The 55,905-nt window shown below is 67.6% G+C and carries 52 protein-coding genes, 1 tRNA gene and 1 pseudogene; 35 read left to right on the top strand and 19 right to left on the bottom strand.

The annotated features are described in order from the left end of the window. Positions 1–82 precede the first annotated feature (82 nt). A complete protein-coding gene (locus LRH25_RS28055) occupies positions 83–1,018 on the bottom strand; it encodes a histone deacetylase family protein (RefSeq protein WP_231012954.1) in 936 nt (311 codons plus the stop codon). 86 nt (positions 1,019–1,104) lie between these two features. Here LRH25_RS28055 and LRH25_RS28050 point away from each other — a divergent pair, with 86 nt between their 5' ends. From LRH25_RS28050 to rpsU, 10 genes are all read left to right on the top strand, one after another. After that, positions 1,105–2,034 (top strand): AAA family ATPase, encoded by a 930-nt coding sequence (locus LRH25_RS28050; protein ID WP_231012953.1) that lies wholly within the window; start codon positions 1,105–1,107, stop codon positions 2,032–2,034. 15 nt (positions 2,035–2,049) lie between these two features. Then, positions 2,050–3,045 (top strand): DUF58 domain-containing protein, encoded by a 996-nt coding sequence (locus LRH25_RS28045; protein WP_231012952.1) that lies wholly within the window; start codon positions 2,050–2,052, stop codon positions 3,043–3,045. Then, positions 3,042–5,123, top strand: coding sequence for a transglutaminase TgpA family protein (locus tag LRH25_RS28040; protein WP_231012951.1), 2,082 nt, complete (start codon positions 3,042–3,044; stop codon positions 5,121–5,123). Before LRH25_RS28045 ends, LRH25_RS28040 begins: the two co-directional genes overlap by 4 nt. Continuing rightward, on the top strand, positions 5,120–6,364 hold the full coding sequence (gene mltB, locus LRH25_RS28035; RefSeq protein WP_231012950.1) for a lytic murein transglycosylase B: 1,245 nt from the start codon (positions 5,120–5,122) through the stop codon (positions 6,362–6,364). Before LRH25_RS28040 ends, mltB begins: the two co-directional genes overlap by 4 nt. A gap of 80 nt (positions 6,365–6,444) precedes the next feature. Then, entirely contained in the window at positions 6,445–6,669 is a 225-nt protein-coding gene (locus LRH25_RS28030; RefSeq protein ID WP_141289973.1) for a DUF904 domain-containing protein, read from the top strand. Further along, positions 6,666–7,010 carry a cell division protein ZapA gene (locus LRH25_RS28025; protein WP_141289972.1) on the top strand — a complete coding sequence of 115 codons (345 nt, stop codon included), beginning with the start codon at positions 6,666–6,668 and terminating at the stop codon, positions 7,008–7,010. Before LRH25_RS28030 ends, LRH25_RS28025 begins: the two co-directional genes overlap by 4 nt. 374 nt (positions 7,011–7,384) lie before the next feature. Continuing rightward, the gene (locus LRH25_RS28020; RefSeq protein WP_141289971.1) at positions 7,385–7,858 is read left to right on the top strand and encodes an EVE domain-containing protein; all 474 of its coding nucleotides are present in this window, start codon (positions 7,385–7,387) and stop codon (positions 7,856–7,858) included. Further along, a complete protein-coding gene (locus LRH25_RS28015; RefSeq protein ID WP_141289970.1) occupies positions 7,858–8,673 on the top strand; it encodes a sulfite exporter TauE/SafE family protein in 816 nt (271 codons plus the stop codon). The genes LRH25_RS28020 and LRH25_RS28015 overlap by 1 nt, the downstream gene beginning before the upstream one ends. Beyond that, on the top strand, positions 8,670–9,920 hold the full coding sequence (locus LRH25_RS28010) for a BaiN/RdsA family NAD(P)/FAD-dependent oxidoreductase (protein ID WP_231012949.1): 1,251 nt from the start codon (positions 8,670–8,672) through the stop codon (positions 9,918–9,920). The genes LRH25_RS28015 and LRH25_RS28010 overlap by 4 nt, the downstream gene beginning before the upstream one ends. 223 nt (positions 9,921–10,143) lie before the next feature. Beyond that, complete coding sequence (gene rpsU / locus LRH25_RS28005) at positions 10,144–10,356, top strand: 30S ribosomal protein S21 (RefSeq protein WP_012346814.1); 213 nt, start codon at positions 10,144–10,146, stop codon at positions 10,354–10,356. A 69-nt stretch (positions 10,357–10,425) separates the two neighbouring features. Here the strand turns inward: rpsU and LRH25_RS28000 are convergent, their stop codons facing one another. Further along, positions 10,426–11,340, bottom strand: coding sequence for a LysR family transcriptional regulator (locus tag LRH25_RS28000; RefSeq protein ID WP_231012948.1), 915 nt, complete (start codon positions 11,338–11,340; stop codon positions 10,426–10,428). 69 nt (positions 11,341–11,409) lie between these two features. Here LRH25_RS28000 and lysA point away from each other — a divergent pair, with 69 nt between their 5' ends. The 5 genes from lysA to LRH25_RS27975 all read left to right on the top strand — a co-directional run bounded on the left by lysA (position 11,410) and on the right by LRH25_RS27975 (position 15,828). Next, entirely contained in the window at positions 11,410–12,672 is a 1,263-nt protein-coding gene (gene lysA / locus LRH25_RS27995) for a diaminopimelate decarboxylase (RefSeq protein WP_141287756.1), read from the top strand. Between the two features lie 67 nt (positions 12,673–12,739). Then, positions 12,740–13,186, top strand: a complete 447-nt coding sequence (locus LRH25_RS27990) for a GatB/YqeY domain-containing protein (protein ID WP_141287757.1) — start codon at positions 12,740–12,742, stop codon at positions 13,184–13,186. Between the two features lie 19 nt (positions 13,187–13,205). Continuing rightward, on the top strand, positions 13,206–13,553 hold the full coding sequence (locus tag LRH25_RS27985; RefSeq protein ID WP_141287758.1) for a protein tyrosine phosphatase family protein: 348 nt from the start codon (positions 13,206–13,208) through the stop codon (positions 13,551–13,553). A gap of 197 nt (positions 13,554–13,750) precedes the next feature. Next, a complete protein-coding gene (locus LRH25_RS27980; protein ID WP_141287759.1) occupies positions 13,751–14,290 on the top strand; it encodes a TRAP transporter small permease subunit in 540 nt (179 codons plus the stop codon). Then, positions 14,290–15,828, top strand: a complete 1,539-nt coding sequence (locus LRH25_RS27975) for a TRAP transporter large permease (RefSeq protein WP_141287763.1) — start codon at positions 14,290–14,292, stop codon at positions 15,826–15,828. Before LRH25_RS27980 ends, LRH25_RS27975 begins: the two co-directional genes overlap by 1 nt. Before the next feature lie 69 nt (positions 15,829–15,897). Here the strand turns inward: LRH25_RS27975 and LRH25_RS27970 are convergent, their stop codons facing one another. Further along, positions 15,898–16,980: a TRAP transporter substrate-binding protein gene (locus tag LRH25_RS27970; RefSeq protein WP_141287764.1), complete on the bottom strand. Its 1,083-nt coding sequence runs from the start codon at positions 16,978–16,980 to the stop codon at positions 15,898–15,900. A gap of 143 nt (positions 16,981–17,123) precedes the next feature. Beyond that, a complete protein-coding gene (gene pmbA / locus LRH25_RS27965) occupies positions 17,124–18,506 on the bottom strand; it encodes a metalloprotease PmbA (protein WP_141287760.1) in 1,383 nt (460 codons plus the stop codon). Between the two features lie 162 nt (positions 18,507–18,668). On the opposite strand from pmbA, the gene yjgA reads away from it, so the two are divergent. From yjgA to LRH25_RS27950, 3 genes are read left to right on the top strand one after another with little or no spacing between them, the layout of a single operon-like run. Then, positions 18,669–19,301: a ribosome biogenesis factor YjgA gene (yjgA, locus tag LRH25_RS27960; RefSeq protein ID WP_141287761.1), complete on the top strand. Its 633-nt coding sequence runs from the start codon at positions 18,669–18,671 to the stop codon at positions 19,299–19,301. Then, positions 19,291–19,908, top strand: a complete 618-nt coding sequence (gene mog, locus LRH25_RS27955; protein WP_141287762.1) for a molybdopterin adenylyltransferase — start codon at positions 19,291–19,293, stop codon at positions 19,906–19,908. Before yjgA ends, mog begins: the two co-directional genes overlap by 11 nt. A gap of 12 nt (positions 19,909–19,920) precedes the next feature. After that, positions 19,921–21,294 carry a FecR family protein gene (locus LRH25_RS27950; protein WP_231012947.1) on the top strand — a complete coding sequence of 458 codons (1,374 nt, stop codon included), beginning with the start codon at positions 19,921–19,923 and terminating at the stop codon, positions 21,292–21,294. A 32-nt stretch (positions 21,295–21,326) separates the two neighbouring features. Here the strand turns inward: LRH25_RS27950 and cysE are convergent, their stop codons facing one another. Then, entirely contained in the window at positions 21,327–22,106 is a 780-nt protein-coding gene (gene cysE, locus LRH25_RS27945; RefSeq protein ID WP_141290252.1) for a serine O-acetyltransferase, read from the bottom strand. Between the two features lie 140 nt (positions 22,107–22,246). Further along, complete coding sequence (locus LRH25_RS27940; RefSeq protein WP_141290251.1) at positions 22,247–22,969, bottom strand: TrmH family RNA methyltransferase; 723 nt, start codon at positions 22,967–22,969, stop codon at positions 22,247–22,249. Positions 22,970–23,281: 312 nt separating this feature from the next. Here LRH25_RS27940 and LRH25_RS27935 point away from each other — a divergent pair, with 312 nt between their 5' ends. Genes LRH25_RS27935 through LRH25_RS27925 form a run of 3 tightly spaced genes read left to right on the top strand, consistent with a single transcriptional unit; the run spans position 23,282 to position 25,934 of the window. Continuing rightward, a complete protein-coding gene (locus tag LRH25_RS27935) occupies positions 23,282–24,229 on the top strand; it encodes an inositol monophosphatase family protein (protein WP_141290250.1) in 948 nt (315 codons plus the stop codon). 29 nt (positions 24,230–24,258) lie between these two features. After that, positions 24,259–25,395 (top strand): transglutaminase-like domain-containing protein, encoded by a 1,137-nt coding sequence (locus LRH25_RS27930; protein ID WP_231012946.1) that lies wholly within the window; start codon positions 24,259–24,261, stop codon positions 25,393–25,395. 53 nt (positions 25,396–25,448) lie between these two features. Further along, complete coding sequence (locus tag LRH25_RS27925; RefSeq protein WP_141291566.1) at positions 25,449–25,934, top strand: TlpA family protein disulfide reductase; 486 nt, start codon at positions 25,449–25,451, stop codon at positions 25,932–25,934. A gap of 9 nt (positions 25,935–25,943) precedes the next feature. Here LRH25_RS27925 and LRH25_RS27920 read toward each other — a convergent pair. The 8 genes from LRH25_RS27920 to LRH25_RS27885 form a co-directional block, all read right to left on the bottom strand. Continuing rightward, positions 25,944–26,039: transfer RNA gene (locus tag LRH25_RS27920), tRNA-Sec, on the bottom strand. Between the two features lie 17 nt (positions 26,040–26,056). Then, the gene (gene selB / locus LRH25_RS27915) at positions 26,057–27,997 is read right to left on the bottom strand and encodes a selenocysteine-specific translation elongation factor (RefSeq protein ID WP_231012945.1); all 1,941 of its coding nucleotides are present in this window, start codon (positions 27,995–27,997) and stop codon (positions 26,057–26,059) included. After that, positions 27,994–29,442: an L-seryl-tRNA(Sec) selenium transferase gene (selA, locus tag LRH25_RS27910; RefSeq protein ID WP_231012944.1), complete on the bottom strand. Its 1,449-nt coding sequence runs from the start codon at positions 29,440–29,442 to the stop codon at positions 27,994–27,996. The genes selB and selA overlap by 4 nt, the downstream gene beginning before the upstream one ends. After that, on the bottom strand, positions 29,439–30,395 hold the full coding sequence (gene fdhE / locus LRH25_RS27905; RefSeq protein ID WP_141288093.1) for a formate dehydrogenase accessory protein FdhE: 957 nt from the start codon (positions 30,393–30,395) through the stop codon (positions 29,439–29,441). Before fdhE ends, selA begins: the two co-directional genes overlap by 4 nt. Before the next feature lie 69 nt (positions 30,396–30,464). Beyond that, complete coding sequence (locus LRH25_RS27900; RefSeq protein ID WP_141288092.1) at positions 30,465–31,091, bottom strand: formate dehydrogenase subunit gamma; 627 nt, start codon at positions 31,089–31,091, stop codon at positions 30,465–30,467. Then, on the bottom strand, positions 31,088–32,041 hold the full coding sequence (gene fdxH, locus LRH25_RS27895) for a formate dehydrogenase subunit beta (RefSeq protein WP_141288091.1): 954 nt from the start codon (positions 32,039–32,041) through the stop codon (positions 31,088–31,090). The genes LRH25_RS27900 and fdxH overlap by 4 nt, the downstream gene beginning before the upstream one ends. Positions 32,042–32,050: 9 nt before the next feature. Further along, on the bottom strand, positions 32,051–35,098 hold the full coding sequence (gene fdnG, locus LRH25_RS27890) for a formate dehydrogenase-N subunit alpha (protein ID WP_141288094.1): 3,048 nt from the start codon (positions 35,096–35,098) through the stop codon (positions 32,051–32,053). A gap of 227 nt (positions 35,099–35,325) precedes the next feature. Next, positions 35,326–36,285, bottom strand: coding sequence for a bifunctional helix-turn-helix transcriptional regulator/GNAT family N-acetyltransferase (locus tag LRH25_RS27885; protein WP_141288090.1), 960 nt, complete (start codon positions 36,283–36,285; stop codon positions 35,326–35,328). A gap of 258 nt (positions 36,286–36,543) precedes the next feature. On the opposite strand from LRH25_RS27885, the gene LRH25_RS27880 reads away from it, so the two are divergent. Together LRH25_RS27880 and mutS are read left to right on the top strand one after the other, a co-directional pair. Further along, positions 36,544–36,936, top strand: coding sequence for a hypothetical protein (locus LRH25_RS27880; RefSeq protein ID WP_141288089.1), 393 nt, complete (start codon positions 36,544–36,546; stop codon positions 36,934–36,936). A gap of 198 nt (positions 36,937–37,134) precedes the next feature. Then, a complete protein-coding gene (gene mutS / locus LRH25_RS27875; RefSeq protein ID WP_231012943.1) occupies positions 37,135–39,753 on the top strand; it encodes a DNA mismatch repair protein MutS in 2,619 nt (872 codons plus the stop codon). A 30-nt stretch (positions 39,754–39,783) separates the two neighbouring features. Here the strand turns inward: mutS and LRH25_RS27870 are convergent, their stop codons facing one another. Further along, the gene (locus LRH25_RS27870; protein WP_141287560.1) at positions 39,784–40,476 is read right to left on the bottom strand and encodes a helix-turn-helix domain-containing protein; all 693 of its coding nucleotides are present in this window, start codon (positions 40,474–40,476) and stop codon (positions 39,784–39,786) included. 85 nt (positions 40,477–40,561) lie between these two features. Here LRH25_RS27870 and LRH25_RS33215 point away from each other — a divergent pair, with 85 nt between their 5' ends. The 9 genes and pseudogenes from LRH25_RS33215 to LRH25_RS27825 all read left to right on the top strand — a co-directional run bounded on the left by LRH25_RS33215 (position 40,562) and on the right by LRH25_RS27825 (position 49,268). Then, positions 40,562–41,665, top strand: coding sequence for a TolB family protein (locus tag LRH25_RS33215; protein WP_310733320.1), 1,104 nt, complete (start codon positions 40,562–40,564; stop codon positions 41,663–41,665). A 90-nt stretch (positions 41,666–41,755) separates the two neighbouring features. Then, on the top strand, positions 41,756–42,580 hold the full coding sequence (locus LRH25_RS27860; protein ID WP_141287561.1) for a proteasome-type protease: 825 nt from the start codon (positions 41,756–41,758) through the stop codon (positions 42,578–42,580). A gap of 6 nt (positions 42,581–42,586) precedes the next feature. After that, complete coding sequence (locus LRH25_RS27855) at positions 42,587–43,405, top strand: alpha/beta fold hydrolase (protein ID WP_141287562.1); 819 nt, start codon at positions 42,587–42,589, stop codon at positions 43,403–43,405. Positions 43,406–43,529: 124 nt separating this feature from the next. Further along, a complete protein-coding gene (gene pyrG, locus LRH25_RS27850; protein ID WP_141287563.1) occupies positions 43,530–45,218 on the top strand; it encodes a CTP synthase in 1,689 nt (562 codons plus the stop codon). Continuing rightward, positions 45,215–46,072, top strand: a complete 858-nt coding sequence (kdsA, locus tag LRH25_RS27845) for a 3-deoxy-8-phosphooctulonate synthase (protein ID WP_141287564.1) — start codon at positions 45,215–45,217, stop codon at positions 46,070–46,072. The genes pyrG and kdsA overlap by 4 nt, the downstream gene beginning before the upstream one ends. Positions 46,073–46,165: 93 nt before the next feature. Then, complete coding sequence (gene eno / locus LRH25_RS27840; protein WP_141287565.1) at positions 46,166–47,449, top strand: phosphopyruvate hydratase; 1,284 nt, start codon at positions 46,166–46,168, stop codon at positions 47,447–47,449. A gap of 103 nt (positions 47,450–47,552) precedes the next feature. Next, positions 47,553–47,816 (top strand): annotated as a pseudogene (locus tag LRH25_RS27835) (septum formation initiator family protein); the annotation flags it as partial. 89 nt (positions 47,817–47,905) lie between these two features. After that, complete coding sequence (gene pnuC, locus LRH25_RS27830) at positions 47,906–48,565, top strand: nicotinamide riboside transporter PnuC (protein ID WP_231012942.1); 660 nt, start codon at positions 47,906–47,908, stop codon at positions 48,563–48,565. After that, positions 48,558–49,268, top strand: coding sequence for an AAA family ATPase (locus tag LRH25_RS27825; RefSeq protein WP_231012941.1), 711 nt, complete (start codon positions 48,558–48,560; stop codon positions 49,266–49,268). The genes pnuC and LRH25_RS27825 overlap by 8 nt, the downstream gene beginning before the upstream one ends. Here LRH25_RS27825 and hslO read toward each other — a convergent pair. From hslO to LRH25_RS27810, 3 genes are all read right to left on the bottom strand, one after another. Further along, positions 49,251–50,234, bottom strand: coding sequence for an Hsp33 family molecular chaperone HslO (hslO, locus tag LRH25_RS27820; protein ID WP_141288619.1), 984 nt, complete (start codon positions 50,232–50,234; stop codon positions 49,251–49,253). The genes LRH25_RS27825 and hslO overlap by 18 nt on opposite strands. A 134-nt stretch (positions 50,235–50,368) precedes the next feature. Further along, positions 50,369–51,148 (bottom strand): ferritin-like domain-containing protein, encoded by a 780-nt coding sequence (locus tag LRH25_RS27815; RefSeq protein ID WP_141288620.1) that lies wholly within the window; start codon positions 51,146–51,148, stop codon positions 50,369–50,371. A 43-nt stretch (positions 51,149–51,191) separates the two neighbouring features. After that, positions 51,192–51,974 (bottom strand): DUF481 domain-containing protein, encoded by a 783-nt coding sequence (locus tag LRH25_RS27810; protein ID WP_141288621.1) that lies wholly within the window; start codon positions 51,972–51,974, stop codon positions 51,192–51,194. Between the two features lie 287 nt (positions 51,975–52,261). Here LRH25_RS27810 and LRH25_RS27805 point away from each other — a divergent pair, with 287 nt between their 5' ends. Next, entirely contained in the window at positions 52,262–53,131 is an 870-nt protein-coding gene (locus LRH25_RS27805) for a basic amino acid ABC transporter substrate-binding protein (protein ID WP_141288622.1), read from the top strand. Positions 53,132–53,146: 15 nt separating this feature from the next. Beyond that, positions 53,147–53,899: an amino acid ABC transporter permease gene (locus LRH25_RS27800; protein ID WP_141288623.1), complete on the top strand. Its 753-nt coding sequence runs from the start codon at positions 53,147–53,149 to the stop codon at positions 53,897–53,899. Between the two features lie 56 nt (positions 53,900–53,955). On the opposite strand, the gene LRH25_RS27795 is transcribed toward LRH25_RS27800, so the two are convergent. After that, complete coding sequence (locus LRH25_RS27795; RefSeq protein ID WP_141288624.1) at positions 53,956–54,552, bottom strand: MarC family protein; 597 nt, start codon at positions 54,550–54,552, stop codon at positions 53,956–53,958. Positions 54,553–54,779: 227 nt separating this feature from the next. Here LRH25_RS27795 and LRH25_RS27790 point away from each other — a divergent pair, with 227 nt between their 5' ends. Next, positions 54,780–55,769, top strand: a complete 990-nt coding sequence (locus LRH25_RS27790; protein ID WP_141288625.1) for a porin — start codon at positions 54,780–54,782, stop codon at positions 55,767–55,769. Positions 55,770–55,905: the final 136 nt, after the last annotated feature.

The raw sequence follows: 55,905 nt of genomic DNA, 5'->3' as shown, positions 1-55,905 counted from the left end.
CAGCCAGCGCCGGGCCGCCCCCAAGCGGGCTGCGCGACCCGCCGGGCGGGTGGGCCCGGGTACACGCGGGACCGGGTGCCCCTTAAACCCCCGCGAGCGCGCGCAAGTGTGCGACCACGCTGCGGCCCAGCGCGCTCAAGGCATAGCCGCCTTCCAGGCAGGACACGATGCGCCCATGGCTGTGCTGCCTGGCCACGTCCACCATGCGCTGGGTGATCCATTCGTAGTCGGACTCCACCAGGCCCAGCTGGCCCAGCTCGTCTTCCCTGTGGGCGTCGAAGCCGGCCGAGATGAAGATCATCTGCGGCTTGAAAGCTTCGAGCCGTGGCATCCAGTTGGCCTCGATCAGCTCGCGCACTTCCATGCCGCGGGTGTAGGCCGGCACCGGCAGGTTGACCATGTTGGTGCCCAGCGGCACGCCGCCGGAAAACGGGTAGAGCTGGTCCTGGAAGATGCTGACCATCAGGATGCGCTCATCGCCGGCAACGATGTCCTCGGTGCCGTTGCCGTGGTGCACGTCGAAGTCGACGATGGCCACGCGCTTCAGGCCACGCACGTCCAGCGCGTGGCGGGCGGCGATGGCCACATTGTTGTAGAAGCAGAAGCCCATGGCCTGGTCGCGCGTGGCGTGGTGGCCGGGCGGGCGCACCGCGCAGAACGCGGTTTCGGCACGGCCGTCGATCACGGCGTCCGTCGCGGCCACTGCGGCACCGGCGGCGCGCAAGGCCGCCTGCCCGGTGCGCGTGCCGATCACCGTGTCGGGATCCACCGCACAGGGCTGGCCGCTCTCTGCCACCTGCTGCATGCGCTCGCCCAGCTCGCAGAGGTAGGCCTCGGCATGGGCGTGCTGCAGGTCCGCGCGGTCGGCCAGCGGCACGTCGAAGCGGGTCAGCGCCACGTCCAGCCCGGAGGCCAGCAACTGGTCCTCGATCGCGTCCAGCCGCTGCGGGCACTCGGGATGGCCACGGCCCATGTCATGGGCGCGGCAGTCAGGATGGGTGAAGTAGCCGGTGGTCATGAAGGTCCGGCGAGCCGGTGCGTTGTCTCTTGGAAACGGGTTCGGCGAGCCCGTTGCGGCTGCAGAATCTGCGTTATCGTGAGCCGATGAACAGCGTTGAACTGCAGTCCCGGTTGTCTCGTCTCAAGAGCCAGATTAGCACGATCATCGTCGGCAAGCCGATCCAGATCGACGACAGCCTGGCCTGCCTGCTGGCAGGTGGCCACCTGCTGATCGAAGACCTGCCAGGCGTTGGCAAGACCACGCTGGCGCACACGCTGGCGGTCACGCTGGGCCTGCAGTTCTCGCGGGTGCAGTTCACGGCCGACCTGATGCCCAGCGACCTGATCGGCGTGTCCATCTTCGAGCGCCAGAAGGAAGGCTTTGTCTTCCACCCCGGTCCGGTCTTCACGCAGGTGCTGCTGGCTGACGAGATCAACCGCGCCGGCCCGAAGACCCAGAGCGCGCTGCTCGAAGCGATGGAAGAGCACCAGGTCTCGGTCGAAGGCGAGACCCGGCCGCTGCCCAAGCCGTTTTTTGTCATTGCGACGCAAAACCCCAGCGAGCAGCTGGGCACCTACCCTCTGCCCGAGAGCCAGCTGGACCGCTTCCTGATGTGCATCACGCTGGGTTACCCGGACCGCCAGGCCGAGCGCGCGCTGCTGTCGGGCAGCGACCGGCGCGAGGCGGTCGCGCAACTGCAGCCGGTGATGACCTCCAATGAGTTGATCGAGGCGATGAATGCGGTCAAGCAGATCTTCGTCTCGGAATCGCTGCTGGACTACCTGCAGGCGCTGATCGCCGCGACCCGCTCGGGCCAGTGGTTCGTCGCCGGGCTGTCGCCGCGTGCCGGCATTGCGGTGTTGCGATTGGCGCGCGCTCGCGCGCTGCTCGCGGGGCGCGACCATGTCGTGCCGGATGACCTGCAGGCCTTGCTGCCGCAGGCCATCGCGCACCGCCTGCAACCTGTGGCGGGCGCCGGCCGCGGCCGGCGCGAGCAGGTGCGCGCGATGATCGAAGCCGTGCCGCTGCCCTGAGAAACTGAGCCAGGCGTGAGCACCGCTTCCACCCTGCCGGCGATCGAATCCGCGCGTGGGGGGCCGCGCGCCCGGCTGCGCCACTGGTGGCTGAGTCGCCTGCCGGCAACCGACCAGTGGACGCTGGGCCAGCGCAACATCTACATCGTGCCCACCCGCGCCGGCCTGGCCTTCTGCGCGACCTTGGTCGTGCTGCTGGTCGCCACCATCAACTACCAGCTGAACCTGGGCTACGCGCTGACCTTCCTGCTGGCCGGCAGCGCGCTGGCGTCCATGCACATGACCCACGGCACGCTGCGCGGGCTGACGCTGCACATGCGCCCACCGGCCGCCACCTTCGCCGGCCAGCCGCTGGTGATGGAGATCGTGCTGACCAACCCCGGCCGCACCCGCCACGGGCTGGGCCTGGGCACCGAGGCCGATTGGGGCTCGCAGCCGCTGGCCTGGGCCGAAGCGCCGGCGCAGGGCCAGGGCAGCGTGACGGTGAGCTGCATCGCAGCCAAGCGCGGCCGCGTGACGGTGCCGCCGCTGCGCATCGAGAGCCGTTTTCCGTTCGGCCTGTTCCGCGCCTGGAGCATCTGGCGACCCAATGGGCAGGTGTGGGTCTACCCGGCGCCCGAAACGCCATCCGCCGAGCTGCCGCCGGTCGAACCGGTGCCGGCCGTGGGCCCACGGACCATGGCCACCAGCGGCGCCGAGTTCGAGGGTGTGCGGCCCTGGCAGCGCGGCGACAGCCTGCGCCAGGTGGTGTGGAAGAAGGTCGCGCGCAGCGGCGAGATGGTCAGCCGCGAATCGCGCCAGGGCGCGCGCCAGCAACTCTGGCTGGACTGGCGGCAAACCCCGCTGGGCGACCCGGAAACCCGGCTGTCGCGCCTGGCCGCCTGGGTGCTGGCAGCCGAGCAACGCGGGCTGGACTACGGGCTGCGCCTGCCCGGCCACGAGCTGCCCTGCGACCATGGGCCGACGCAGCGCGACGCAGCGCTGCGCATGCTCGCGGAGTGGTCGGCATGAACCTGAACATGAACATTCCGCTGCCCAGCCTGGCGGGCCGCGTGAGCCGTTTGCCGCGCGACACGCGGGACACGCTGTTCATGCTGGCGGTCATTGCCTGGACGGTCGCGCCGCATTTGCTGCGGCTGTCCATCGGCATTGACGTGTTGTGCATTGCGGTGCTGGCCTGGCGCGCCTGGCTGGCGGTGCGCGAGGCACCGCTGCCGGGCCGCTGGACCTTGCTGGGCGTGGTGTTTGTGGCGGCAGGGCTGACCTGGATCAACGAGCACACCCTCATCGGCAAGGATGCCGGCGTGACCCTGCTGGTCGTGCTGATGGCGCTGAAGACCATGGAACTGCGCGCCCGGCGCGACGCGCTGGTGGTCTTCTTCCTCGGCTTTTTCCTGGTGCTGACGCAGTTCCTGTATTCGCAGTCGCTGCTCACCTCGCTGGCGATGGGTGCGGCCGTGTGGGGCTGGCTCAGCGCGCTGACGCTGGCCCACATGCCCACCGGCAGGCCGCCGCTGCGCGAAGCCGGGCTGCTGGCGCTGCGCGCCGCGGCCTTCGGCACGCCGGTGATGATCGCGTTGTTCCTGGTCTTCCCGCGCCTGCCGCCGCTGTGGGCCATGCCGGGCCGCGGCGCGCACACCGGCCTGTCGGACCAGCTGAAGCTGGGCGACGTGGCCGAGCTGGCGCAGGACGAAAGCATTGCGATGCGGGTGCGCTTCACCGGCACCAAGCCACCGCCGCAGGCCATGTATTTCCGCGGCCCGGTGCTCAGCGACTACGACGGCCTGACATGGCGCGCCGAGCCGCCGCTGCGTGAATTCGACCGCCGACAGGCCGAGGCCAGGCCGGCGCCAAAGGGCACGCGCTTTGTCGACTACGAGCTGACCATCGAGCCGCTGCGCCTGATGTGGCTGCCGCTGCTGGACTACACCCAGGCCACACCCAGGACCTCGCCGCCGCTGGCCGACCTGCTGCCACCGGCCGGCGACAGCCTGCAGTGGCGGCTGCGCGCGCCCCTGGGCGAGCGGCTGCTGCTGCAGGCACGCGCCACGCTGCAGCTCGAGCGCAGCCCCGAGTTGACCGCCTACCAGCAGAGCGACCTCACTGCGCTGCCCGCCGGCCGCCACCCGCGCACCGTTGCCTGGGCCCAGTCCCTGCATGCCCAGCCCGAGCTGCAGAACGCCGACGCCACCGCGCTGGCCACCGCCGTGCTGCGCCACATCCGCTCGAGCCAGTACACCTACACGCTGGAGCCGGGCACCTACGACAAGGATCCGGTGGACGAGTTCTGGCTGGACCGCAAGCTGGGTTTTTGCGAGCACTACGCCAGCGCCTTCACGGTGATCATGCGGGCGATGGGCATCCCGGCCCGCATCGTCACCGGCTACCAGGGCACCGACGAAACCGAGGCGGACGGCTACTGGATCGTGCGCCAGAGCCATGCCCATGCCTGGGCCGAATACTGGCAGCAAGGCCGAGGCTGGCTGCGGGCCGACCCGACCTCCGCCGTCGCCCCCGACCGCATCCAGCGCAGCCGCGCGCTGGAAGTGCCGCAAGGCCTTGTCGCCGGCACGCTCGAAGCGGTCAGCCCCGACCTGCGACTGCAACTGCGCCAGTTCTTCGAGTCCATGGACAACCGCTGGAACCAGTGGGTGCTGGGCTACGGCAAGCAGCAGCAGTTCCAGCTGATGGACAAGCTGGGGCTGGACGCGCGCGACACCGGCCAGCTCGTCCGCGTGCTGGTGCTGGGCCTGGCAGGCCTGGGACTGGCCGGTGCCGCCTGGGCCTGGTGGGACGGCCGGCGGCGCACGCCGTGGCAGAAGCTGCAGGCGCGTGTGGCCAAGGCGCTGGCGCGGCTGGACGTGCCGGCGCCCGCGCATGCGTCGCCCGGCGCGCTGGCGCAGGCGCTGCTGGCGCGACATGGCGAGCCGGCGCGGTCGTTGGCCGCTTCACTGTCCGCACTGCAGGCGATGCGCTACGCGCCGGCTGCCAGTTCAACACCGCTCACGTTCGCCGCCTGGTGGCGCGACTTCCGCCGCACACTGGCGGCCAGCCCGATCAACGCGCGCAAGAAAGCGCGCTTGCCATGACCCATCTCCCTCTGCAGGACACCCGCCCCTTGATGCTGGATGCCAAGTGCCCCGTGACCGCGCTGGCCTTGTCCGCGCTGCTGCTTGCCACCGGTTCGGCCACGGCGCAAAACGCCCCCGCGCCGGCCGCCTCGTCGGCCAAACCGAAAACCGCCGCAAGCCACAAAGCCGCGCCGCACAAGAAGCCGACCAAGTCCGCGCCCGGCAAACGTGGCGCGGTGCAGAGCGACGACGCACCCGATGTCGTGACCTACGGCCAGCGCGAGGACGTGCTGCGCCTGGGCCGCAGTCTGGCGGAGCAGCAGGGGCTGGACGCGGACTGGGTGCTGGCGCAGCTGGCGCAGGCCCGCTACCAGCCCAGTGTGGCCAGGCTGGTGATGCCGCCGGCAGCAGGCGTGGCCAAGAACTGGCAGGCCTACCGGGCGCGTTTCGTCGAGCCGCAGCGCCTGCGTGAAGGCCAGCGCTGGTGGCAGGACCACGAGCGCTGGCTGGACCAGGCCGAAGCGCGCTGGGGCGTGCCGGCTTCAGTGATCGTCGCCATCGTCGGCATCGAGACCTTCTACGGCCGGCACACCGGCGGCTACAAGGTGATCGACGCGCTGGCGACGCTGTCTTTCGACTTCCCCAGCGGCCGCTCCGACCGCACGCCTTTCTACCGCGACGAACTGGCCGGCTTCCTGCGCTGGTGCAACCAGGAAAAGCGCGACCCGCAAAGTGTGCGCGGCTCGTACGCGGGTGCCATCGGCCTGCCGCAGTTCATGCCGAGCAGCATCCTGAAATACGCGGTGGACTTCGACGGCGATGGCCGCATCGACCTGGACACGCATGGCGCCGACGTGGTGGGCAGCGTGGCGCACTACCTGGCCGAATTCGGCTGGCAGCGCGGCCTGCCGACGCACTTCGGCGTGACCCCGCCAGCCGCGGTGAGCGACCGCGCTACCTTGCTGGCCCCCGACATCCTGCCCAGCTTCAGCGCCAAGCAGATGACCGAGCTCGGCGCGCAGCTGGACGCCGCGGGCCAGGCCTACGACGGCCCGCTCGCGCTGGTCGAACTGCAGAACGGCGACAGCGCGCCCAGCTACGTGGCCGGCACGCGCAACTTCTACGTCATCACGCGCTACAACTGGTCCAGCTATTACGCGCTGGCCGTCATCGAACTGGCGCGCACGCTGCGGCAGATGCGGCCACCCGCACCGGCGCCCGCAGCCACCCCGGCAGTCTCCAGCCCGGCCAGTCCCTGAAAACAGGCGCATGCAGGCGGTCCGCCACGGCGCGGCCTGCATACAATGAACTTCTCCCAGCTCAGCGCTAGCCGAGGCCCATGTCCCGTCTGCCGGAACTTGCCGAACGCATCGACCGCCTTGTGCTCCGCCACGAGGAACTTGCGCGCACCAATGCCTTGCTGACCCAGCAACTGCAGTCGGTGCTCGCCGAGCGGGACAACCTGCGCTCGCGCTTGGCTGCGGCACGCGCCCGGGTCGAGATCCTGCTGGACCGCCTGCCGGCGGACACGCCCAGCGCAGGCAAGGCGGGAGCCGCCGAATGAAGCAGATGGAAGTCACGATCCTGGGCCAGAGCTACCTGCTGGCCTGCCCCGAAGGCGGCGAGGCCTTGCTGCTGTCGGCGGTTCAGACGGTGGACCAGGAAATGAGCGCCATCCGCGACGCCGGCAAGGTCAAGGCACGCGAGCGCATGGCGGTGCTGGCGGCGCTGAATCTGGCCTACCGCCTGGCCGAGCGGCCTGCATCCGCGCCGGTTGCCGCACCTGCCATCTCGGCTGCCGCGAGCCCTGCACAAACCGCAGCCGAGCAGGAAGCCGAGTTGCTGGTGACGCAGCTGATCGACCGGCTTGACAGCACCTTGGGCCACGACGGTCAGTTGCTCTGAGCGCCGCCGCCGACGCAGCGGCGTAGCACGGCTGCCCCAGGCCCTGCGACAGCTTTACAAGACGGCCTTTTGTTGACCACGGTTTTGGCTTCTTTTCCTACGCTTCCCGGCGCCGCACGGCCTAGAATCAAACCGTCCGCTGCATCTGCGTGGGTTTTATATTTCCTTGAACCGATGCTCTCGCGAGCCTGGGCTTGGAACATTGCTCGACTGGTGTGATCGTCTCGCGTCAGATGAACCCGAAGTCTTGCTGACCTCGCCCACCTGAATCCCCTGGGTTCAGGAATGCGGCCCATGGTTTGCAGCGGACACCTTCTTCTTCAATGCCGGCCTGTTGCAGGGCCGGCATTTTTTCGTGCCTCGCTGCAGCAGACATGAACGCCGCCCCCCAATACTGGTTGATGAAGATCGAGCCCGACGAATGCTCGATCGACGACCTCGCCGCCCTGCCCGGCCAGACCGTGCCGTGGACCGGCGTGCGCAACTACCAGGCGCGCAACTTCATGCGCGATGGCATGCGCGTGGGTGACCAGGTGCTGTACTACCACTCTTCCTGCGCCGAGCCCGGCGTGGCTGGCATTGCCGAAGTCGCCAGCAGCGCCTACCCGGACGCGACCCAGTTCGACGCCAAGAGCCCGTACTTCGACCCCAAGTCCAAGCCCGAGGCACCGCGCTGGCTCAACGTGGACGTGAAGTTCCGCAAGAAGACCCGGCTGCTGCCGCTGAAGGACATGCGCGAGGTGCCGGCGCTGGCCACGATGCGCCTGTTGCAGCCCGGCAGCCGGCTGTCGATCACGCCGGTCTCGCCAGAGGAATGGCAGGCCGTGATGGCACTGCTGGACCGCTGATGGATTTCTCGCTGACGCTGGTGGCCGAACTGCTTCTGCTGGGCAGCTTCACCGGTTTCCTCGCCGGCCTGCTGGGCGTGGGCGGCGGCATGCTGCTGGTGCCCTTCCTGACGCTGATCATCAGCCACCGCGACGTGCCGGCGGACCTGGCGGTGAAGATGGCCATCGCCACCTCGATGGCCACCATCCTGTTCACCTCGCTGTCCAGCGTGCGCGCGCACCACCGGCACGGCGCCGTGCGCTGGCCCATCGTGCGGGCGATGGCGCCCGGCATCCTGGTTGGCGGGCTGCTGGCCGGCGCCGGCATGTTCGCCGTGGTCAAGGGCCAGTGGCTGGCGGTCATGTTCTGCCTGTTCGTCAGTTTCTCGGCCACGCAGATGCTGCGTGGCCGCAAGCCCAAGCCGCAGCGGCAGATGCCGGGCTGGCAAGGCCAGGCGGCGGCTGGCACCACGGTGGGCTTTGCCTCGGGCCTGGTCGGCGCAGGTGGCGCCTTCATCAGCGTGCCGTTCATGACCTGGTGCAACGTGCCGATCCACAACGCGGTGGCGACCAGCGCCGCTTTGGGTTTCCCGATCGCACTGGCCAACACGCTGGGCTATGTGGTCAGTGGCTGGTCGCTGCCTTCCGCGCTGCCGGGCAGCTTTGGCTACCTGTATGTGCCGGCACTGGCCGTCATCGCAGTCGTCAGCATGCTGATGGCGCCGCTGGGCGCGAAGGCCGCGCATGCGATGGACGTGGGGAAGCTCAAGCGCATCTTCGCGGTGCTGCTGTACGGCCTGGCCGCCTACATGTTGTGGAAGGCGCTGGCGCAATGAATCGTTTTGATGCCGTGGTGATCGGCGCTGGTGCGGCCGGGCTGTTCTGCGCCGCGCAGGCCAGCCAGCGCGGCCTGAAGGTGCTGCTGATCGACCATGCGGCCAAGCTGGCCGAGAAGATCCGCATCTCCGGTGGTGGCCGCTGCAACTTCACCAACCGCGATGCAGGCCCGGCCAACTTCCTGTCCGACAACCCGCACTTCGCGCGCTCGGCGCTGGCCCGCTACAGCTCGGCCGATTTCATTGCGCTGGTGCAGAAGCACCGCATCGCCTTCCACGAGAAGCACAAGGGCCAGCTGTTCTGCGACGACTCGGCCGACCAGATCATCCAGATGCTGCTGCGCGAATGCGAAGCCGGCGGGGTGACGCGCTGGCAGCCGTGCACGGTGAACGAAGTGGACCGCGCCGACGATGGCGGCTGGCAGTTGCAGACCGACCGCGGCCCGGTGCAGGCGCCGCAACTGGTGATCGCCACCGGCGGACTGCCTGTCCCCAAGATCGGCGCCAGCGACTTCGGCCTGCGCCTGGCCGAGCGCTTCGGCCACCGGCTGGTGGCGCCGCGCCACGCGCTGGTGCCGCTGACCTTCGCGGCGGCCGACTGGGCGCCGTTCGTGCCGCTGGCCGGCATTGCGCTGCCGGTGGAGATCCGCTGCGGGGCGCCGGCCGTGGGCAAGAAGACGCGCGGCAGCGGCGAGGTCAGCTTCCATGAAGACCTGCTGTTCACCCACCGCGGGCTCAGCGGCCCGGCGGTGCTGCAGATCTCCAGTTTCTGGCGCCCCGGCCAGCCGCTGCGGCTGAACCTGCTGCCCGGCGTGGACTTGCTGGCCCTGCTGCTCAAGGCCAAGCAGCAGTCCCGCCGCCAGCTGGGCAACGAACTGGGCAGCCTGTTGACCCAGCGCCTGGCCGACACCTGGCTGGCCATCCAGGGCCTGGATGGCAGCCAGGCCATGCCGCAAGTGCCGGACGCGCAGCTGCGCCAGCTCGCCACCAGCCTGCAGGACTGGCAGCTGATGCCGGCCGGCACCGAAGGCTGGCACAAGGCCGAGGTGATGGCCGGCGGCGTGGACACCAAGGACCTCAGTTCGCAGACGATGGCGAGCAAGCGCCAGCCCGGCCTTTATTTCATTGGCGAAGTGGTGGACGTGACCGGCTGGCTGGGCGGCTACAACTTCCAGTGGGCCTGGGCCAGTGCGTTTGCCTGTGCCGAGGCGCTGGCGGAGGCCGCGCAGGACAGAGCCGCGGCCTGAGGCTCAGGTCTACCGGTCTCGCGTGCGACTGCCAAAGAAGTTTGTCAAGCCCGATTTGGCAAGAGGCGGTTTTCGGGCTAGAATCGTCGTCTTTGCTAGCACTCAAGCGTGTCGATCTGGTGTGGATCTGCCTTTTTGGCATGTCACCTGCGACTTCCGGAAGCACTTCAGGTGCATGTCAGCACTGGACACCGAGCGCATTCATCCGAGGATATTTCGTTAAATGACCACCATCCGTGTCAAGGAAAACGAGCCGTTCGACGTGGCCCTTCGCCGCTTCAAGCGCACCATTGAAAAGCTGGGTCTGCTGACCGAACTGCGCGCTCGCGAGTTCTATGAAAAGCCGACGGCCGAGCGCAAGCGCAAGAAGGCAGCCGCCGTGAAGCGCCACTACAAGCGTGTTCGCAGCATGCAGCTGCCGAAGAAGCTGTACTGATTTCCGGCCACGGATCTCTCTGAAAAAAGCCCGCGCGGGACGCCGCAGCGGGCTTTTTTCATGGGCGTTTCATTTCGGGTCTGCCAGCCTTGCCTGCAGATCCTGCGCCGCGTCGCGCAGCGCGACCAGCAAGGCCGCACGCAGCGGATGCTCGGTGCGCCACTGCGGCAGCACCACCGCAACGTGGAACGGGATGGCCACCGAAAACGGCCGGATCACCAGCCCGGTGCCGGCCAGCGCCAGCGCCGTCAGCGGGTTGACGATACCCAGCCCCAGCCCCTCGCGCACCAGTGCGCAGACCGATACCGCGCTGGGTGAATCGAGCAGCAGCCTGCGCTGCACGCCGGCTGCGGCGAACACCGCGTCGGCCTGCTGCCGGTAGGGGTCGGCAGGCGCCAGGCTGACAAAGGGCTCGCCCGCGAAATCCGCCGGCGCCAGCACCGCCTTCTGCGCCAGCGCATGGCCCGGTGGCAGCACGCAGACCTCGTCGGCCACCAGCAGCGTTTCCAGCGTGCAGCCCATCGGCGCCTCACGGCGCTCGCTGAGTCCCAGGTCATGGCGCTGCTCGCTCAGGGCCGCCTCCAGCTGCGGCGACTCCTGCGTCTGGATGGACACGCTGGCCTGCGGCTGCAGCGCCGCAAAGCGCCGCAGCGCAGCGGGCAGCAGCGCATGCGCCAGCGCCGGCAGGCAGGCCAGTTGCAGCCGGCCGTGGGCAAAGTCGCGCAGCGCGACAGCCGTGGCCGCGATGCGCTCCAGCCCCACATAGGACTGCTCCACCTCTTCCAGCAGCGCCAGCGCCCGCACCGTGGGCCGCAGCCGCCCTTTCACGCGCTCGAACAGCGCCAGTCCCAGCACCTGCTCCAGCCGCGCCAGCTCGCGGCTGACCGTGGGCTGCGAGCTGTGCAGCAGTTCGGCCGCGCGCGTGACATGGCCGGTGGTCATCACCGCGCGGAACACCTCGACCTGGCGGTGCGTGAGTTTCATATCCAGAATGAATGAATGGCCGACATCTGAGCATTTTGCAATATGGATTGCCAACGGCATGATGCCGCGATGAACCCGTCCCGCTCACCCTTTTCCGCCGCCCAGCTGCGCGCGCTGGCCCGTGAACACGGCACGCCGCTGTGGGTCTATGACGCAGCCACCATCCGCGAGCGCATTGCCGACCTGCAGGCCTTCAACACCGTGCGCTTCGCGCAAAAGGCCAACTCCAACACCCATTTGCTGCGGCTGATGCGCGCACAAGGCGTGGTGGTGGACGCAGTCTCGCGTGGCGAGATCGAGCGCGCACTGGCCGCGGGCTACAGCGCCGAGCCGAATGCCCAAGGCGCGTCGGGCATCGTCTTCACCGCCGACTTGTTCGACGCGGCGACGCTGGACACCGTGATCCGCCACAAGATCCCCGTCAACGCCGGCTCGATCGACATGCTGGACCAGCTCGGCGCGCGCTCACCCGGCCACGCGGTCTGGCTGCGCATCAACCCCGGCTTCGGCCACGGCCACAGCAACAAGACCAACACCGGCGGCGAGCACAGCAAGCACGGCATCTGGCACAGCGACCTGCCCGCTGCGCTGGCCCGCATCGGCCTGCACAAGCTGCACCTGGTCGGCCTGCACATGCACATCGGCTCGGGCGTGGACTACTCCCACCTGCAGCAGGTTTGCGCGGCCATGGTTGCGCTGGTCAAGCAGACCGGCGTGAAGCTCGAAGCCATCTCGGCCGGCGGCGGGCTGTCCATTCCCTACCGGGATGGCGAGCCGCGCATCGACACCGCGCACTACTTCAGCCTCTGGGACGCCGCCCGCCGCGAGATCGCCAGCCACCTGGGCCAGCCGGTCAAGCTGGAGCTGGAACCGGGCCGCTACCTGGTGGCCGAATCCGGCGTGCTGCTGGCCGAGGTACGTGCCACCAAGCGCATGGGCGGCAACGATTTCGTGCTGGTGGACGCTGGCTTCTCCGACCTGATGCGCCCGGCCATGTACGGCAGCCACCATGAGATGAGCCTGATCCCGGCCGATGCGGCAGAAGACCTCTCTGCGCGGCCGCTGCAAGCCAGCGTGGTCGCAGGGCCGCTGTGCGAGTCAGGTGACGTGTTCACGCAGGGCGAAGGCGGCGTGGTGCTGCAGCGCGAGCTGCCGCAGGCGCGCGTGGGCGACCTGCTGGTGCTGCACGACACAGGCGCCTATGGCGCGTCGATGTCCTCCAACTACAACAGCCGGCCGCTGATCGCCGAAGTGCTGGTCGACGGCGGCGAGGCACGGCTGATCCGCCGCCGCCAGACGGTGGAAGAGCTCTTGGCGCTGGAATCGGTTTGAACCGGAGGACAATGTTGGGCTGCTTCGCATCACGAGGCACCCGACAAGAACGCCACAAGGACGAGCCATGAGCCTCAAGGACCAGATCACCGAAGACATGAAGACGGCGATGCGCGCCAAGGACAGCGAGCGCCTGGCCACCATCCGCCTGCTGCTGGCGGCCTGCAAGCAGAAGGAAGTCGACGAGCGCGTGACGCTGGACGACGCGATGGTGATCGGCCTGATCGACAAGATGATCAAGCAGCGCAAGGACTCCATCACCGCCTTCGAGCAAGGCGGCCGCCAGGACCTGGCCGACAAGGAAGCCGCGGAGCTGAAGGTGCTGTCGGCCTACCTGCCCGAGCGCCTGTCGGCCGAGCAGATTGACGCCGAAGTGGCCGCGCTGGTCGCCTCGCTGGGCGCCAAGGGCCCGGGCGACATGGGCAAGGTCATGGGCGCGGTGAAGACCCAGCTCGCAGGCAAGGCCGACATGGGCCTGGTCTCGGCCGCTGTCAAGAAAGCCCTGAATCCTTGAACATTCGGAGAACAACGACATGAACACCCAACTGCCGATCCGCGCGCTGACCGCCGACGTCTACGTCGCCCCGCAACTCGAACCCGCGGCGATGGCCGAACTGGCCCGGCTGGGCTTTCGCAGCGTCATCAACAACCGCCCCGACGGCGAAGGCGGCCCCGAGCAGCCGACCAGCGCGCAGGTCGAAGCGGCTGCGCAAGCCGCCGGCCTGAGCTATCGCCACCTGCCCGTCAGTGGCGTCTACCAGTCGCCCGAAGAAATCGCCGCATTTGGCGCGCTGATGGCCGAACTGCCGCGCCCGCTGCTGGCCTTCTGCCGCTCCGGCGCACGCTCGACCAAGCTGTTCCAATCCAGCGGCGCAGCCTGAGCATTCAGAGGCCGGCGCCACTGGTGACGGCCTCATAGTGGCTTTCCCTGAGCACGCCTGTGCCCAGGGCGGAAGGCCCGCATCAGCCGATACAGTGAAGCAGATGGCGCACGTTTTCCCGTGCGCCTTTCCATTTGCTCACCGAAAGCGGCCATGTCGTTTGCCTGCTCCGCCTTGCCTCCGCGCCGGAGGCCCGCATGAAAGCCCTGCTCGCCCTTGCCCACGGCATTGACTGGCTGAACACCCGCTTCGCCCGCCTCGCCGGCTGGGCCGTCATCCTGTCGTGCTTCATCAGCGCCGGCAACGCCGTCGTGCGCTATGCCTTCGGCTACAGCTCCAATGGCTGGCTGGAGATCCAGTGGTACCTGTTCGCCGCCTGCGTGATGCTGGGTGCGGCCAACGTGCTGCAGCACAACGAACATGTGCGGGTCGACATCTTCTACGCCCGGCTCAGCGGCCGCGGCAAGGTCTGGGTGGACCTGTTCGGGCTGGTCTTTTTCCTGGTGCCGGTGATGCTGGCGATGCTGTGGTTCGCCACGCCGCTGTTCTGGCGCTGGTTCCTCTCGGGCGAGGTCTCCAGCAATGCCGGCGGCCTGGTGCGCTGGCCGGCCATGCTGATGCTGCCACTGGGCTTTGGCCTGATGCTGCTGCAAGGCCTGGGTGAAATCATCAAGCGCGTGGGCTGGCTGATGAACATCTACCAGATGGACATCCACTACGACAGGCCACTGCAATGATCGCGATGGAGAACTTCGCGCCGGTGATGTTCGCCGGCCTGATCCTCGTGATGCTGCTGGGCTTCCCGGTCGCGTTTTCGCTGGCCGCGCTGGGCCTGGGCTGCGGCATCTTCGCAGTCTTCATGGGCTGGTTCCCGGCCGAGTTCATGGCCGCGCTGCCGCAGAACGTCTTCGGCATCCTGTCCAACGACCTGCTGCTGGCCATCCCGTTTTTCACGATGATGGGCACGCTGCTGGAGAAGTGCGGCCTGGCCGAGGACATGCTGGATTCGATGGGCCAGCTGTTCGGCCCGATCCGCGGCGGCCTGGGCTATTCGGTGATCATCGTCGGCTTCATCCTCGGCGCCATCACCGGCACCGTGGCCGGCCAGGTGATTGCGATGGCGATGATCTCGCTGCCGGTGATGATGCGCTACGGCTACAACATGCGCTACGCCACCGGCGTGCTGGCGGCCTCGGGCACCATCACGCAGATCGTGCCGCCGTCTCTCGTGCTGGTGGTGCTGGCCGACCAGCTCGGGCGCTCGGTGGGCGACATGTACAAGGGCGCCTGGGGCCCGTCCATCCTGCAGGTGCTGATCTTCGCGCTCTACACCTTCGTGCTGAGCCGCGTGAGGCCGGAACATGTGCCCGGAGTGCCCAAGGAAAGCCGCACGCTGCTGGGCTGGGCGCTGTGGGCCAAGTGCCTGCGCGGCATCATCCCGTCGGCCATCCTGATCTTCGCCGTGCTGGGCAGCATGGGCGGCCTGCCGGGGCTGGACACGGCCGTCGCCACACCCACCGAAGCCGGCGCGATGGGCGCGGTCGGCGCCTTCATCCTGGCCGGCATGTACGGGCGGCTGACCTGGCCGCTGGTGCGCGACGCGATGTACAGCACCGCACGCATCACCGCGATGGTGGTCTACATCCTGATCGGCTCGCGCGTCTTCTCGCTGGTCTTCCAGGGCGTGGACGGCGGGCGCTGGATCGAGCACATGCTGTCTGGCCTGCCGGGCGGCCAGATCGGCTTCCTGATCGTCGTCAACATCTTCATCTTCTTCCTGGCGTTTTTCCTCGACTTCTTCGAGATCGCCTTCATCATCCTGCCGCTGCTCGGGCCGGTGGCCGAGAAGATGGGCATCGACCTGGTCTGGTTCGGCGTGATGCTGTGCGTGAACATGCAGACCAGCTTCATGCACCCGCCGTTCGGCTTTGCGCTGTTCTACCTGCGTGGCATTGCCGACTCGCTGTTCAAGAACGGCGCCATTCCGCGCAAGGTCGAATCCAAGGACATCTACCTCGGCGCCGTGCCCTGGGTGCTGATGCAGCTGATCCTGGTGGCCATCGTGATCTTCGTGCCGCAGTCGGTCACGATCTTCCTGGACAAGCCGCAGGTGCTGGACCTGAACAAGGCGACCGAGACGCTGCAGAACATGGGCGCGGCGCCGTCCGATGAAGCGGCCTCCATGCCCGATTTCCCGGTGCCCGAAGGCGCGTCGGAAGCGGCGTCCGAACCCGACCCGATGGACGTTTTCAAGACGCCGGCAGCCAAGCCCTGAGCGGGGCAACACCGACGCAAAAAGGGCGGCCCGAAGGTCGCCCTTTGCTCATTGCCGAGACGCTGTTGCTCAGAGCTTCTGCGCCTGCATGAAGCTGTCGAAACGGGCTTCGGTGAAGCGGAACCACAGGTTCTGGTCGCGACGGAAGGCGTCGTAGTCGCTGTAGATCTTCTTCCAGGCCGGGTTGCTGCTGTTCAACTCGGCATAGACCTCCATTGAGGTCTTGAACGCAGCGTCCATGATGGCCTTGGGGAAGGCGATCAGCTTGGTGTTCGACGCCACCAGCTGCTTGAGTGCCGGCGGGTTGCGAGCGTCGTACTTGGCCTGCATGTCCACATGCGCGTAGGCGCTGGCCGCTTCGACGATGGCCTTGTACTCGGCCGACAGGCTCTCGTAGGCCTTCTTGTTGATGAACAGGTCGACCTGCGGGCCGCCCTCCCACCAGCCGGGGTAGAGGTAGTAAGGCGCAACCTTGTAGAAGCCCAGCTTCTGGTCGTCGTAGGGGCCGACCCATTCGGCCGCGTCGATCGTGCCTTTTTCCAGTGCCTGGTAGATCTCGCTGCCCGGCAGGTTCTGCGGCACCGCGCCCAGGCGTTCGACGATCTTGCCGGCGAAGCCGCCAATGCGGAACTTCAGGCCCTTCATGTCGTCCAGCGACTTGATCTCCTTGCGGAACCAGCCGCCCATCTGCGCACCGGTGTTGCCGCAGGGGAAGTTGACGATGTTGTAGCCGTCGTAGAACTCGCGCATCAGCTTCAGGCCGTTGCCCTCGAACATCCACGCGCTCATCTGCCGGCTGTTAAGGCCAAACGGAATGGCCGCGCCGATGGCAAAGGTCGGGTCCTTGCCGAAGAAGTAATAAGGCACCGTGTGGCAGGCCTCGACGGTGCCGTTCTGCACGCCGTCCACGACACCCAGCGGCGGCATCAGTTCACCCGCAGCGTGCACGGTGATCTGGAACTTGCCGCCAGTCATCTCGCCGACCTTCTTGGCGAAGACTTCGCCGGCGCCAAAAATCGTGTCCAGCGACTTCGGGAAGCTGGAAGCCACGCGCCAGCGCAGGGTGGCCTGCGCGTGCACGATGGCCGGCGCGCTGCCGGCCGCCAGCACGCCAGCCAGCCCCGCGCCACGCACAAACGAACGTCGTTCGATCATCGAGTTGTCTCCTGAGAATTGCTGCTTGAGTGCCAGGAATTCTAGGAGTCGTCCCCTGCAGGCTTCCCCGGTGGAAGCCCCTGTGTGACGGACGGCAACACCCCAGCTTTGCGCACTCGCGAAGCCGGGTGCACCATCTCTCAGCTGCCGGCGATCTTCATCTTGTCGAGCAGGACAGAACCTACCGTTTTCGCGCCGAGGTTGTAGGTGTCGGTGCCGACCGCGACGATGCTGCGCAGCATGTGCTGCAGCTGGCCGGCAATGGTGATCTCGTGCACCGGGAAGGCGATCTGGCCGTTCTCGACCCAATACCCGGCCGCGCCGCGCGAGTAGTCGCCGGTCACGTAGTTCACGCCCTGGCCCATCAGCTCTGTGACGAACAGGCCGCGGTGCAGCTTGCGCAGCATCTCTTCGAGGTGGTCGCCGGGCTGGGTCAGCCGGCTGGTGAGACGCAGGTTCTGCGAGCCACCGGCATGGCCGGTAGTCTTCATGTCCAGCTTGCGAGCCGAATAGCTGGACAGGAAATAGCCCTGCACCACGCCGCCCTGCACCACCTGGCGCGCCCTGGTGCGCACGCCCTCATCGTCAAACGGCGCACTGCCCTTGGCACCGCGCTCGAACGGGTCTTCCAGCACGTCGATGTGGTCGGCCCAGACGGCCTTGCCCAGGCTGTCCTGCAGGAAGCTGGCCTTGCGGTACAGCGCGCCGCCGCTGGTGCCCTGCACAAAAGCGCCCAGCAGCCCGGCGGCCACGGTGGACTCGAACAGCACCGGCACCTCGCAGGTGGCGATCTTGCGCGACTTCAGGCGCGACAGCGCACGCTCCGCGGCGTAGCGGCCCACCGCCTCCGGCGCGGCCAGGTCCAGCGCGTTGCGCATCGAGCTGTACCAGTAGTCGCGCTGCATGTGGGCGCCCTTGCCGGCAATCGGCGAGACCGACAGCGAATGCCGCGAGCTGGCATACCCACCACGGAAGCCGCGGCTGTTGCCGGCCCAGAAGTGCGACTGCTGGGCCGAGACCGCACCGCCTTCGGAGTTGGTGATGCGCTTGTCCAGCTTCAGGGCCGCGTCCTCCGTGCGGCGCGCCAGAGCGGCGGCAGTGTCAGCGTCCAGCGCCCAGGGGTGGAACAGGTCCAGTTCGCGGGCCACCTCTTCGGCCGTCGCCAGGTCTTCGGCATCCGGCAGGCCGGCCGCAGGATCTTCGGCGGTGAAGCGGGCAATGTCGTAGGCGGCCTGCACCGTCTGCTGCAGCGCGGTGTGCGAGAAGTCGGAGGTGCTGGCATTGCCGCGGCGCTGGCCCAGGTAGACCGACACGCCGACCGATTTGTCGCGGTTGCGCTCGACGTTCTCGACCTCGCCCATGCGCACCGAGACGCTCAGGCCGCTGCCTTCGGACACCTCGGCGCCTGCGTCGCTGGCGCCCAGCGCCTTGGCCATGCCCAGCACATCGTCGACGATCTGCTGGAACTGCTCGCGGGAATAGGCAAAGCCCTGGGACGTGGTGGGCGACGAAGAGGAGGTCATCGGAGGCGGCTCGTGCTTGTTATGAGGAAATGCCACGGCGCCCCTTGCAGTCGCGGCTGGCGGCAAGAGGGGCGCGTGGGCTGAATTGCGGGACAATCATAGCGATCTGCAGCCCCGAGGCGCCCCGCCTCGACAACGGCCTTTTCCCAGGCCCTCTCCTTCATGCGTCGCGCGCCTCCCTCGCCCCCTTCCCTGGCTCCGAACCCCGATCCCGACCTCGACTCCGAACTGCCGAACGAAGCGCAGGCCGAGGAGGAAGATGATCGGCCCAGCAAATCGGAGATGAAGCGGCAGAGCCATGTGCTGCAACAGCTGGGCCTGCAACTCAGCGAACTGTCGGGCGCACGCCTGGAGGCGCTGGAGTTGCCCGAGTCCCTGACTGACGCGCTGGACACCTACCGCAAGACGCGCTCGTTCGAAGGCCGCCGCCGCCAGCTGCAGTACGTCGGCAAGCTGATGCGCCAAGTCGACCCCGAGCCGATCCGCGAAGCGATCGCCGCCTCCAAGCTGGGCAGCGCCAAGGAGACGCTGGCGCTGCACCATGCCGAACGCTGGCGCGAGGAACTGCTGGCCGGCGACGACGCCGTGACCCGCTGGATGAACGCCCACCCGCAAACCGATGCCCAGCATCTGCGCAACCTGCTGCGCTCGGCCCGCAAGGACTTGCTGAACACCACGCCGGACCAGCGCCACGGCCGCCCCTACCGCGAGCTGTTCCAGCTGATCAAGAACGGCCTGGCCGCCGCCCAGGCGGCCGAGCTCGCGGACGACGAGGCCGCCGGCGATGACGAGTGAGGCCCAGTTCGAGCCGGTGCGCATCGGCCTGGTGTCGATCAGCGACCGCGCCTCGGCCGGCGTCTACGAGGACAAGGGCCTATCCGCGCTGCAGGACTGGCTCAGCCGCGCGCTGCGCAACCCCATCGCATGGGAAACCCGGCTGATTCCGGACGAGCAGGAAGGCATCAGCGCCTGCCTGCGCGAGCTAGTGGACCAGGCCCACTGCGACCTGGTGCTGACCACCGGCGGCACCGGCCCTGCGCCACGCGACGTGACACCCGAAGCCACGCTGGCCGTGGCTGACAAGGTCTTGCCGGGCTTTGGCGAGCAGATGCGGGCCATCAGCCTGCGCTTCGTGCCAACCGCCATCCTGTCGCGCCAGGTCGGCGTGATCCGCGGCAAGGCGCTGGTGTTCAACCTGCCCGGCCAGCCAAAGTCCATCGCCGAGACCTTGCAAGGCCTGCCCGATGCGCAGCCGCCGGTGCCTGGCATCTTTGCCGCGGTGCCGTATTGCATCGACCTCATCGGCGGGCCGTACCTCGCATGCGACCCGGCGCTGTGCAAGGCATTCCGGCCCAAGTCCGCCCAACGGCCACAGCCCGGCTCGGCACCTGCTACTTCCTGAACCACCACCTGCATGAAGCCACGTGCCCTGCTGCCCGCCGCGCCCCGAACCTGGTTGTTCGCCCTGATCGCAGCAGCAGGTGCAGCGCAGGCCGCCGACGAGCCCAGCACCGTCTACACCGTGGTGCCCAGCGACACCTTGATTGGCCTGACGCGCACCGTGCTGGTCTCGCGCGAGGCCTGGACCGAGGTTGCGAAGCTGAACCAGCTGCCGGACCCGAACCGCATCTACCCGAACCAGCGGCTGGCCGTGCCGCTGCGCCTGCTGCGCCGCACCGATCCGCCCGCCCGCATCGTGAGCGCGGACGGCGACGTGCGCGCGGCCGGTCAGCCGGTGAAGGCTGGTGACGCCCTGCCGGCAGGTGCCGTGCTCAGCACCGCCGAGGGCAGTTCGGCCGTGGTCCAGCTGGGCGACGGCTCGCGCATGAAGCTGGCGCCCGCCAGCCAGGCCCAGTTGGCCGAACACCGGCGCTACATGGTCAAGGCCGGCACCAAGGCCACGCCCGAGGGCGAAGGCCTGTTCGCCACCAGCATGCGGCTGGTGAAGGGCACGGTGGAAATGCTGGCCAGCAAGGTGCTGCGCGCCAAGCCGCTGGAAGTCGAGACGCCCACCGCCGTCATTGGCGTGCGCGGCACCGAATACCGGGTGCACTACGACCCGGTGCTCGCCGCCCGCACCGAGGTCCTGGAGGGCAAGGTGCAGGCCGACGCAGCCAATGAAGCCGGCCAGCGCGGTGAAGGCGCTGCGGTGGACAGCGGCTTCGGTGCCGCGCTGCGCCCGGCCAGGCCGCCAGCCGTGGTGCCGCTGCTGCCGGCACCGGATTTCACCGCGCTGCCCACCCGCGTGACCAAACCGCTGCTGGTGCTGCAGATGCCGGCCGGGACCCAGGCGCTGCGGGTGCAGCTGGCAGCCGATCCGGCCTACGACCACATCGTGCGCGACCTTTACCTCGCCCCGGGCAGCACGCTGCCGCTGGACGGGCTGGAGAGCGGCATCTGGCACTTGCGCGCCCGCCAAGTCGATTCGCTGGGCATTGAAGGCTTTGATGCCAAGCTGCGCTTCGAGCTGAAGGTGCTGACCACCGCGCCTGGCCTGGTGCCCTTCACCGTGCCGCAGCCGCCAGGCGTGGTCAAGCTGCGCTGGCAACCGGTGGCGGACGTCGACCACTACCGCGTGGAAGTGGCGCGCGATGCGGGCTTCACGCAGATGGAGCACCAGGGCGACGCCGACGCGACCAGCCTGCGCGTGATCGTGGCCCAGCCTGGCACGCATCACTGGCGCGTGGCGGCGCTGAAGGACGTGGCAGGCAAGCCCGAGCTTGGCAACTGGAGCGAGGCCGGCGAGATCGAGATCAGCGACCCGCGCGCCGAAGGCGCAGCGCGCTGATCAGGGCCGAAAGCTCGGCGCGCTGAACAGCGTCACTTCACCAGGCGGTTCAGCCGCTCGGCGTCAAAGCGCTCGGTGGTCTGCGCGTCCTGCGGCACGCAGTCGTCGCCAGGCAACTCGCGCGAACGCTGCGACAGCTTCTCGATCGCCTGCCACAGCAGCGCGATCTGGTGCTCCTGGGTCGAGGCGTTGTCGATCAGGCCCTTCATGGCCTGGGCCACCGGGTCATCGCCGTTCGTCACGCCATAGGCCGAGAAGCCCATGCGCGCCGCCGCCGTTTCGCGGGCCGCGTCCACCTCGCGCTGGATGATGCGGGCCGGGTTGCCGACCGCCGTGGCGCCTGCCGGTACCGGCTTGGTCAGCACCGCGCCGGAGCCGATGCGCGCACCAGCGCCCACCGTGAAGCCACCCAGCACCGAAGCATGGGCACCGACGATCACGCCGGCCTCCAGCGTCGGGTGGCGCTTCGCGCCCTTGACCAGCGAGGTGCCGCCCAGCGTCACGCCCTGGTAGATGGTGCAGTCGTCGCCGATCTCGGCCATCTCGCCGATCACCACGCCCATGCCGTGGTCGATGAAGACCCGCCGGCCAATGGTCGCGCCCGGATGGATCTCGATGCCGGTGGCCATGCGACCCAGCTGAGACAGGAAGCGGCCGGCCCACTTGAATCCTGCCCGCCAGCAGCCATGCGCTGCGCGGTGCCAGATCAGTGCGTGCAGGCCGGGGTAACAGGTGAGCACCTCCCAGGCGCTTCGCGCGGCGGGGTCGCGCTCAAGAATGCAGGCAATGTCTTCGCGGAGTCGGGCGAACATGGCGGCTCCAGGGGAATGCTGGGGAGGCGGGACACGCGGCGGGCAGGTGCCGCGGGCAAGAACAGAAAACGTGATTGCAAATTCAGTGTAGCCGGGGCGATTGAACCCGGCTGGACACGGGATTTTCGCCAGCCGCCCGTTCAGTCCTCGGCGACCCTCTTCGGGGCTGCCTTCACGGCCACCTTTTGCACCGCCCGCGCCACGCCGCGCAGGATGTGCACCTCCTCCTGGCTCAGCAAGGCACGGTTGGCCAGTTGGTTCAGCCGCGGCAGCAGCTTGCGCGGCACCTGCGGGTCCAGGAAACCGATCTGCACCAGCGCTTCCTGCCAGTGGGCCAGCAGGCCTTGCACCGCCACGCCATCGGCCCAGTCCACAGGCGCGGTTCGCGGTGCCACGCCAAAGCCACCCAGCGCCTGGCGCCAGTCGTAGGCCAGCACCTGCAGCGCCTGGGCCAGGTTCAGCGAGCCGTAGGCGGGGTCCGTGGGAATCGACAGGCAGGCATGGCAGCGGTACACATCCTCATTGGCCATGCCGAAGCGCTCGCCGCCAAACACAAAGGCCACGCGATGGCCTTCGCCGGCCAGCGAGGCGAAGCGCTCGCGCGGCGAGAAGGTCGGCGGGCCGAAGTCGCGGGGGGTCATGGCCGTGGCGCAGGCGTATGTCACGCCATCCAGCGCGGCGGCCAGGTCCGGCACGATGCGGGCGCCAGCCAGGATGTCGGTCGCGCCGCTCGCCATCGCAACGGTTTCCTCGCGCACCAGCACGTCGGCAAAGCGCGGCGCCACCAGCACCAGGTCGTGGAAACCCATCACCTTCATGGCCCGCGCGGCCGCGCCCACGTTGCCAGGATGGCTGGTGTGCATCAGGACAAAACGCGTCGGATCGCGACTTTCGCCCGCTTGGTCAACAGAGGGCTTCGAGGGGTCAGGCATTGCAGGCACGGCGCAGGGCGCTAGAATTCGCGGTTTCGCACCGGCCATTGTCGCGCGCCGCGCCGCTTTGCAAAAAGCAGCCGCCGCCCTCGCAACCGCGCCCAAGCGACGCTCTTTGTCCGCCGCCAGATCGCCCCGCTGCAGTTCTTCTGCGCCGGCACGCCCCCGTCCCACCTCCGCCGCTGCGGCAGGTGTGGCCACGGTCCGTGCCGCCTGTTCCAAGCCCTCTTCCAAGGTTGAACCATGTCCCAGTCCCTGCACCCCATGTTGAACATCGCCGTCAAGGCGGCCCGCACCGCGGGGGCGATCATCAACCGGGCGTCGCTGGACCTGGACATCCTCAAGGTCAACACCAAGAGCCCCAACGACTTCGTCACCGAGGTCGACCAGAACGCCGAAGCGGCGATCATCGAAACCCTGCTCACCGCCTATCCCGGCCACGGCATCCTGGCCGAAGAATCGGGCCGCGAGCACGGCTCCAAGCACAGCGATTTCGTCTGGATCATCGACCCGCTGGACGGCACCACCAACTTCATCCACGGCTTCCCGGTCTACTGCGTGTCCATCGCGCTGTCCTTCCGCGGCAAGGTCGAGCAGGCCGTCGTCTATGACCCGACGCGCAACGACCTCTTCATGGCCTCGCGTGGCCGAGGCGCTTACCTGAACGACAAGCGCCTGCGCGTCTCCAAGCGCACCCGCCTGTCGGACTCGCTGATCGGCACCGGTTTTCCCTTCCGCAAGGGCGACAACTTCCAGCGCTACATGAAAATGTTCGAGACGGTGATGCCCGAGTGCGCAGGCCTGCGCCGCCCGGGTGCCGCCGCGCTGGACCTCTGCTACGTGGCCGCCGGCTACCTGGACGGCTTCTTCGAAACCGGCCTGAGCCCCTGGGACATTGCCGCAGGCTCGCTGATCATCACCGAGGCCGGTGGCCTGGTGGGCAACTTCACCGGCGAGTCCGACTTCATGAACCAGCGCGAAATCGTCGCCGGCTCGCCGAAGATCTACGGCCAGCTGGTGCAGCTGCTGTCGCCGTTCACCCGCGTGATCAACGACGACGAACCCGCCGCCGCACCGACCCCCGCCCCCACCGCCGACGCAGCACCCGCCGCGCGCAAGCCGATCCGCCTGCGCAAGAAGCCGGTGGAAGAAGCGCCTGCAGCCCCGACCGGCGACGACGCCCCTTTCTGAGCGCCACTTCCCCTCCTGCGAAAGACGCCATGCAACGCCGCCTGTTCCTGCGTGACGCCGCCTGTGTCGCCGCCGCCCTGCCCGTGATAGCCAGCCCCGGCGCCTGGGCCCTGCCCGCCACCGCTGCGGCCGCGCCCAGCGTCGCCGATCTGCTGGCCCAGGGCTGGCAGGTGCACGACGTGACCACCACCATCGAGCTGACCGAGCGCACGGCCAACGGCCGCGTCTGGCTGCCGCTGGCCATGGACGAGCTGCCCGGCTACCAGCGCACGCTGGCCACCCGCTTCGAAGCCCCAGGCGCCAAGCTGGCCGAAGTCATGGCAACCAAGGGCCAGGACACCCGCCTGCTACGCGTGGCATTCACCGATCCGGCCGCGCCGCAGCGCGTGGTGCTGACCCAGCGCATCGCGACCCGCGACCGCGCCGTCAACCTGGGCGCCAGGCCCAACATGAAGCCGCTGAGCGCAGCCGAGCTGCACCCCTACCTGCAGCCCACCTCGCTCGCGCCGCTGGACGGCAAGGTCAAGCAGACCGCCGAGCAGATCCAGAAGGACGCCGGCAACCCGGCCGACACCATTGCCAAGGCCCAGGCCATCTACGACTGGGTCATCGAGCACACCCGGCGCGAAGGCAGCGTGCGCGGCTGCGGCACCGGCAACGTGGCCTTCATGCTGGAGTCCGGCAACCTCTCGGGCAAGTGTGCCGACCTGAACGGCCTGTGGGTCGCGCTGGCGCGGGCTACAGGCATTCCGGCGCGGGACGCCTACGGCGTGCGCGTGGACGACTCGGTGCACGGCTACAAGAGCCTGGGCAAGAGCGGCGACATCACCAAAGCCCAGCACTGCCGTGCCGACTTCTACGCCGAAGGCCACGGCTGGATCCCGGTCGACCCGGCGGACGTGCGCAAGGTCATGCTGGAAGAACAGGCAGGCGGCCTGGCACTGACGGACCCCAAGGTGCGCGCCGCGCGCGCCATGTTGTTCGGCGCCTGGGAGATGAACTGGATCGCCTACAACCACGGCCACGACGTGCCGCTGGCCGGCAGCCAGTTGCCGCCCGCCGGCTTCTTGATGTACCCGCAAGGCGAAACCACCGAAGGCCGGCTCGACAGCCTGGACCCGGCCACGTTCAAGTACCAGATCCGCTCGGAAAAGGTCACGGCCTGAACGGAGCCTGCAAGGTGCGCAGAAGAACCTGGCTCGCCGCAGTCACAGCGACGATGCTCGCGGCCTCAGCCCGCGCCGCCATCGTGCTTGGCAAGCTGATGCCCTGGGGCCAGCGCGCCACGCCGGCGCTGCAGGCCAAGGCCCTGGAAGACGGCCGCGCGGTATCGCTCACCGAGTTCAGCGGCCAGGTCGTGCTGCTGAACTTCTGGGCCACCTTCTGCGAGCCCTGCGAGCGCGAGATGCCGGCCCTGAACCGGCTGCTGCTGAAGTACGGCGCCCAGGGCCTGAAGGTCATCGGCGTCAACTGCGGCGAGATGCCGCAGCGCGTGCGCGAGTTCCTCGACGAGCGCGTCATCTTCGACGGCCTGCCGCTGCTGGACCGCAGCCAGGCCCAGCTCAAGGCCTGGGGCATCCCCGCACTGCCCGCCAGCGTGCTGATCGACCGCCAGGGCCGCGCCCAGGCCTGGCATGTGGGCGAGTTGAACTGGGATGCGCCCGAGGTGCAGCAGGCCGTGAAGGACCTGCTGGCGCAGCGTTGAAAGCGGTCCTGGCGGAAAGCAGCCGGAGTCGAACCGACCAGGGAGCGGCTGACGCCCCCTACCGGGTTTGAAGCCCGGGCCCACCACCGGGTGAGTGTGCCTTCCGTGTTGCGACCCGGCGCTCAGCCGGGGTGCGCCGGGGATTGTAGGAGCGGGGCTTCAGCCTCGGCGCGCAGCACGTGGGCGTCACGCACGCGGCGCGTCACGCCGCTGCGGTCGAAATATTCGAGGATCTGGATCGCGCGCTTGCGGCCCAGGCCGGTTGCGTCGCGGAAGGCGTGCGCCTGGACTTCGCCGCGCGAGGCCTGTTGCGACAGGGCGGCCAGCAAGGCCTGCAGGCGGGCCAGCGTTGCCTGCGGATAGAACAGGTCGCGCACCACCTGGCCGAGTTCGCCGGCCCGCGCCAGTTTGCGCAACAGCGCCCGCGTGGCATCTTCGCCCAGGCCATGCGCCTTGGCCAGGTCGCGCACCCACGGCGGGTCGAAGCCACCGGCCAGCAGCAGCGGCAGCAGGCGCTCGGCCGTCGCGCGCTCTGCGGGCGTGATGCTCACGCCCTGACCAGGCAGGTGCAGGCTGGCGCCGCTGCGTTCGATCGCACTTTCGGCCAACAGCGCCTGGTGCAGGCCGTGCCACAACACGTCATGCGCAGTCTGCAGCAGCCCCGGCAGCGCCATGCGGCGCAGGCGTGCGGCGTTGGGCCCGGGCTCGTCCGGCGCGCGTTCATGGTGGCGCGCCAGCGCCTGCAGCACCTGCTCGCGCAAGGCTTGCCAGCGCGGCTCGGCAATCAGCCAACCATCGCCCTCGCCGGCAGGTAAATGGCGAATGTCGACCGCAACGAGCGGATCCGGTTCGCGGCCCATCAACAGGGTCAGCAAGCGGCGACTCAAGCCCTGCAGCGCCTGGCGGATCAGCGGCGCAGGTTCGCCCGACGCAACCAACTGCTCAAGCGCTGCAAGCCAGGCCAGGCGCTCGGCGCTGCGGCGGCGGCGCTCGGGTGCAAACGGGTCCAGCACCTGGCCGCCGCCCAGCGTACGGCTGGCCTGGGCGTTGCGCAGGATGAAGTGGTCGCCGGGCAGCGCAAACACTGGTGCGTCGACCACCAGCTGAGCCAAGGCTTCCGCGCCGGGCTGCAAGGCATCGCCCTGCAGCGGCACCAGGTGGGCCACGTGATGCGCGGTGCCCAGGTGCACGTGCACGGTGGCCCACTGGCCCAGCGCTGGCGCATCGGGCAGCAGCCGCACGCGCAGGTCCAGCCGTTGCGCGGCCTGCAGCACACGCGCATCGGCGATCCAGTCGCCGCGCGAGATGGCTTCCTTGGCGATGCCGGCCAGGTTCAGCGCGCATCGCTGTCCCGCCTGGCCCACTTCGGCCGCGCGGTTCTGCGCATGCAGGCTGCGCACGCGCACCGCCTGGCCAGTGGCCGAATGCTGCAGTATGTCGCCCACGCGCACCTGGCCGCTGAACACCGTGCCGGTGACCACCGTGCCCTGGCCGGCCAGTGTGAAGACGCGGTCCACGGCGATGCGAAAAAGACCGGCGCTGCCCTGCCCTTGCCAGGCCGCCGCGGCGGCTTCGAGGTGCTGGCGCAGCGCGGCCACGCCAGGGTCGCCGGGCTGATTCGCGGCGGTCTCGAACACTGCCGCGTCGGCCAGCAGCGTGCCGGCCAGCAAGGCCTGGATTTCGCCCTTGGCTGCGGCCAGGCGCGCAGCATCCACGCGGTCGACCTTGGTCAGCGCCACGCTGCCCTGGCGCACGCCCAGCAGGCCGAGGATGGCCAGGTGTTCGCGGGTCTGCGGCATCACGCCGTCGTCGGCCGCCACCACCAGCAGCGCATGGTCCACGCCCACCGCGCCAGCGGCCATGGTGTGCACGAATTTCTCGTGACCGGGCACGTCGATGAAGCCCAGCACTTCGCCGTTGGCCGTGGGCGAGTACGCGTAGCCCAGCTCGATGGAAATGCCGCGCTGCTTTTCCTCGGGCAGCCGGTCGGTGTCCACGCCGGTGAGCGCGCGCACCAGCGTGGTCTTGCCGTGGTCGATGTGGCCGGCGGTGCCGACGATCATGCGGCCAGCGCCTCTGCGAGCTGCGGCATTTGCGCAATGAACTCGGCTTCGTCGTGCGCCTCCAGGCAGCGCAGGTCCAGCCACAGCGACTGGTCCGCCGTGCGACCGATGACGGGCCGCGGCAGGCTGCGCAACGCAGCTTCCAGCCGGGCCAGTTGCCGACCGGCACGGGCGGCTTGCGCAGGCCGCAGCACAAAGCCGCTGCTGGGCAGCGTGTCCACCGGCAAGGCGCCGCTGCCGATCTGGCTGAACATGGGCTGCACGCTGGCCACGAACGACGCGCCCAAAGCGGCCTGCAGCGCCGGCAGCAAGGCCTCGGCGCGCTCGCGGATCTGCGGTTGCGCGCGGGTGAACAGGCGCAGCGTGGTCAGGCGCTCGGCCAGGCGCTCGGGCGACTGGTAGAGCCGCAGCACCGGCTCCAGCGCGGCCAGCGTGAGCTTGCCCACGCGGAGTGCACGCTTGAGCGGGTGCTTCTTGATCTTCGCGATCAGGTCCTTGCGGCCGACGATCAGGCCCGCCTGCGGACCACCCAGCAGCTTGTCGCCGCTGAAGGTGACGAGGTCGGCGCCCGCGGCAACCGTCTCGCGCACCGTGGCCTCGCGCGGCAGGCCGTGGCGGGACAGGTCAACCAGCGTGCCGCTGCCCAGGTCCACCACCAAGGGCAGCGACCTGGCATGCGCAATGGCGGCCACCTCGGCCTCGCCCACGCTCTTGGTGAAGCCGGTGACTGCATAGTTGCTGCAATGCACCTTCATCAGCAACGCAGTGCGCGGGCCGACGGCTTCGTCGTAGTCCTTGGCATGGGTGCGGTTGGTCGTGCCGACCTCGCGCAGCTTCGCGCCAGCGCGGGCCATGATGTCCGGGATGCGGAAGGCGCCGCCAATCTCGACCAGCTCGCCGCGCGAGACGATCACTTCCTTCTTGGCCGCCAGCGCGCTGAGCGTGAGCAGCACCGCGGCGGCGTTGTTGTTGACCACCGTGGCGGCTTCGGCGCCAGTCAGTTCGCAGAGCAGGTCGTTGACCAGGTCGTCGCGGTCGCCGCGGCCACCAGTGGCGAGGTCGAATTCGAGGTTGGCCGGCGTGGTCAGCGCTCGCATCACGGCCTGCACTGCAACGTCGGGCAGCAGCGCGCGGCCGAGGTTGGTGTGCAGCACGGTGCCGGTGAGGTTGAAGACGCTGCGCAGGCGCGGCGCGGCGCGGGCAGCGAGGCGGGTCGCCACATCCTGCGCCAGCGTGGGCATGGCCGCGGCCTCGGGCGCCAGCGTGCCGGCCAGGGCCTGGCTGCGCAGTGCGTCCAGCGCGGCGCGCACGGTGTCGGTCAGCAGCGTCAGACCGTGCTCGGCCTTCAGCGCAGCCAGCTCGGGCGCGGCCAGCACGCGATCGACCGCGGGCAGCCGCGCGGCCGAGATCGCACCCTGAGCTGTTGCCGACGCCTCGCCGCTCATTCGTCCGCTTCCGCCGCCAGCGCCAGCAAGGGGTTGGCGCTGGCGCGAGCGTAGTCGGTCTCGCCCATCAGCAGGTCCAGCGTGAGGCTGGCCAGGTCGTCGGCCAGCGGCTCGGCGTACGGATCTTTTTCCTGGTTGACCAGCTTGCGGTAGCTGTAGCAGTGCTCGCAGGTCTCGGCCACGACCACCTCGCCCGCGCCCTCCACGCTTTGGTAGCGGATGCCTTTGGTCGACTCGCAGTTGCTGCACTTCACGCGCACCAGGTGCCACTCGGTGGCGCACAGGCCGCAGTGCAGGTAGCGGTGGCCGCCAGCCTCGCCGCCAATGCGCAGCACGCTGGCAACCGGCGGCAGGCCGCAGTGCGGGCAAACGGTGGCCGGCTCGACCATGGGCAGCGCGCGCGCATCGAGCCGGCTCGCACGGTCGGCATAGGCCACCTGCAAGGCGGCCACCAGCAGCGGCTGGGCGGTGCGGGCGAGCAAGGTGTCAGGCGGTGTGCCTTCCTGCATGCCGTGCAGCACCTGCAATGCAAAGGCTTCCAGCATGTCAGGCGCGGTGTCCTGCAGCTCTTGTGCAAGCAAGGCCAATGCAGGCGGCAGGCCGGCGCTGGGCGGCGCGTTGGCCAGCACGCTGAGCATTTCGTCCAGCGCGGTCAGCCAGGCCGGATCCAGATGATCGGCGGCGGGGAGTACGGGCATCGCGTGGGTGACGGCCCGGGCGAGCAGTGCGGGGTCGACCGGCGCGGTTTCAATTTCGCGCGCGGCGAGGGCCTGGGCGTCGGCCAGCAGCGCGACAAAGCGCAGGTAGTCGGCGATCGGGTGGCCGTCCGCCGCAAGCTGGCGCCAGCGGGCAGCGCGCTCGGCGAACAGCGTGGCCGGCTGCGGCAGGCGGATGCGGGGAAAGTCGATGCGGTCCAGCGCCTCGATCTCGCCGGGTTGCAGGATGCGTTGCACGTGCAGGTCCTTCAGAAATGAAAAAGCCGCCGGCGCGCTGGCTCGGCGGCTGGCAGGGCGAGCCCTGGCTCAGCGATTGTCGCCGGTCATCTTGCGGTACCAGCCGCGGTGGTGCTGCCTGGCCCACGCGCGGGTGACCGTGCCGTAGAGCATGGCCCGGATGGTGCCACGGGTCCAGATGGCTGCGTAGATGTGCAGCACGATCAGCCCCATCATCCACACGGCGGCAACCGCGTGCAGCAGCGACGCGGCGCGCACCAGGTCGACTGGCAGATTGAACCAGGCACGCCACATCAGCACACCGGTGGGCAGCAGGATGACCATGCCCACCACCAGGCCCCAGAACAGCACTTTCTGGCCGCCGTTGTACTTGCCCTGCTCGGGCATGTCGTGGTCGTCGCCCTCGACCATCTTCTGCACGTTCTTCAGCCATTCGACATCACGCTGCTCGATCACGTTGAGCCGCCAGAAGCGCAGCGCCATGATCAGGAAGAACAGCATCATCACCAGCCCGATGTACGGATGCAGGATGCGCGCCCATGGGCCGCCCCCGAAAAGCTGGGTCAGCGGGAAAAACGCCGGGTGGAAAAAGGCCAGGCCGGAGAGCGCCAGCAGGATGAAGCAGATGCCGACGATCCAGTGGTTGGCACGCTCCGAGGCGGTGTAGCGCTGCAGGTCGCGGGGGTTGCGTCTCATGGCCGGCCTTCCGGGTTGGCGTCATGCTCGAACTGGCGGTCGCGTGCCAGCGCTTCCTGGTCCTCCCGTTCCATATCGTCTTCCAGTTCCTTGGAGACCTCGTTCGGGCCTTTGGTGATGTAGTGGAAGAGGCTGCCCAGCGCCGCGGTGCCCAGTGCGACCAGCGCCAGCGGCTTGGCCAGGCCTTTCCACAGCGACACCATCGGACTGATCTTCGGCTCGTTCGGCAGGCCGGCGTAGAGCGAAGGCTGGTCCGCGTGGTGCAGCACGTACATCACGTGGGTGCCGCCCACGCCAGCCGGATCGTAGAGACCAGCATGCTCGAAGCCACGCTCCTTCAGGTCTTCCACCCGCTCGGCCGCCTGGTCTTTCATGGCCTGCTTGGTGCCGAACATGATGGCCCCGGTCGGGCAGGTCTTCACGCAGGCGGGCTCCATGCCCACGGCCACGCGGTCAGAGCACAGCGTGCACTTGTAGGCCTTGTTGTCCTTCTTGGAGATGCGCGGCACATCGAACGGGCAGCCAGTCACGCAGTAGCCGCAGCCAATGCAGTTTTCCTCGTGGAAATCGACGATGCCGTTGCTGTACTGGATGATGGCGCCGGGCGACGGACAGGCCTTCAGGCAGCCCGGGTCGGCACAGTGCATGCAGCCGTCCTTGCGGATCAGCCACTCCAGGTTGCCGCTCTGCTCGTTCTCGTACTCGGTGAACTTCATCACCGTCCACGCGTTTTCGGTCAGATTGATCGGGTTGTCGTAGACACCCAGCGAGGTGCCCGGCTCCTGGCGGAGGTCGTTCCACTCCATGCAGGCGGTCTGGCAGGCCTTGCAGCCGATGCACTTGGAGACGTCGATCAGCTTGGCAACCTCGCCAGAGGCGGGGGCGCGCGCACTGGGCGAAGGGGTGGTGGTGGCCGAGCGAGCTTTGATGTCGAGAGATTGCAGTGACATGGGCGCTCCTCAAGCGGCGATCTTCTCGACCTTCACGAGGAAGGTCTTGAACTCGGGCGTGTTGGTGTTGCCGTCACCCACGAAAGGCGTCAGCGTGTTGGCCAGGAAGCCGGGCTTGGTCACGCCCTTGAAGCCCCAGTGGATCGGAATGCCCACGTGGTGCACCGTCTTGCCCTCGATCTGCATCGGCTTGATGCGCTTGGTGACAACCGCCACCGCCTTGATGTAGCCGCGCTTGGACGAGACCTTGATGCGGTCACCAGCCACCACGCCGATGCTTTGCGCCAGCGCCTCGCCGATCTCGACGATCTGCTCGGGCTGGGTGATGGCATTCAGCAGCGCGTGCTTGGTCCAGTAGTGGAAGTGCTCTGTGAGGCGGTAGGTGGTGCCCACGTGCGGGAAGTCCGCGGCCTTGCCAAAGGTCTCCCACACCGACTTGAAGACCCGGGCCGCCGGCGAGCTGGTGACCTTCGGGTGCTTCGGGTGCATGGGGTTGTAGCCCAGCGGCGTGTCGAAGGGTTCGTAGTGCTCGGGGAACGGGCCTTCGGCCATGCCCTTCCTCGCGAAGAAGCGGGCCACACCTTCTGGGTTCATGATGAACGGTCCAGCGCCCGTCTCGGGTGCCAGCGTGGCGCCCATGTCCGGCACGTCCGCCCCGGTCCAGGCGCTGCCGCTCCAGCTCACCAACTTGCGCTTGGGGTTGAAGGGCTTGCCGGCCTCGTCGCAGGAAGCGCGGTTGTAGAGGATGCGGCGGTTCGCCGGCCAGGCCCAGGCCCAGTTCAGCGTGTTGCCAATGCCGGTCGGGTCGCTGTTGTCGCGCCGGGCCATCTGGTTGCCGGCGGTCGTCCAGCAGCCGGTGAAGATCCAGCAACCGCTCATGGTCGAGCCGTCGTCCTTCAGTTCACCAAAGCCAGCCAGTTGCTCACCCGCCTTGCGCGTGACCTTGGTGGCGTCCTTGGGGTCGACCTGGTCGGCCAGCGCCCGGCCGTTGTACTCCTTGGCCACTTCCTCGGGTGTCGGCTCCTCGGCGTTGGCATACGGCCACCAGAGCTTCTGCATCGGATCCGGGAAGGTGCCGCCTTCCTTGGCGTAGAGTTCCCTGATGCGCAGGAACAGGCCGGCCATGATGCGCAGGTCGGTGCGCGCCTCGCCCGGCGGCTCGGCCGCCTTCCAGTGCCACTGCAGCACCCGCGAGCTGCTGACCACCGAGCCTTCTTCCTCGGCAAAGCAGGTGGTGGGCAGGCGAAAGACCGTCGTCTGGATCTTCTTCGGATCCACGTCGTTGTGCTCGCCGTAGTTCTTCCAGAACTCGGAGGTTTCGGTGGCCAGCGGGTCCATGATGACCAGGAACTTCAGCTTGGCCAGGCCGTCGCGCACACGGTCCTTGTTCGACAGCGCGGCCAGCGGGTTGAAGCCCTGGGCAATGTAGCCGTTGACCTTGCCCTGGTTCATCAGCTCGAAGATCTGCAGCATGTCGTACTGCTTGTCGAGCTTGGGCAGGTAGTCGTAGGCCCAGTTGTTCTCGGCCGTGGCGGCCGGGCCGTACCAGGCCTTCATCAGGCTGACGTGGAACTTCGGATAGTTCTGCCAGTAGCTCATCTGGCCGGCGCGCAGCGGCTTCTGCGTGCGGCTGTCGATGTACTTCTGGTAGTCCTGCTCGGACTGCAGCGGCAGCGTCATGTAGCCCGGCAGGCTGTTGGACAGCAGGCCCAGGTCGGTCAGGCCCTGGATGTTGGAGTGGCCACGCAGCGCGTTCATGCCCCCCCCCGCCACGCCGATGTTGCCCAGCAGCAGCTGCACCATCGCGCCGGTGCGCAGGATCTGCGCGCCGATGGAATGCTGTGTCCAGCCCAGCGCGTACATGATGGTCGCCGCGCGGCCCGGCACTGCCGTGGAGGCGAGCTTCTCGCACACGTGCAGGAACTTCGCCTTGGGCGTGCCGCAGATGCTTTCCACCTTCTCGGGCGTGTAGCGGCTGTAGTGCGCCTTCATCAGCTGGAAGACGCAGCGCGGGTGCTGCAGCGTGGCGTCGGTCTTCACAAAGCCGTCGGCACCCAGCTCGTAGTCCCAGCTGGCCTTGTCGTAAGTGCGCTTTTCCTCGTTGTAGCCGGAATAAAGGCCGTCGGCGAAGCTGAAGTCCTCGCGCACGATGAAGCTGAAGTCGGTGTACGCCTTGACGTACTCGTGGTGGATCTTGTCGTTGCTCAGCAGGTAGTTGATGACGCCGCCGAGGAAGGCGATGTCGGAGCCCGAACGGATGGGCGCGTAGAAGTCCGCCACCGACGCGGAGCGGTTGAAGCGCGGGTCCACCACCATGAAGTGCGCCTTGTTGTGCGCCTTCGCTTCGGTGACCCACTTGAATCCACAGGGGTGCGCTTCTGCGGCATTGCCGCCCATCACCAGGATGACATCAGCGTTCTTGATGTCCACCCAGTGATTCGTCATCGCGCCGCGGCCAAACGTCGGGGCAAGACCTGCCACCGTCGGGCCGTGTCAGACACGGGCTTGGTTGTCGAATGCGAGCAGGCCCCAGGAGCGGGCAATCTTGTGGGTGATGTAGCCGGCTTCGTTGCTGGAGGCCGAAGCCGCCAGCATGCCGGTGGTGAGCCAGCGGTTGACGGTCAGGCCGTCGTCCGTCTTCTGCACGAAGTTGGCGTCGCGGTCGGCCTTCATCAGCTTGGCGATGCGCTCATTGGCCTCGTCCCAGCTGATGCGCTTCCATTCGTCGCTGCCAGGCTCGCGCACTTCCGGGTGCAGCAGCCGGTTCGGGCTGTTGATGATGTCCAGCAGGCTGGCGCCCTTGGGGCACAGCGTGCCGCGGTTGACCGGATGGTCCGGGTCGCCCTCGACGTGGATCACCGAACGCTTGGCGTTCTTCGCGCCGTCGCCCAGCGAATGCATCAGGATGCCGCAACCGACCGAGCAGTAGGTGCAGGTCTGGCGCGTGACCGTGGTCGCGGCGAGCTTGTACTGGCGCACCTCCGCCAGCGCCGTCGCCGGGGAGAACCCCAGCAAGGCCAGGCTTGAGCCTGCCAGGGTGGAGCCAGTCACTCTCATGAACTGGCGACGTGAGACTTGCACGTGAAGCTCCTCGCAAAAAAGCACGAAGTGCAACCGCTCGAAGCCCTGGAACGCACCTGGGTTCAGCCTGGGAGCGGGTCGCGAGAAAATTCTATGCCTATGGGGGCATCCAGGTTGCGGGGTTTCACGGATGTCCCAGCGTCCAAGGCGGGCATGTTCACGCCCATGCGGGCTGCCTCGGGCAAGCGGCAAGACACTTGCGCTCAGAAATCCAAGGTCCAGGTCTCGCCCACCAGGTCATGGCCAAAGCTGTGGTGCGCCTCGCTGGCGACGAACCGATAGCCAGCCTTGCTGTAGATGCGCTTGGCAACGGTGAGATTGCTGTTAGTCCAGAGCCGGATGGAGCGGTAGCCGACGTCACGCGCGAACTGGCTGCACTCGGCGACCAGCCGCTCACCCAGGCCCAGCCCGCGGGCGGAAGGCTCGACCAGCAGCAGCCGCAACTGGGCCACGCCCTCGATCGGCTGCCCGCTGGCTTCGTCCCGCGCCTGCACCAGGCACACGCTGCCGATGTTCACGCCATCGCGCTCGGCGATCCAGCAAGCCTCGCGGCGCGCATCGAAGCGCTCGATGAAATCCGCCGCGATGCGCGCGACCATGGCCTCGAAGCCAATGTCCCATTGGTACTCGCGGGCATAGAGCGCACCATGCCGCGAGACCACCCAGCCCATGTCGCCGGGTCGATGCGGTCGCAGGACGAAGCTGTTTTTCGCCGGCTTGCTGCCTGGCTCCTCCAGCATGTCTCGCACGCGCTGGAAGGCCTGCAGCAACTCGCCCTGTTGTGCATCGCTGAGCCGGTCCAGCAGCTCACTCACCTGAGCCTGTGAGCGCTGCTCCAGCGGCGCCAGCGCCAGGCGGCCGGCGGCGGTGAGCTGCAGCAAGGACTGCCGCCCGTCCGCCTCGCTGCGGTTGGCCTCCACCAGCCCGCGCTCCTTCAGAGAGCGCAGCAATCGGCTCAAGTAGCCCACATCCAGATCCAGCAGGCGGCCCAGCGCCGTGCCGGTGATGCCGGCGCCTTCCTGCAGGTGCGCCAGCTCCCACAGCACGCGGGACTCGGTGAGGTTGAAGTCCGAGTCCAGCAAGCCTTCGTTGAGCACGCCGATGCGACGGGTGTAGAAACGGTTGAAGCCGCGCACGGCTTCGATTCGGTCAGGCGAAGTCATGGCCGAAGGATACGAAAATTGATTGCTTTTGGCAATCAATTGCTTGCTGGATTGTCAATTGGCAACGACGGCGGCGCAACACGCCTGCAGCGAGCCCATCACCGACGTCAACAGTCCGCCAAACCTACAAACCCTGTTGGCAACGCCTGACACCGAGGCTGGTGGGTGGGGCGTACCTTCTGGTTCATCCGGTTCCGACCGGTTGCCCCTTTTCCTCCCCACCGCGCAGGCCCTGCGCGGACTCTCAAGGAGTTCCCCATGAAGATGAACAAGACGCTTCTCTCCGTTGTAACCGCTGCTGCAGTCGCTGGTGCCCTGTCGATGGCCTACGCCCAATCCGAGCCGAACCTGCCGGTCCAGCCGGACACGCCGACCGCCGTGGAACCGCACGCCACCCAGGTGGCCACGCCCATGGTCCCGCCGCCTGGCGATTTCACCGGCTCGCAGAGCAGCGGCACCACGACCACCACGGTCGAAGCGCCTCAGCCCGTGGTGACGGTCACTCCGCCCGCCACCGTTGCCTATACCGCGCCGGCACCCGCCCCGGCCGCGCCGGCACCCGAAACCAGCCCACCGGTCGACAACAGCGCGCCTGCGCCCATCGACAACACGCCGACGACCATGCCCGCGCCGCAAGCTGACCGCAACTAAGCTCATGCCTTCAGCGCCACCAGGCGCTGGGGTGAGAGGAAGAGCCGCCCGAGAGGCGGCTCTTCCTTTTGTGGGCCGCGCTGCGTCGTTCTACGGGCACCGCTGGGGCTGCAGCCAAAACCTCTGTGCGATGATCGCCAGCCGCTTCTTCGCGGCCCGGCCGCTGCGCCTTCCGCGCGCCTGATCCCCGCCCACCCCATGATTGACGAGACCGAGACCGCAGCCAGCCCGCGGCCTGCGCCAGCTTCGCTGGAAGGCCACACGCCGATGATGGCGCAGTATTTCAGGCTCAAGGCCGACCACCCGGACACGCTGCTGTTCTACCGGATGGGGGACTTCTACGAGCTGTTCTACGACGATGCGCGCAAGGCCCACAGGCTGCTGGACATCACGCTGACGACACGCGGCCAGAGCGCAGGCCAGCCGGTCATCATGGCCGGCGTGCCGGTGCATTCGGTGGAGGGCTACCTGGCGCGGCTGCTGAAGCTGGGCGAATCGGTGGCGGTGGCCGAGCAGGTGGGCGACGTGGCCACGGCCAAGGGACCGGTGGAGCGCAAGGTGGTGCGCGTGGTGACCCCCGGCACGGTGACCGACAGCGAACTGCTGAACGACCGGGCCGACACGCTGCTGCTGGCCATCACCCGCCAGCGCCAGACCTGGGGCCTGGCCTGGCTGGGGCTGGCCAGCGGGCAGCTGGGCGTGACCGAGTGCGTGGAGCGCGAACTGCCGGGCTGGCTGGCACGGCTGGCACCGGCCGAGCTGCTGCTGGACCGCGAGAACGACGCACACCCCGCCCTGCAGGCCTGCCGCGCGGCACGCACCGCGCGCCCCTCCTGGCAGTTCGACAGCGCCTTGGGCCTGCGTAAGCTCTGCGAGCAGTTGAACGTGGGCAGCTTGGCTGGCTTCAACGCACAGGCGCTGGGCACGGCCCACGCGGCCGCAGCCGCGCTGCTGAGCTACGCCGAACACACCCAGGGCCGCGCACTGGCCCATGTACAGACGCTGACGGTGGAGCGCTGCAGCGAACTGCTGGAGCTGCCGCCGGCCACCCACCGCAACCTGGAGCTGACCGAGACGCTGCGCGGCGAGGCTGCACCCACGCTGCTGTCGCTGATCGACACCTGCCGCACCGGCATGGGCAGCCGCGCGCTGCGGCAGTGGATGACGCACCCGCTGCGCGACCGCGCGCTGGCCAGCGGCCGGCATGCGGCCATCGAGCAGATGCTGGCAGATGGCATTGACCGGCTGCGCGACGCGCTACGCGGCATCAGCGACGTGGAACGCATCACCTCCCGCGTGGCGCTGCGCCAGGCGCGGCCGCGCGAACTGTCGGGCCTGCGGCAGACGCTGGCGCAGCTGCCGGCGCTGCGCGAGCTGGCACCGCGTGGCACAGCGCTGCTGGACGCGCTGCATGCCGACCTGTCACCCGACCCTGCCGTGGGCCAGCTGCTGGCCCGCGCCGTGGCCGAGGAGCCGGCGGTGCTGCTGCGCGACGGCGGCGTGATCGCCACCGGTTTCGACGCCGAGCTGGACGAGCTGCGCGCCATTGGCCAGAACTGCGACGCCTTCCTGCTGGAGCTGGAGACGCGCGAGCGTGCGCGCACCGGCATCACCAACCTGCGGGTGCAGTTCAACCGGGTGCATGGCTTCTACATCGAGGTCACCAGCTCGGGCCTGGACCGGGTGCCGCTGGACTACCAGCGCCGGCAGACGCTGAAGAATGCCGAGCGCTTCATCACGCCCGAGCTGAAGACCTTCGAGGACAAGGCGCTCTCGGCGCAGGACCGGGCGCTGGCACGCGAGAAGTGGCTGTTCGAGCAGCTGCTGGACCAGCTTCAGCACTGGCTGCAGCCGCTGGCCGCGCTGGGCCGGGCCCTCGCCAGCCTGGACGCACTGGCGGCGCTGGCCGAACGCGCCACCACGCTGGACTGGTGCCGGCCGGAGTTCGTCTCGCATCCCTGCCTGGACATCGAGGCCGGCCGGCATCCCGTCGTGCAGGCGCGGCTGGCCGAGACCGGCGCGGGGGACTTCATCGCCAACGACTGCCGGCTGGACGCGCGCACCAAGCTGCAGATCATCACCGGCCCGAACATGGGCGGCAAGAGCACCTACATGCGCCAGGTGGCGCTGATCGTGCTGCTGGCGGCCATGGGCAGCTACGTGCCCGCACGGCGCTGCCGGCTGGGGCCGATCGACGCGATCCACACCCGCATTGGCGCCGCGGACGACCTGGCCAACGCCCAGTCCACCTTCATGATGGAAATGACCGAGGCGGCCGCCATCGTGCACGGCGCGACCGAGCATTCGCTGGTGCTGATGGACGAGATCGGCCGCGGCACCTCCACCTTCGACGGCCTGGCGCTGGCCTCGGCCATCGCCACGCAGCTGCACGACCGCAACAAGTCTTTCACGCTGTTTGCCACCCATTACTTCGAGCTGACCGAGTTCCCGCGCAAGCACGAGCGGGCGCTGAACCTGCACGTGAGCGCGGTCGAAAGCGGGGACGACATCGTCTTCCTTCACGCGATCGAGCCCGGCCCGGCCAGCCGCAGCTACGGCGTGCAGGTCGCCCGGCTGGCCGGCATGCCGCCCGCGCTGGTCCGCCAGGCGCGGCACACGCTGGAAGCGCTGGAAACCAACTCGCGCGCCGGTGACCCGCAAGTGGACTTGTTCGCCGCGCCGGCTGCCTCGCCGGTGCGCGAAGCCTCTGCCGTGGAGCAGGCAATGGCGGCGATCAACCCGGACGCGATGTCGCCCAAGGAAGCGCTGGACGCGCTGTACCGCCTGAAGCAGTTGCAGGCGCAGGGCCAGGGCTGAAACGCACGGCCTTCACCCGGCAGGAATCGCTCAACGCGGCTCGCGCACGTGGATGAGGTGCATCAATGAGGACACCGGCTTGTTGGCCTTGTCGCTCAACGCACCGTAGCGGTCGTAGACGGCGTTGAGTTCGCGGGCCAGCGCTTCGGTTTCCGCTTCGGTGAGCCAGAGGCGGCACCAGTAATAGAGGAAGTCGTCCGGCGGCTGGGCGTGGCCCTCGCGCGGCAGGATGGTGGTGAACAACCCCGCCGAAGGCGTGTGCGCCAGGCACAGCTCCAGGCTGGGCGCCTGGCGCACCAGCGAGCGCGACATGGCCGACAAGGCCTGGCCGTGCCAGCGCTGCGAGAAGTCCGCAAAGACGGCCTCGTAGCTTTCCATCGGCGCATGTTCGAGGCTGACGCGCACACGGTCCGCCACGCATCGGTAGAAAGTGACGCGGTGGCGCGCCCGCTTCTCCACGCGCTCGGGGCGGATCAGGCCGGCTTCGCTCAGACGCTTGATCCAGTAGCTCATCGCCGGCTTGGCAATGCCCAGCTCGGCCGCGGCGCCGGCCAGGTCCGCGCTGCGGCCCAGGAAGGGCTTCAGGTGCAGGCGCTTGTCCGGCAGCCAGAGGATCTCGACGGCGGCCGGCTCGGTGACCAACAGGTCGGCGGCCGGCGTCCAGCCGGGCACTTCGTCGGAGGGTGAAAGGCGCAACGCGGTGGGCTCACGGTTCAGTTTCAAGCATGTTATTTGAACGGTGCGCTGCCTAGCCTTGGCACCGCCGCCTCACCCGGGGTGGCGCGACTGATTCAGGGACGACAACGCCATGCACAACCGATCCGCCACTTTCTCCACAGCCCGCCGCCTGCAACGCATGGCCGCGCTGATGGCCCTTGCCTGCAGCCTCGCCGCCTGTGGCGGCGGCGGCAGCGACACCTCGGAGCCGACCAGCGGCCCGGCACCCGCGCCCAGCCCTTCGCCCTCGCCTGCCCCATCCCCCTCGCCTTCGCCAGCTCCCGCACCGGCACCCACGCCTGCCCCGGCACCGGCCCCTTCCGTCTCCGGACGGCTGTGGCACGAGGACTACGCGCTGGACTTCCGCGACGGCACGCAGATCGCTTCGCCCGATGGCGCACTGCCCTCGCAGGTCACCGCCGAACTGGACGCCTGGCCCTGGCCGGACGGCAGCCAGTACGCCACGATCGACTGGAACAGCTACGACGAATACACCACGCTGAAGGTGGTGGACACGGCCAGCGGCAACGTCCTCTACTCGGCCACGTCCAACCGCTACCTGCGTGTGGGCGCACCTTCTCCGGTCAACAAGTCCATGCTGCTGCTGTCGATTGCCGACGACGTCATTTCCCCGGAAGACTGGATCTTCGTGGACCTGAGCACCATGACGACGGTCAAGCAATTCCCGGCAAACGACTACATCAGCTGGTTGCCGGACGGGCGCTACCTGGCCGTCAGCGTCAGCGGGGCGATGCAGATCGGCCAGGTGGATGGCGGCGACACGCCTGCCGGGCAGTTGAGCTTGCCCCCCGGCCGCCAGGTGGGTGGCGTGTGGGTCAATCGGCAGGGCACGCAGATGGCGCTGCGGCTGGAGAACCCGAACACCACTGGCGGCGAGGCGGACATCTGGGTGGCCGGGATGGACGGCAGCAACCTGGGCCGGGTGACGCAGACCACGATGAGCTACTTCCCGAAATGGTCACCTGACGGCCGCACGCTGGCGTTCGACGTGGACACCGGCCACTTCTGCAACGGCGTGGGCTGCATGGGCAGCTGTGACCTGTGGTGGGTGCCGGTGGAGGCCCGCAACGTGGTCGCACTGCCCGCCAGCGGCGATGCGAACCGCTTCTACGTGAAGGACCGGGACGGTGAGCAGCAGATCCTGGGGTGCGAGCTGTTGGCCTGGACCGACTGATCCCGCGCCAAGCGCATGCTCGGCCGGGCAAAGTCCCGGCCAGCGTGGACAATCGCGGTTTCAGCGATTTCCCGGTCCGCGGGCAATTCCATGACTTACTGCGTCGGCATCCGGCTCAACGCCGGCCTCGTGTTCCTCTCGGACTCCCGCACCAATGCGGGCCTGGACGCGATCAGCACCTTCCGCAAGATGATCGTGTACGAGCAGCCCGGCGAGCGCTTCATGGTGCTGATGTCGGCCGGCAACCTGAGCATCTCGCAGTCGGTGCGGGAAATCCTGCAGGTCGAGAAGCTGGCCAACGGCGACGAAGAGCCGATCACGATCTGGAACGCCAAGAGCATGTTCGAGGCCACGCGCGTGCTGGGCAGCGCGGTGCGCCGGGTCTATGACCAGGACGGCCCTTCGCTGAAGGCCGCGGGCATCGATTTCAACTGCAGCATGATCTTCGGCGGCCAGATCGGCAACGAGGCGATGCGGCTGTTCCTGGTCTATTCGGCCGGCAACTTCATCGAGGCCACGCGCGAGACCTGCTTCTTCCAGATCGGCGAGAGCAAGTACGGCAAGCCCATCCTGGACCGGGTGCTGACGCCGGGCACGCCGCTGGACGAAGCGGCCAAGTGCGCACTGGTGTCAATGGATTCGACGCTGAAGTCCAACCTCTCGGTCGGCCTGCCGCTGGACCTGATGGTCTACGAGAAGGACAGCCTGCAGAGCAACCGCATCGCGGTGATTGACGACCACAACCCGTATTTCCGCATGATCCACAACACCTGGGGCCAACGGCTGCGCGAGGTGTTCGAGGGCATTGACGATCCGCACTGGGGCGGCGGCGACGCGGTGCATCCACTGCTGACACCCAGCCATCGCTACGAACCGATGCGCAAGATCCAGGGCCCCGACGAAAAAATCGTCTGATCCGGCATGGCTGACACGATCGTCTTTGCGCACGCCAATGGCTTTGGCGCCGGCACTTACCGGGTGCTGTTCGAGCGCTGGCGCGCGGCAGGTTTCGAGGTCAAGGCCCCCGAGCGCCTGGGCCATGACCCGAAATACCCGGTGGCGAGCAACTGGCGCGCACTGCGCGACGAATTGCTGGCGTTTGTCGAACGCGAAACCGAAGGCAGGGTCTTCCTGGTTGGCCATTCGCTGGGCGGCTTGCTGAGCCTGATGGCGGCCAGCCGCCGGCCCGAACTTGCGCGCGGCCTGCTGATGCTGGACTCGCCGGTGATCACCGGCTGGCGTGCCCACAGCCTGCAAATGGTCAAGCTGGGCGGCCTGCTGCCCAGCATTTCGCCCGGCAAGGTCTCGGTCAAGCGGCGCCATGAGTGGCCCAGCCGCGAGGCCGTGCATGCGCATTTCGCCGGCAAGCCGGTGTTTGCCCGCTGGGACCCGCGGGTGCTGGCCGACTACGTGGCCACCGGCTTTGTCGAGGCCGATGCGGCCGAGGCGGTGCGCGAAGAGGCCCGCATCGTGCTGGGCTTCAAGCGCGAGATCGAAACCCGCATCTACAACACGCTGCCGCATCACCTGGGGCTGGTGCTGCACAAGCATCCGCTGCAGTGTCCCGTGGGCTTCATTGCCGGCACCCAGTCAGCCGAAATGCGCCAGGGTGGCACCGAAGGCGCGCGGGCACTGGCCAAGCAGCGTTTCGTCTGGTTCGAAGGCACGCACCTGTACCCGATGGAGCGGCCGGACGACACGGCCGACGAAGTGCTGAAGCTGCTGCGCGGCATGTCCTGAACACGCGGCCCCGCCCGGCCGGGTAGGCCCCGGTATAATGCCGTTTTACCACCACAGCGTTCGTGCATCCCCGTGATGCGGCCTGTCTTCGGGCCCGCGGGCGAGACCGCGTACGCTGCAAGAAATGACCAAGTTCGTCTTCGTCACCGGCGGTGTGGTGTCTTCCCTGGGCAAGGGCATCGCATCGGCCTCTCTCGCAGCGATTCTTGAATCGCGCGGTCTCAAAGTCACCCTCATCAAGCTGGATCCATACCTGAATGTGGATCCGGGCACGATGTCGCCGTTCCAGCACGGCGAGGTGTTCGTCACCGACGATGGCGCGGAGACCGACCTGGACCTCGGCCACTACGAGCGCTTCATCACCACGCGCATGAAGCGCAGCAACAACTTCACCAGCGGCCAGATCTACAAGACGGTGCTGGAGAAGGAACGTCGCGGTGACTACCTCGGCAAGACGGTGCAGGTCATCCCGCACGTCACCAACGAGATCCAGGAGTACGTCAAGCGCGGCGCGGGCTTCGGCACGCCCGAAGCGGTCGACGTGGCCATCGTGGAAATCGGCGGCACGGTGGGCGACATCGAGTCGCTGCCCTTCCTCGAAGCGGTGCGTCAGCTCAGCCTGAAGATGGGCCCGACCAACACCGCATTCGTGCACCTCACCTACGTGCCTTACATCAAGGCTGCCGGCGAGTTGAAGACCAAGCCGACCCAGCACACGGTGCAGAAGCTGCGCGAGATCGGCATCCAGCCGGACGCGCTGCTGTGCCGCGCCGACCGCGAGGTGCCGGCCGAGGAGCGCGAGAAGATCTCGCTGTTCACCAACGTGGCCTCGCATGGGGTGATCTCGATGTGGGACGTGGACACCATCTACAAGGTGCCCCGCATGCTGCATGAGCAGGGCCTGGACGAGCTGATCTGCATGAAGCTGCAGCTGCTGACCCGCCCGGCCGACCTGCGCACCTGGGACAACCTGGTGCACGAGGTGGCGCATCCGAAGGGCGAAGTCACGATCGCGATGTGCGGCAAGTACACCGAGCTGTCGGACTCGTACAAGTCGCTCAACGAAGCGCTGCGCCACGCCGGCCTGCACAACCATGTGCGCGTGAAGATCGAATACGTGGACTCGGAAGAGCTGAACGACGCCAACGCCGCCGTGCAGCTCAGCGGCTTCGATGCCGTGCTGGTGCCTGGCGGCTTTGGCAAGCGCGGCGTGGAAGGCAAGATCGCCGCCGCCCGCTTCGCCCGCGAGCACAAGTTGCCGTACCTGGGCATCTGCCTGGGCATGCAGGTGGCCACCATCGAATACGCCCGCCACATGGTCGGCCTGACCGGCGCCAACTCGACCGAGTTCGAGCCCGACACGCCGCACCCGGTGATCGCGCTGATCGACGAATGGCAGGACGCCGACGGCTCGATCCAGAAGCGCGATGCCAACTCCGACCTGGGCGGCACGATGCGCCTGGGCGCGCAGAGTTCGGACGTCAAGCCAGGCACGCTGGCCCATGACATCTACGGTCCGGTGGTCACCGAGCGCCACCGCCACCGCTACGAGGCCAACGAGCACTACCTGGACCGCCTGCAGCAGGCCGGCCTGGTGATCTCGGCCATCACCCAGCGCGAGAAGCTGACCGAGATGGTCGAACTGCCGCGCACGGTGCATCCGTGGTTCGTCGGCGTGCAGTTCCACCCGGAATTCAAGTCCACGCCGTGGGACGGCCATCCGCTGTTCAAGGACTACATCAAGGCGGCGATCAGCCACCAGCAGCAAGCTGCTGCAGCGTCCGCCGCCACTGCCGAAAAGGGCACCGCATGAAACTCGCCGGATTCGAGGTCGGCCTCGACAAGCCGTTTTTCCTGATCGCCGGGACCTGCTCGATCGAAGGGCTGGAGTTGACCCTGGAAGTGGCCGGCCAGCTGAAGGAAGCCTGCACGGCGCTCGGCATTCCGCTGATCTACAAGGGCTCGTTCGACAAGGCCAACCGCTCGTCCGGCACCACCAAGCGCGGCGTCGGCATGGAGGCGGGACTCAAGATCCTCGACGAGGTGCGCCGCCAGACCGGCCTGCCGGTGCTGACCGACGTGCACGACGCGACGCAGGTGGCAGAGGTCGCCAGCGTCGTGGACGTGCTGCAGACCCCGGCCTTCCTGTGCCGCCAGACGGACTTCATCCGCGCGGTCGCGCAATCGGGCAAGCCGGTCAACATCAAGAAGGGCCAGTTCCTCGCGCCCTGGGACATGAAGAACGTCATCGACAAGGCCCGCGCCGCCGCGCGTGAGGTGGGCCTTTCCGAAGATCGCTTCCTGGCCTGCGAACGCGGCGTCAGCTTCGGCTACAACAATCTGGTGGCCGACATGACCAGCCTGGCCGAGATGCGCAATTCCGGCGCGCCGGTGGTGTTCGACGTGACCCACTCGGTGCAGAAGCCCGGCGGTCTTGGCGGCTCCAGCGGTGGTGCGCGCGAGATGGTGCCGGTGCTGGCGCGGGCCGGCGTGGGCGTGGGCGTCGCGGGCCTGTTCATGGAGACGCACCCGAACCCTGCCGAGGCCTTCAGCGACGGCCCCAACGCCGTGCCGCTCAAGCACATGAAGACGCTGCTGGCGCAACTGGTCGCTCTGGACAAGGTGATCAAGGCCCAGCCGTTGCTGGAGAACGACTTCAGCTGCTGAAGTCTCGCCCGCGGCGCAACAAGCTGATGTACGCGGGTAACCCGTTTCTGGCACCCTGCGCGCCGCAGAAGAATTTTCATTACGGAGAGAGCAATGAGTGCAATCGTTGACATCGTCGGCCGCGAAATCCTCGACAGCCGTGGCAACCCCACGGTCGAGTGCGACGTGCTGCTGGAATCGGGCGTGATGGGCCGCGCGGCCGTGCCTTCTGGCGCTTCGACTGGCTCGCGTGAAGCCATCGAGCTGCGCGACGGCGACAAGAGCCGCTACCTGGGCAAGGGTGTGCTGAAGGCCGTCCAGAACATCAACAACGACATCAGCGAAGCGGTGCTGGGCCTGGATGCCTCCGAGCAGGCCTTTCTGGACAAGACGCTGATCGACCTGGACGGCACCGACAACAAGAGCCGCCTGGGCGCCAACGCGATGCTGGCCGTCTCGATGGCCGTGGCACGTGCCGCAGCCGAAGAGTCCGGCCTGCCGCTGTACCGCTACTTCGGCGGCATGGGCGGCGTGCAGTTGCCGGTGCCAATGATGAACGTCATCAACGGTGGCGCGCACGCCAACAACAGCCTGGACCTGCAGGAGTTCATGATCATCCCGGTCGGCGCGCCCAGCTTCCGCGAAGCGCTGCGCTACGGTGCCGAGGTCTTCCACGCGCTGAAGAAGATCATCGATGCCAAGGGCATGAGCACCACGGTCGGCGACGAAGGCGGCTTTGCGCCCAGCCTGCCCAGCCACGAAGCCGCGATCCAGCTGATCCTGGAAGCCATCGACAAGGCCGGCTTCGAGGCCGGCACGCAGATCGCCATCGGCCTGGACTGCGCCGCCAGCGAGTTCTACAAGGACGGCAAGTACCACCTCGAAGGCGAAGGCCTGACGCTGACGGCCGCCGAGTGGACCGACATGATGGCCACCTGGGTCGACAAGTACCCCATCATCTCGATCGAAGACGGCATGGCCGAAGGCGACTGGGACGGCTGGAAGCACCTGACCGAGCGCCTGGGCAAGAAGGTCCAGATCGTGGGCGACGACCTGTTCGTCACCAACACCAAGATCCTGAAGGAAGGCATCGAGAAGGGCATTGCCAACTCGATCCTGATCAAGATCAACCAGATCGGCACGCTGACCGAGACCTTCGCCGCCATCGAGATGGCCAAGCGCGCGGGCTACACCGCAGTGATCAGCCACCGCTCGGGCGAGACCGAAGACAACACGATCTCCGACATCGCCGTGGGCCTGAACGCCGGCCAGATCAAGACCGGCTCGCTGAGCCGCAGCGACCGCATGTCCAAGTACAACCAGTTGCTGCGCATCGAGGAAGACCTGGGCGACGTGGCCGTGTACCCGGGCCGCGCCGCGTTCTACAACCTGCGCTGACCGCATGCCGGGCCTTTGCGCCCGGCGCCGCTCACCATCGCCGGGCCCTCGCCCGGCGTTTTCGTTTTGGGGTGCCAACAAGGGCTTGCGGCACAATCGCGACATGCGCGTGCTGCCCTTTGTCCTCGCCGCCTTGCTGGCGCTGGTGCAGGCCGAACTCTGGTTCGGCCGCGGCGGCGTGCCACATGTGATGAACCTGCGCAGCGAACTGGCCACGCAGCTGGCCGCCAACGACAAGGCGCGCGCCCAGAACGAGCGCCTCTCCGCCGAGGTCGCCGACCTGAAGAACGGGCTGGAAATGGTCGAGGAAAAGGCCAGGCTGGAACTGGGCATGGTCAAGCCGGATGAGTTGCTGGTGGTGATTTCCAGCAGCGCCGGCAGCACCGGAAATGCGGCGCCCAAGCCACCCGCGCCGCTCGCGCCAGCCACGGCCGCCCCCTCGCAACCCTGACGCCGATGCCGAACTGGATGTTCGCTGCCTTGCAGGCAGCCGTTGCCCTGTGGGCCACCCTGCTCGCGCCCGCCTTCACGCTGTGGGGCAGTCCTTTCACCTGGCTCGAACTGCTTGCCTGCGTGCTGGCCATCTGGATGGTGGCCTGCAACATGCGCGTGAACCCGCTGGGCTGGCCGCTGGCCATCGCCAGTTCGCTGCTCTATGCGGGGCTGTTTGCCGAGTACAAGCTGTATGGTGAAGCCAGCCTGCAGATCTTCTTTGTGCTGGTCGCAGGCTGGGGCTGGTGGCAATGGCTGAGCGGCCGTGGCGAGGATGGCGGTGCGCTGCGCGTGCATCGCCTGACCGGCCGGCAACGCGCTCTGGCCTTGCTGGCCACGCTGCTGGGCTGGCCATTGCTCGGCTTGTTGCTGCGCCGCTTCACCGACAGCGACGTGCCGTTCTGGGACGCGCTGCCCACCATCGCCAGCATCACCGGCCAGACCCTGCTGGGCCGCAAGCTGATCGAGAACTGGCCGGTGTGGATTGCGGTGAACCTGGTCAGCATGGGCTTGTTCGCAGTCAAGTCGCTCTGGCTGACGGTGCTGCTGTACGCGGTGTTCACCGTGATGGCGGCCGCGGGCTGGCAAGCCTGGCGCAGGCTGGAGGGCCGGGTCAGTGCCTGAGCAGCAGCAAACGGGGCGGGTCATTGCGCTGGTCGGCGCCGAGAGCACCGGCAAGAGCACGCTGGCCGCCGCGCTTGCACCCCGCGTGGCCGAACTGACCGGCTGGCCCTGCACCTGGGTGCCCGAATACCTGCGTGAATGGTGCGATGCACAGGGGCGCACGCCACGCGAGGCCGAGCAGGAAGCCATCGCCCTTGAACAAGCCAGGCGCATCGAACTGGCCGCTGCCACGCATGCCGTGGTGCTGGCCGACACCACGCCGCTGATGACGGCCGTCTACCACCGCCAGGTGTTCGGCAGCCAGGCATTGGATGCCATGGCGCTGGCCTGGCAGCGCCGCTGCGCGCTGACGCTGCTGACCGCGCTGGACCTGCCCTGGGAGCCGGACGGCCTGCAGCGCGACGGCCCGCAGGTACGCGCGCCAGTGGACAACCGGCTGCGCGAGCTGCTGGTGGGCGCCGGGCTGGCGTTTGCCGTGGTCAGCGGCAGTGGCCCGCGCCGGTTGGAGGCAGCCCTGGATGCGATGGTGCCGGTGCTGCGCCTGCGCCGCGCGCCGCGGACCGGGCTGCTGACGCGGCTGCAGGACCGCGACGCCGCGCAACCCGCCTGGCTGTGGGCCTGCGACAGCTGCGATCAACCGGACTGCGAGCACACCGCTTTCCAGCAGCGCATCCGCACGGCCGGCTCACTGCAGCGAAGCTGAGGCGGGCGGCTGGTCGCGGCCTGGCGTGAACATCTCACCCACGTCGACTGCGTCGAAATGGTATTGCTGGCCGCAGAAGTCGCAGGCGATCTCGATGTCGCCGCGCTCTTTCAGGATGCTTTCGGATTCTTCGCGGCCCAGGCCGGTGAGCATGTTGCGCACCCGTTCGCGCGAGCAACTGCAGCCGAAGCTGGGCGTGAGCGGCTCGAAGCGGCGCACTGATTCTTCCCAGAACAGCCGGCGCAGGATCGTGTCCGCTTCCAGCGTCAACAGCTCCTCGCGCGTCAGCGTCGCGGCCAGGTGGGCAATGCGGTTGAAGGCTTCCGACTGGCCGATCTGGTCCTCGTCGCCCGAGCCCCAGGGCGTGGCGCCCGGCCGCTCGCCGGCCAGGTTGCCCTCGCCTTTGGTCGGCAGCCGCTGGATCAGCAGGCCGGCAGCGACTTCGCCGTTGGCGGCCAGGATCAGGCGAGTGTCCAGCTGCTCGGACTGCAGCATGTAGTGCTCCAGCACCTCCGAGAGGTTTTGCAGCGGCCGGCGCTGGTCGTCGTGCAGCGGCACGATGCCCTGGTAGGGCTGCTGGCCGGGCAACCGGTCGGCGGGGTCCAGCGTGATCGCGCAGCGGCCCTGGCCGTGCAGGTTCAGCATGGCCTCGACACGGGCGCCGTCCGGCACCTCGCCGACGACCTTGGCCGTGGTGCGAAAGCTCAGGTCGGCCTTGGCCTCGGCCACTGCGAGCTTGACCGGACCGTCGCCCATGACCTGCAGGATCAGCGAGCCGTTGAACTTGATGTTGGCCTGCATCAGCGTGGCGGCAGCCGCCATCTCGCCCAGCAGTTCACGCACCGGCGGCGCGTAGTCGCCCGCAGCCTCACGGCGGCGCAGCACCTCTTGCCAGCTGTCGGTCAGCCGCACCAGCATGCCGCGCACGGGCAGGCCTTCAAACAGGAATTTATGGAGTTCGCTCATGGGATGGGTCCGCAGCCACGCAAACGGTGACCGCGTGTGCGGTCTGCGACGCTGCGCCTGGAAGACTGCCGATTTTACGAAGCTTGATACCAGCAGGCGCAGCCAAGGTCTTGCATCGGTTGGGCTGCATGCCGTCAGCCGCGGTAGCTCGCGAGCTCTTCTTCGGTGAAACCGGCTGCGCGCCGGGCGTCGAGGTTGAACGGGCCTTTCATGCGCGGCGCGCCATATTGCGCCGCGAGCTGCGAATAGGTGGCCACGGGTGCCAGGCAGCGCTGATCGCACAGCCAACGGTACCAGTGGTTGCCGGTGGCGACGTGACCGATCTCGTCGCGCAGGATGATGTCGATGATGGCGCCAGCCTTCAGGTCGCCTGCGCCGACCAGCTTGGCCTTGACCGCCGGCGAAGCGTCCAGCCCCCGCGCCTCCAGCGTGCGAGGCACCAGCGCGACGCGGGCCAGCAGGTCGCCCTTGGTCTTCTCGGCCATTTCCCACAAGGCGTTGTGCGCCGGGAAGTCGCCATAGCGGAAGCCCAGCGCCAGCAAATGGTCGCGCAGCAGCTGGAAATGCAGCGCCTCTTCGCGCGCCACCAGCAGCCACTGCCGGTAGAAGTCCGCCGGCATGCCGGCAAAGCGCCAGACGATGTCCAGCGCCAGGTTGATCGCATTGAACTCGATGTGGGCCAAGGCATGCAGCAGGCCCGCCCTGCCCTCCAGCGTGCCGACAGAACGATGCTTCAGTGCGGTGTGTGGCATCAGCTCGGGCTTGGGCGGGCGGCCGGGAATGCCGGCCGGTTCGACTAACACCTCGTCGGTGTCCAGCGCAGCCAACGGATCAAGCGCACGCGTGCCTTCGGCCTTGGCGTCAGGCGATGGGGTGAGCAGCAGCGCCAAGGCCTGCCGACGAAGGTTCTCCATGCGGCATGCTAACCAGCTTGGCGCCTCGACACCGGCCGGCGCCTCAGTCCAGCTTGACGGAGATGCCGGTGACGAACAGCGTGTCGCCCTTTTTCAGGCCGACGCCGGGATCGCTGTCATAGCGGTAGTTCAGCCCGGCGGTGAGGCTGAGCCTGGCGGTCATCGCAACGGCCAGGCCGGCGTCCAGCGTCGCGCGCGAGCCGCCGCCGGAATCCAGTGCAGGGTAGTACGAAAGCTTCTGGCGGAAGCTCGTGGTTTCAGTGAACTTATGGCTGGACTCTTCGCCCAGCACCAACTCGGCGCGACCGTAACGGACGCGCAGTTCGTCGTTGACGACAACAGGATCGAAATAGCGGTCTTGCGAATAGCCGATGCCCAGCGTCGCATCCCAGGTCAGGTCGTCGCGCTTGATCAAATGTCGGCCGACACCGCCGTGCACCGAGCCGCGCGCCTGGATGTTGGCAAATTCATCGCGCAGGAAATCGGCGCTGCCAAAGCCAAACCAGGCTGGCGTGAAATCCTGGTTATAGGCACCACCCAGGGACACGTTCTCTGCCGTGGTCTGGCCTTCCGAGCGGGACCACAAGGCCTTGCCGCCCAAGGTCAGCTTGCTTTCGTCGGTGGCCTGCACGGCCTCGCCATTCAGATTGACGCTGGCCGCACTGGTATTGCCAGACGAATAACTGGCGCCCGCGCCCAGGGCGTAGCGCATCTTGCCATCGGGCTTCACGGTGGCCTGGGCCAGCGCGACGCCTGGCAGGCCGAGCAGGCAGAGGGCGAGAACGGTCGTCGAACGTCGGTGTCGGGTAGCGTGGCATCGGGACATCGGTTCTCCTTGAAGCTGAAGGAAGTCAATTGCCGGGCGAAGACGACTGCCTGCAGGGAAGGCGGCGTGCGCCGAGCGCGTGTTGCCGGGATTGCGGCAATCCGCGTACCAAAGGCCGCCGGCTGGCTGTGCATTTCATCCCGCCGCGGCAATGTGTGCCCAGGTAACAAGGCACCGCCTCGGTGCGTGATTACCCCGTGCCGCCGTGGCGTAAATATTGCGTAACCCGGCCGTACACTGAAGGAACTAGTTTTTCCTTAGTTTTGCCCACTGTTTTGAGGACATCCATGGCTCAACAAGATACCCGTCGTTTCCTGAAGGCCGCCACCGCATTGGTGGCCGGCTTGGTGCTGGCTGCCTGCGGCAAGCAAGAGCCGCCGCCCGCGCCGGCCGAAACGGCGTCCGCCCCGGCTTCTGCGCCCGCCCCGGCGCCAGCCAAGGTCTACACGGTCGGCACCGACGCCGCTTATGCGCCGTTCGAGTTCCAGAACGAGAAGGGCGAGATCGTCGGCCTGTCGGTCGACCTGCTGAACGCAGTGGCAGAAAAAGGCGGCTTCCAGGTCAAGTTCGTCAACACCCCCTGGGAAGGCATCTTCAACGCGCTGGGCCAGGGTGACCGCGACCTGCTGATCTCGTCGATCACGATCACCGACGAGCGCAAGCAGACCATGGATTTCTCGGACCCGTATTTCGACGCGTTCCAGCTGATCGCGGTGAAGGAGTCGTCGAAGATCTCGAAGTTCGACGACCTGAAGAAGCTCAAGGTCGGCGTGCAGACCGGCACCACCGGTGACGAAGTGGTCACCAAGCTGCAAGGCAAGACCGCGACGACCATCAAGCGCTTCGAGTCGACCCCGCTGGCGCTGAAGGAACTGGAAGCCGGCGGCGTGGACGCAGTGGTGGCCGACAACGGCGTGGTGATCCACTACGTGGCCAACAACCCTGGCGCCAAGTTCAAGACCGTCTCCGACAAGGCTTTCGCGCCGGAGCAATACGGCATTGCGGTGAAGAAGGGCAACACCGAACTGCTTGGCATGATCAACAAGGGCCTGGCCGCCGTGAAGGCTGACGGCACCTACGCAGCGATCTACAAGAAGACCTTCGGCACCGAGCCGCCCGCCGCTGCCGCACCGGCTGCATCCGCCGCCTCGAACTGACGCGGAGCGCACGGCGTGGACTTGCGTTGGGAAATCCTGTCGGGCTACTGGCCGCTCTTCATGAGCGGTCTGTTGACCACCATCGAGCTGACCTTGGTGGCCATTGTGGTTGGCCTCCTGCTCGGCGTGGTGCTGGGCCTGATCAGCAGTTCACGCAGTGCGCCCCCACCGCAGTCCCCGCCCGCGCGGTGGCTGCTGGTGATCGTGCGTGGCATCACGACCGCCTACGTCACCTTCTTCCGCGGCACGCCGCTGTTCGTGCAGATCCTGCTGGTGCACTTCGCGGTGATGCCGGCCTTGATCCATCCGGACAACGGCTTGCTGCTGTCGGGCGACATGGCGAGGACCTTCCGCCAGGAGCACGGCGCGTTTTTCTCGGGCTGCGTCGCGCTCTCGCTCAATGCGGGCGCCTACATCTCCGAGATCTTCCGGGCCGGCATCCAGAGCATTCACCTGGGACAGACCCAGGCCGCCTGGAGCGTGGGGCTGTCGCACTCGCAGGCCATGCGCTTCGTGATCCTGCCGCAAGCCTTCCGTCGCATGGTGCCGGCGCTGGTAAATGAGGGTGTGACCCTGATCAAGGATTCGTCCCTGGTTTCGGCCATTGGCCTGGCCGAGCTGGCACTGGCAGCCCGCACGGTGGCGGGCGCATATTCGCGCTACTGGGAGCCATACCTCGCAATCTCGGCGATGTACCTGATCCTGACCCTGCTGCTCTCAACACTGGCCAAGCGGCTGGAAGCGCCCGCACACTTGCGCGGACGATGATTGCAAGTATTCTGAAAATATAAAGGCGGCGTTAAGCCGCTTTTTCTTTTGCCCTGTCAAAGCCCGAAGAAATAGCGCTTCAACCCCGCCAAAATCATTTCCACCGCCACCGCCGTCAACACCAGGCCCATCAGCTTTTCAACCGCCGAAACCACCGGCGTACCGAGGATTTTGCGAATGCGGTCGGCTGCCAGCATCACCGCGCCGCTGACCAGCATCGCCAGCGTCAGCGCCCCCACCCAGTGCCACATGCGCTCGGGCTGCCGCGAGGCCAGCAGCAGCACGGTGGCCATCGCTGACGGGCCTGCCAGCAGCGGCACCGCCAGCGGAAAGATCATCGGCTCACGCTGGCCCTCCGTGGCATAGATTTCCCCCCCTGAAGCGAAGATCATCCGGATGGCAATGATCAGCAGGATCACCCCGCCGGCGACCTCCAGCGAACGCTCCGACAGGTGCATCAGGCGCAGGAAGCCTTCGCCCGTGAACATGAAGACCAGCAATACCGAAAAGGCAATCGAGACTTCGCGAATCGCCACGACAGCGCGGCGCTCAGGGGACACGCTGCGCAACACCGAAATGAAGATCGGCAGGCTGCCAAAAGGGTCCAGCACCAGCAGGAGCAGGACAAAGGCCGAGATGAAAGTGTGGTCCATGGGTAGATTGTGGCGGCGTGCGTGATGTCGGCGCAGTCCTACGCAAGTTGCATCGCAACAACAGATTGAGCCCTGTTTGAGGGCGGCGCCAGGGTAAACCTTCAGGACGCACTTGTTCCAGCGATAAACTGCTTTTCACAGTGTTGTCATTCAGCACTTCAGAGTTTCGCTGCTCTGCTCGCGCAGACGTGAGGCTCCTTTGTTTACATTGACCAAGGGTCCTTCTCATGAAGAAATCTCTCGTTCTGACCGCGATCGCGGCCACCCTGGCGGCTCCCGCTGCGTTCGCACAAAGCTCGGTGACCATTTACGGTCGCCTGAACGTGGCTGCTGAAAGCCAGAAGATTGGCGATGGCGACCGCAACAATGTGATCCAGGATTACAACTCCCGCATCGGCTTCAAGGGCGAAGAAGATCTGGGCGGCGGCATGAAGGGCCTGTTCCTGATCGAGAGCGGCTTCGACGCCTCGACGGGCAAGAGCGGCTCCGCATTCTGGGGCCGTGAGTCCTGGGTCGGTCTGGCCACCCGTTTCGGTACGGTCAAGCTGGGCAACATGTCCGCCAGCGAGGCTTACTACGCCACTGCTGACTGGATCGGCATGCACAACCATGACACGGGCCCGACCGAAGACGCTTTCTACAGCGTCGTTGGCGCCGGCAGCGGCACCATCGCTTACGGCAACCTGAAGAATGCTGTTGCTTACTACACCCCGGTGGTCGCGGGCTTCGTGGGCCACGCCCAAGTCGCCGAAGCGACTGCGGGCAGCGAAGACAAGATCTACTCCGGCGCCGTCAACTACGACCGCGGTCCTCTGCACCTGGGTCTGGGCTACGAGCAGCACGGCGACGACAAGCAGACCGTGGGCCGTGCGGTCTACGAACTGGGCGCGTTCACCTTCGGCGGCTACTACGGCCAGGTCAGCGGTGACTCCAAGCACAACATCTGGCGTGTCTCGGGCATGTACACCCTGGGCAACAACGAACTGCACCTGAACTACGGTCAGGCCGGCAAGATCGACGGCGTGCCTGACAGCGGCGCCAACCAATGGACGGCTCAGTGGAACTACAACCTGAGCAAGCGCACCAAGGTGTACGCGTTCTACAGCAAGCTCAACAACGACGACAACGCTGCCTACCAAGCGTTCGCTGATGCTGGTTCACAAGGCCTGGGCCAGAACTTCAGCAGCTACGGTGCTGGCATCCGTCACAACTTCTGATGCTTCAGGCCTTCGGGCCTGGTTTCAGCAAAAGCCGACCTCAGGGTCGGCTTTTTTCAGGTTCTTCACCCAACTCCGGGGAAGGCGGCGCGGATTTTGAGGAAGAAATAGGCGTCGTCGCGGAAGCCGTAGGCCA

The organism is Ideonella azotifigens, from assembly GCF_021043325.1.
GTDB lineage: Bacteria > Pseudomonadota > Gammaproteobacteria > Burkholderiales > Burkholderiaceae_C > Ideonella > Ideonella azotifigens.
Note: the sequence above shows the minus strand (reverse complement) of the source record. Positions and strands in the feature narration are given on the sequence as shown.

What these genes read in the sequence shown, in the direction of transcription:
- rpsU (WP_012346814.1), top strand. Translation starts at nt 10,144, where the DNA reads ATGACCACCATCCGTGTCAAGGAAAACGAGCCGTTCGACGTGGCCCTT.
- LRH25_RS28010 (WP_231012949.1), top strand. Translation starts at nt 8,670, where the DNA reads ATGAATCGTTTTGATGCCGTGGTGATCGGCGCTGGTGCGGCCGGGCTG.
- LRH25_RS27810 (WP_141288621.1), bottom strand. Translation starts at nt 51,974, where the DNA reads ATGTCCCGATGCCACGCTACCCGACACCGACGTTCGACGACCGTTCTC.
- LRH25_RS27860 (WP_141287561.1), top strand. Translation starts at nt 41,756, where the DNA reads ATGACTTACTGCGTCGGCATCCGGCTCAACGCCGGCCTCGTGTTCCTC.
- LRH25_RS28025 (WP_141289972.1), top strand. Translation starts at nt 6,666, where the DNA reads ATGAAGCAGATGGAAGTCACGATCCTGGGCCAGAGCTACCTGCTGGCC.
- LRH25_RS27980 (WP_141287759.1), top strand. Translation starts at nt 13,751, where the DNA reads ATGAAAGCCCTGCTCGCCCTTGCCCACGGCATTGACTGGCTGAACACC.
- LRH25_RS27790 (WP_141288625.1), top strand. Translation starts at nt 54,780, where the DNA reads ATGAAGAAATCTCTCGTTCTGACCGCGATCGCGGCCACCCTGGCGGCT.
- LRH25_RS27950 (WP_231012947.1), top strand. Translation starts at nt 19,921, where the DNA reads ATGAAGCCACGTGCCCTGCTGCCCGCCGCGCCCCGAACCTGGTTGTTC.
- LRH25_RS28055 (WP_231012954.1), bottom strand. Translation starts at nt 1,018, where the DNA reads ATGACCACCGGCTACTTCACCCATCCTGACTGCCGCGCCCATGACATG.
- LRH25_RS28050 (WP_231012953.1), top strand. Translation starts at nt 1,105, where the DNA reads ATGAACAGCGTTGAACTGCAGTCCCGGTTGTCTCGTCTCAAGAGCCAG.
- LRH25_RS27900 (WP_141288092.1), bottom strand. Translation starts at nt 31,091, where the DNA reads ATGAGACGCAACCCCCGCGACCTGCAGCGCTACACCGCCTCGGAGCGT.
- LRH25_RS27885 (WP_141288090.1), bottom strand. Translation starts at nt 36,285, where the DNA reads ATGACTTCGCCTGACCGAATCGAAGCCGTGCGCGGCTTCAACCGTTTC.
- selB (WP_231012945.1), bottom strand. Translation starts at nt 27,997, where the DNA reads ATGATCGTCGGCACCGCCGGCCACATCGACCACGGCAAGACCACGCTG.
- kdsA (WP_141287564.1), top strand. Translation starts at nt 45,215, where the DNA reads ATGAAACTCGCCGGATTCGAGGTCGGCCTCGACAAGCCGTTTTTCCTG.
- yjgA (WP_141287761.1), top strand. Translation starts at nt 18,669, where the DNA reads ATGCGTCGCGCGCCTCCCTCGCCCCCTTCCCTGGCTCCGAACCCCGAT.
- mog (WP_141287762.1), top strand. Translation starts at nt 19,291, where the DNA reads ATGACGAGTGAGGCCCAGTTCGAGCCGGTGCGCATCGGCCTGGTGTCG.
- LRH25_RS27930 (WP_231012946.1), top strand. Translation starts at nt 24,259, where the DNA reads ATGCAACGCCGCCTGTTCCTGCGTGACGCCGCCTGTGTCGCCGCCGCC.
- eno (WP_141287565.1), top strand. Translation starts at nt 46,166, where the DNA reads ATGAGTGCAATCGTTGACATCGTCGGCCGCGAAATCCTCGACAGCCGT.
- LRH25_RS27940 (WP_141290251.1), bottom strand. Translation starts at nt 22,969, where the DNA reads ATGCACACCAGCCATCCTGGCAACGTGGGCGCGGCCGCGCGGGCCATG.
- LRH25_RS28015 (WP_141289970.1), top strand. Translation starts at nt 7,858, where the DNA reads ATGGATTTCTCGCTGACGCTGGTGGCCGAACTGCTTCTGCTGGGCAGC.
- LRH25_RS27935 (WP_141290250.1), top strand. Translation starts at nt 23,282, where the DNA reads ATGTCCCAGTCCCTGCACCCCATGTTGAACATCGCCGTCAAGGCGGCC.
- lysA (WP_141287756.1), top strand. Translation starts at nt 11,410, where the DNA reads ATGAACCCGTCCCGCTCACCCTTTTCCGCCGCCCAGCTGCGCGCGCTG.
- LRH25_RS28000 (WP_231012948.1), bottom strand. Translation starts at nt 11,340, where the DNA reads ATGAAACTCACGCACCGCCAGGTCGAGGTGTTCCGCGCGGTGATGACC.
- hslO (WP_141288619.1), bottom strand. Translation starts at nt 50,234, where the DNA reads ATGAGCGAACTCCATAAATTCCTGTTTGAAGGCCTGCCCGTGCGCGGC.
- mutS (WP_231012943.1), top strand. Translation starts at nt 37,135, where the DNA reads ATGATTGACGAGACCGAGACCGCAGCCAGCCCGCGGCCTGCGCCAGCT.
- LRH25_RS27805 (WP_141288622.1), top strand. Translation starts at nt 52,262, where the DNA reads ATGGCTCAACAAGATACCCGTCGTTTCCTGAAGGCCGCCACCGCATTG.
- LRH25_RS27855 (WP_141287562.1), top strand. Translation starts at nt 42,587, where the DNA reads ATGGCTGACACGATCGTCTTTGCGCACGCCAATGGCTTTGGCGCCGGC.
- LRH25_RS27985 (WP_141287758.1), top strand. Translation starts at nt 13,206, where the DNA reads ATGAACACCCAACTGCCGATCCGCGCGCTGACCGCCGACGTCTACGTC.
- LRH25_RS27925 (WP_141291566.1), top strand. Translation starts at nt 25,449, where the DNA reads ATGCTCGCGGCCTCAGCCCGCGCCGCCATCGTGCTTGGCAAGCTGATG.
- LRH25_RS33215 (WP_310733320.1), top strand. Translation starts at nt 40,562, where the DNA reads ATGCACAACCGATCCGCCACTTTCTCCACAGCCCGCCGCCTGCAACGC.
- LRH25_RS27815 (WP_141288620.1), bottom strand. Translation starts at nt 51,148, where the DNA reads ATGGAGAACCTTCGTCGGCAGGCCTTGGCGCTGCTGCTCACCCCATCG.
- cysE (WP_141290252.1), bottom strand. Translation starts at nt 22,106, where the DNA reads ATGTTCGCCCGACTCCGCGAAGACATTGCCTGCATTCTTGAGCGCGAC.
- LRH25_RS27880 (WP_141288089.1), top strand. Translation starts at nt 36,544, where the DNA reads ATGAAGATGAACAAGACGCTTCTCTCCGTTGTAACCGCTGCTGCAGTC.
- fdxH (WP_141288091.1), bottom strand. Translation starts at nt 32,041, where the DNA reads ATGTCACTGCAATCTCTCGACATCAAAGCTCGCTCGGCCACCACCACC.
- pyrG (WP_141287563.1), top strand. Translation starts at nt 43,530, where the DNA reads ATGACCAAGTTCGTCTTCGTCACCGGCGGTGTGGTGTCTTCCCTGGGC.
- pmbA (WP_141287760.1), bottom strand. Translation starts at nt 18,506, where the DNA reads ATGACCTCCTCTTCGTCGCCCACCACGTCCCAGGGCTTTGCCTATTCC.
- LRH25_RS27795 (WP_141288624.1), bottom strand. Translation starts at nt 54,552, where the DNA reads ATGGACCACACTTTCATCTCGGCCTTTGTCCTGCTCCTGCTGGTGCTG.
- mltB (WP_231012950.1), top strand. Translation starts at nt 5,120, where the DNA reads ATGACCCATCTCCCTCTGCAGGACACCCGCCCCTTGATGCTGGATGCC.
- LRH25_RS28030 (WP_141289973.1), top strand. Translation starts at nt 6,445, where the DNA reads ATGTCCCGTCTGCCGGAACTTGCCGAACGCATCGACCGCCTTGTGCTC.
- LRH25_RS28020 (WP_141289971.1), top strand. Translation starts at nt 7,385, where the DNA reads ATGAACGCCGCCCCCCAATACTGGTTGATGAAGATCGAGCCCGACGAA.
- selA (WP_231012944.1), bottom strand. Translation starts at nt 29,442, where the DNA reads ATGAGCGGCGAGGCGTCGGCAACAGCTCAGGGTGCGATCTCGGCCGCG.
- LRH25_RS28040 (WP_231012951.1), top strand. Translation starts at nt 3,042, where the DNA reads ATGAACCTGAACATGAACATTCCGCTGCCCAGCCTGGCGGGCCGCGTG.
- pnuC (WP_231012942.1), top strand. Translation starts at nt 47,906, where the DNA reads ATGCCGAACTGGATGTTCGCTGCCTTGCAGGCAGCCGTTGCCCTGTGG.
- LRH25_RS27990 (WP_141287757.1), top strand. Translation starts at nt 12,740, where the DNA reads ATGAGCCTCAAGGACCAGATCACCGAAGACATGAAGACGGCGATGCGC.